Source organism: Paraburkholderia guartelaensis (assembly GCF_004353905.1).
Classification (GTDB): Bacteria; Pseudomonadota; Gammaproteobacteria; order Burkholderiales; family Burkholderiaceae; genus Paraburkholderia; species Paraburkholderia guartelaensis.
The window spans coordinates 1-55,385 of sequence record NZ_SMOD01000022.1; the positions used below are offsets into that span (position 1 = coordinate 1).

Below are 55,385 nucleotides of genomic sequence, written 5' to 3' on the forward strand. Positions count from 1 at the left end.
TGCCGCTCTTGCCGTTGCGCTGGTTGGTCGCGTTCTCGGGCCGCACGGCGCCGGCCGGATAGCCCAGATGGTGTCCAAGTTCGGCGCCCAGCGCCCGCTCGATCAGCGCCTTCTTGAACGCCGCTGAGGCGGCATGCACCGCTTCGGCCGTCATCGGCCCCTTCACGAACTGGTCGATCAGTTCCTTCGGAATGGACGGCAACGCCGTCAGGGCCTCGGGGGACGTCTTGGGTTTGCGTGGCATACATGCTCCTTGAGCTACATGTTATGCCTTACACACAAAATTTATGACAGGCCCTAGGAGTGACGTTCGGACCCGTCAATGTTCGATATGGCGTCCTTGAATATGGACAAAACGCGCCACAAAAAAGTACGGGCCGGTGGAGAACCGGCCCGCGCTGGACTGCCTATTGCAACAACGTACTGCCTACTGCGTTCTGCGTACTGCTACTGCACGGCTGCACCTCTCACTGCGCCAGCCAACTTCAACTACCTTCTGCTCTCTGCGTACTGCAACTTCCTGACTGCAACAACTCACCTACTGCGTACTGCGAACTGCAACTTCTACTGCAACCACTCACTGCGTTTTGCAACTGCACCAACTACAACTTCCACTGCAATTTCTCTGCGTACTACCACTGCAACTTCTACCGCAACCACTCACTGCGTATTGCAACTGCAGCAACTGCAACTTCTACTGCGACTCACTGCTCACTTCTGCTGCAACAACTGACTGCGTACAGCGACAACTCACTACAGGGGGTAGCTTGCCGGAACCGCCCGAAGCGGCTCCGTTCGGTCAGGACTTAGTGGCCGAAGTAAATGCGCTGGTTCGGTGCGACTTGCGCCGGTTGCACCGCTGCACCCGACTGCGACGTACCCACTGCCGGTGCGCCGTAACCGCTGGTGTCGCCGGCGGCGAGCTTTTCCTGGGTCACGCGCGCTTGCGCGGCCTGCAGGTTTTGCGGGTAGTTCACATGGTCAGCCGACGGGTTGTAGCCAGCGTGCTCGAGTTGAACCAGTTCAGCGCGCACTTGAGCGCGGGTCAGGCCCTGTTCGCTCGACTGGGCGAACGAGATTGCCGGGATGGCAAGAGCGGCGGCAACGACAACTGCGGGGATAAGCTTGTTCATGATCGGACCTCCATCTGTTTTATTTCCGCTTCGGAACACCGTGTTCGTCAGCGATTGATTACAGTGTAGGCGTCCGATCACGCTAGGGAAAACCCTAATTCGTCAAAACACCGTTGCGATTTCGGTAATAAAAAAAGGTGAGTCCTGCGGACTCACCTTACGATTCCAACAAAGACCGCAACGACAATGCGGCCTTCTGTCTTGCGACCTTACGACCAGTCGGCGTGGAAACTGCCCGGCTTGTCGTTGCGCTCGAACGTGTGCGCGCCGAAGAAGTCGCGCTGCGCCTGCACGAGGTTGGCGGGCACGCGCTCCGAGCGGTAGCCGTCGAAGTAAGCGATGGCCGACGAGAACGCCGGCACCGGCACGCCCGCGCTTACCGCCTGGATCACCACGTCGCGCAGCGCCGACTGATAGTTGGCCGCGATGTCACGGAAATAGGGATCGAGCAGCAGGTTGTCGAGCTGCGGGTCCTTCGCGTAGGCGTCCGTGATCTTTTGCAGGAAGCGCGCGCGGATGATGCAGCCCGCGCGGAAGATCTTGGCGATCGTGCCGTATTGCAGGTCCCACTTGTACTCGTCGGAAGCCATGCGCAGTTGCGAGAAGCCTTGCGCGTACGAAATCACCTTCGAGAAGTACAGCGCGCGGCGCACCGACTCGATGAACGCCTTGCGGTCGCCCGAGAACGGCTTCGCGTCCGGGCCCGAAAGCACCTTGCTCGCTGCCACGCGCTGCGTCTTGAGCGACGAGAGCACGCGCGCGAACACCGCTTCGGTGATGAGCGGCAGCGGCGCGCCGATATCCAGCGCATTTTGGCTCGTCCACTTGCCGGTGCCCTTTTGTGCGGCGCGGTCGAGGATGACGTCGACGAGATCCTTGCCCGTTTCCTCGTCCTTCTTGCCGAAGATCTTCGAGGTGATCTCGATCAGGTAGCTGTCGAGCTCGCCTTCGTTCCATTCGGTGTAGACCTTGCCCAGTTCTTCGTTCGAGAGGCCGAGCACCTGCTTGAGCACTGCGTAGCTTTCGGCGATCAGCTGCATGTCGCCGTATTCGATGCCGTTGTGCACCATCTTCACGAAATGGCCCGCGCCGTCCGGGCCCATGTAGGCCACGCACGGCTCGCCGTCCGTCGGCGCCTTCGCGGCGATTTCAGTGAGGATCGGTGCAACCAGATCGTAAGCATCGCGCTGGCCGCCCGGCATGATCGACGGGCCCTTGAGCGCGCCTTCCTCGCCGCCCGACACGCCCGTGCCGATGAAGTGCAGGCCCGACTTCGCGAGTTCCTGGTTGCGGCGGATGGTATCGGTGAAGTGCGTGTTGCCGCCGTCGATCAGGATGTCGCCCTTCTCCAGCAGCGGCTTGAGCGCGGCGATGGTGTCGTCGGTCGGCGCGCCGGCCTTCACCATCATCAGAATGCGGCGCGGCTTTTCCAGCGAATCCACGAACTCTTCGAGCGTGTACGCCGGCACGAGCTTGCGATCCGGATACTCAGCGATCAGCTCGTCGGTTCTGGCGCGGCTGCGGTTGAACACCGAGACCGCGTGGCCGCGGCTTTCGATGTTGAGCGCCAGATTGCTACCCATCACGGCCAGACCCACAACGCCGATTGGCTGTTTGCTCATGTTGATTCTCCACTTCATTCATTGACGGCGCCGCAACGGGGCGCCAACCGTGCAAGCATAAGGGAAACGTAGCGGTGCTGCGCGAACGCGCGCATGTGCGCCGGACGTTTGCCGACCTGGCTTACTGTTTTCGGAACACGAGGCTGAAGTTGTTCGCGGGCATCGGCACGCGCGCTTCGCACGCGAAGCCTTGTGCCTGCGCCAGCGCCTCCACTTCCTCCATGTTGCGCACGCCCCACGACGGGTCGCGCGCGCGCAAGTCGGCGTCGAAGGCCTCGTTGCTCGGCGCCGTATGCGCGCCTTCGCGCCGGTACGGCCCGTAGAGCACGAGCGCTCCACCCGTAGCAATGCGCGCGCCCGCGCCTTTCATGAGCGCCTCCGCCGCTTCCCACGGCGCGATGTGAATCATGTTGATGCAGACGATGGCGTCCACCGCGTCGATCGGCCAGGGCTCGCGGCGCACGTCGAGATCGAGCGGCGCGTGCAGGTTGGCGAGACCCGAGTGCTCGCGCCAGGCGTCGATCGAAGCGCGGGCGCGCGCATCCTGGTCGCTCGGCTGCCACACGAGGTCGGGAAACGCGGCCGCGAAGTGGACGGCATGCTGGCCAGTGCCGCTCGCGATTTCGAGCACCGTGCCCCGCGCGGGCAGCGCGCCGCGCAACACCGCCAGGATCGGCGCGGCGTTGCGCTCGGCGGCTGGCGCGGACAGGCGTTGGGCGGCTTGCGGTTCGTTCATCGTCTTGCGGTCTCCCGGCATTCAGTTGGCGTTCATTCAGCCTTCAATCAGTACAGCGAGTTCTTGATGCGCTCGACGAGACCGGCTTCGTAAGTCTCGGCGTCGAACGTCTCGCCATATTGCTCCTCGTTCACGCGGCGCAGCATCTCGCCCGCGCTCGGCAGGTGCGAGCGTTCGACGTGGCGCGACGGGTCCCACAGCTTCGAGCGCACGATGGCCTTGGAGCAATGGAAGTACACGCTTTCCACGTCGATCACGAGCACCGATCGCGGCGGCTTGTCATCCACGGCGAAGCTCGCGACGAGCGCGGGATCGGTGCTCACACGGCCACGCCCGTTCACGCGCAGCATCTCGCCCACGCCCGGCACCATGAACAGCAGCCCCACCTGCGACGAGGCCACTACGTTGCGCAGACTGTCCACGCGATTGTTGCCGGGACGGTCGGGCAGCGCGAGCGTGTGCTCGTCGAGAATGCGCACGAAGCCGGGTGCATCGCCGCGCGGCGAGCAGTCGAGGCCTTCCGGACCGCCCGTGGCGAGCACGACGAACGGCGAGCTTTCGATGAAGCGCCGGTAATCCGCATTGACGTGATCGATTTCCTTGCGCAACGCGCGTTCGTGCGGCGTGCCGTAGTGCGCTTCGAGGTCGGCTAGCGTGGTCAGCATGTCGTCGGTTCCGTGGGGTCGTGGAGTGTCAGGGGACGAGGCGCGCGCCCAGCGCGTCGAGCACGGCGGCGCAGGGGGCTTCGAGTTTGAGGGCGAGGAGCGGGTCGGCGCGCGTCTTGCCCATGTTGATCGCGGCCACGGGTTTGCCGCGCTGCTGGGCCCAGACGCAGAAGCGGTAGCCCGAGTACACCATGAGCGAGGAGCCGACCACGAGGACGGCGTCGGCCTCGTCGAGCGCGTTCGACGCGCTTGCCACGCGCTCGCGCGGCACGTTCTCGCCGAAGAACACCACCGAGGGCTTGAGCATGCCGCCGCACGCGGCGCACGCGGGCACGTGGAAGGCATTGGCGCCGTCGAAGTCGAGATGGGCGTCGCCATCGGCGGCGGGTTCCGCGCTCGCACCCGCAATGGCCGGGTTGCGCGCTTCGAGTTCCGGCTGGATCGAGGCGCGCGAATACTGCGCGCCGCAGTCGAGGCAATGCACGTGCGCGATGCTGCCGTGCAGTTCGATCACGTCGCGGCTGCCCGCGCGCTGATGCAGCCCGTCCACGTTCTGCGTGACGAGCGTGGGCGCGTAGCCCGCCGCACCGAGGCGCGCGAGCGCGCGGTGCGCGCCATTGGGCTGTGCGAGACCCACCGTGGGCCAGCCGATCAGGCTGCGCGCCCAGTAGCGGCGCCGCATGCTCTCTGAACCGAGGAATTCCTGCAGCGTGATGGGGGGCGAGCGCTTCCAGGCGCCGTTCTCATCGCGGTAGCCCGGAATGCCCGAATCCGTGCTGATGCCCGCGCCGGTCAGGACGAACAGGCGCGAATGGCGCTCGACGAACGCCTGCAGCGCGTCGAGGGCGGCGGCGTCGAAGGCGGGAACGTTGGGAACGAGGATGGATTCGGTCATGGCGGCAGGCAGCAATGCAGGTCAGCGCGAGGGCTTGCCGCCCGACGGCGCGGCCGATGGCGAAGCCGGTTTTGCGGCTTGCTTGCGCGCGGCTTTCGCCTGCGCCTGCCGTTCGGCTTCACGCGCCTCCCACGCGGCCAGCGCGGCGCGGTACCGGCCGTACTCCTCGTCGTACAGATCGAAGATGCACGGGTCGCAGCCGCTATGGCAGCAGTCGTCGTTATCGGGGCATACGGGCGGCTGAGGACGCGGATCATCGTCCGGACGCGGGGGCAAAGACATGGGCGCTCGGGCGTCGTAGTGGTTCAGCGGCCAGTATACGGGACGCGGCGGCCGAGCGTGCGGCAGCGCCCGCCCGGCCTATGGGCTTAGCCGCGACCTACGAACGGCATCTTCGTCGCCATGATCGTCATAAACTGCACGTTCGCTTCGAGCGGCAGTTGTGCCATGTGCAGCAGCGCGTCGGCCACGAGTTCCACATCCATCAGCGGCTCGACGGCAATCTCGCCGTTCGCCTGCGGCACGCCGCGCGCCATGCGCTCGGCCATCTCGGTCGCCGCGTTGCCGATGTCGATCTGCCCGCACGCAATGTCGTAGCGCCGGCCATCGAGCGACACGGTTTTCGTCAGGCCCGTGATGGCGTGCTTGGTGGCCGTGTAGGCGGCGCTGAACGGGCGCGGCGCGTGCGCCGAAATCGAGCCGTTGTTGATGATGCGCCCGCCTCGCGGCGTCTGCCGCTTCATGAGCCCGAACGCCGCGCGCGTGCACAGGAACACGCCGGTGAGGTTCGTATCGACCACGGCGCGCCAGTCGTCCACGGAAAGCTCGTCGATGTCCACGGCCGGCGCGTTGCGGCCCGCGTTGTTGAAGAGCAGGTCGAGCCGGCCATAGCGCGTGCGGATCGTCTCGAAGAGCGCCTCGACGGCCGCCGCGTCGGTCACGTCGCAAGGCGCCGCCAGCGCCTCTTCGCCGCGCGCGCGAGCCTCGTTGGCGAGCGCTTCGAGCGGCGCAGCCCGCCGCCCCGCCAGCACGACGGCGAAGCCGTTGGCCAGCAGCCTGCGCGCGCACGCGCGGCCAATGCCGCTGCCCGCGCCCGTCACCAGTGCGATCTTGCGTTGTTCGGTATCACTCATCGTTGCCTCTTTCTTTCGGTTGAGCCTTCAATCGAGCGGCTGGTCGTTGGGATTCGCGAAAAGCGCCTTCATCGGCTCCGACATCGGATAGTCGAGATTCACGCCCGCAGGCGGAATGGGCGACTCGAACCAGCGCCGGTAGAGCGCGAGCCCCTCGTCCGAGCGCTCCATCTTCGCGATGGTGTCGTCGGCAATGCGCTTGAAGGCGGTGTCGCCGCGCCGGAACATGCAGCCATACACTTCCGACCTGGCCGGGCTGCCGACGATCGCAAAAGCGTGCGCGTCGTTCAGGTTACGCGCGCTTTGCGCGACGGGCGCACCCGGCGTTTCGCTCGCCATGTAGCCGGTCGCGAGCGCGGCGTGCAGCAGCGGCTCGTCCATCACGAAGGCAACGGCGCGCCCCGAGCGCACGGCTTCGACGGAGTCGCCGTGAGTCTTCGCGACGATGATGTGCATGTTCATCGCACGCTCCATGTTCCAGCGGCGCAGCAGGCGCTCTTCCGACGTGCCTGCGGTCGTGACCACCGTGCGGCCCGCGAGATCGCCGAAGTCCTTGACCGGCGAGCCGCGCTTCACGAGCATGCGCACGCCGTACTCGAAGATGCTGTCGGAGAACGCCACGTCGTTCTCGCGCTCACGCGTATGCGTCGTGGTGCTGCATTCGAGATCGATCGTGCCGTTCTGCACGAGCGTGATGCGGTTCTGCGGCGTGACGACGAGTTCGCGCACGCGCAGTTCGGGAAGCTTGAGCGTTTCGCGCACGTTATCCACGATGCGCTGGGTGATCTCGTAAGAGTAGCCCGTTGCGTGCTCGCCGCCGGCCATATAGGAAAACGGCACGGTGGCTTCGCGCACGCCGATGACGATCGTCCCGGTGTCGCGAATCTTGCGCAGTGTGGGGCTTTCCAGTTCATCGGCATGCACCGCGCCTGCAGACATGCAGACGCACACGAGCGCAACGTAGCGCATATGGCCGCGCAGCATTCTGGCGATACCCACCGGCTTTGACTCGCGCTTCAACCGTGTCTCCCCTGGATCTCTCGTTCGTTCGCATGAAGCGCACGCTCAGCGGCGCTCCGCTCCTGCGCGCGATTGTACCGGCGGCCCGTCTCGGCTCGCATCATGCGACCTTGGCTTCCGTGTCCGGGCGCTCACGCCGTGCACGTGTCGGCGAGGCAGCCGCGCAGCACCTCCACGAACGCGTGGCCTGCCTGCGAGTCCATGCCGCCTTCGCGCCACATGGCGAACACACCGACCGTGAGCGCCGGTTCGACGCGCCGGATCGCCACCGGCTCGCCCGCCCCGCGCGCGCTGAGTTCGTCGAGCAGCACGCGGCCTATGCCACGCGCCGCGAGTGCGCGCGCCACGTGCCACGTCTGCGCCTCGACGGCCGCGAGCCGGTCATCCACGCCTTCGGCTTCGAGCAGATTGCCGATCGCCTCGCCAAGCGGATCGACGTTGCCGATGCTGATCCATTCGCCATCGACCAGATCGCGCAACGCGAGCGGCGCATGTTCCGGCGTGGGGTCGTCGGGCGGCGCGACGCAGACCACGGCCGTGCGCGCCAGTTCGACCGCGGCAATGCCGGGCCGCGCGGGCGGATTGAGCGCAACGCCCAGATCGAGTTCGCGCGTGAGCAGCGCGTTGAGCAGCTCGGCGGTGTGGCGCGTCTGAATCTTGAGCGACACATCGGGATAGCCCGCGCGAAACGTCTGCACGGCAGCCGGTATCAAGCTCATGCCGAGGCTCGGCAAACAGCCGATGCGCAACAGCCCTTGCGGGCGCAGCGCGAGATTGCGCGCGAGATCGCGAATGCTGTCGAGGTTCGATTGCAGCTTCTGCGTTTCGGCGAACAGCAATTCGGCCTCGCGCGTGGGCTGCAGGCGGCCGTGCGCGCGGCTGAAGAGCTTGAGGCCCGCACTGCGCTCCGCATGCGCGAGCACCTTGCTGACCGCGGGCTGCGAAACGCACAGCAGCTCGGCCGCCTTGGAGAGCGAGCCGGTGCGCATGATCGCGTGAAAGACTTCGATATGACGTAGACGCATGGGGCGCGTGCCGTGCATGCGTACTAGGCTCATGCGCGGCGCGATGAAAGAAAAGCGCAAGGATAGCGCGTTCGGCTGCGCGCTTCGCCTGCAAGTTCGACTCAGGCTTTGCTCATACGCGGAAATCGGCGGCCATGTCGTCGTCGCTGCGCGCGACGATCGCGCCGCTGCGCGCGGCCTTGAGGAACACGTCGTAATCGCGCTCCACCTGGTCGGCATAGCTGAATGCGTAGGCCGTGAGCGCCTCCGCGAACTGGTCGCTGCGGCCAATGTACGAAGAGATTTCAATGGCGGCGCTGCCCGACTTCGCGTGGGCGCGCGCGAGCGCCCAGCCGCACAAACGCGCATAGCCGCAGAGCAGCGTGCTGTCGAGCAACTGGAGATCGACTGAGAGCTTCATGTCGCGCAACTGGCGCACGTAGAAATGACGCCCGTTGGGCCCCGTGGTCCAGCCAAGGAAAATATCGCTCGCCGCCTGCAATAGCCGCTGGCCGCGCACGACGCGCGCGCCTTCGTGCTTGATCGAAGGCGACTTGAAGTACTGCGAAACGACCGAGCGACGCGCCTCTTTCACCTGCAGGAAAAGCGGCTTCTCGTGATGATCGACGAGCAGCATCACGAGGCAGCGCGTGCCCACGCTGCCCACGCCCACCACCTTGAACACCAGGTCCTGAATCGCGAAGTGATCGAGCAGTTCGCGCCGGTCGGGTGAAAGTGTCTTCGCGTAATCCTCGTACATGGGTTCGATCAACGTGCGCCAGTCGCCAAGCGTGAACCAGTCGTCTTCGGGTTCGAACAGCGTGTTGACGCCGTGCACGTGAAAGAGCGCGGGCGGAGCGTCGTGAATCGTCCAGTGGTCGCCATCGCGCTCCGCGAGCTTTTCGAGCAGGTTCTCGTGCGTGCGATTCGCGGCCTTCTCCATGCCGCGCCGGATCAGGCGACGGCCTTCGGGCGTGAGCGCGGTTTCGACCATGCGATCGAAGGTGATTTTGTCGTACCAGAGATCGAGCGCGCCGTACTCCGCGTACTGGCGCAGGCGGTCGCGATAGCTGGTCACGGCCGTCATCACCAGTTCCTCCGCGACGCCGCGCGAGTAGCGCATGTGCCGCGCCGCCACGACGAAGCTCGCCACGAGGCGTTTCACGTCCCACTCCCACGGGCCAGGCGCGACCTCGTCGAAGTCGTTGAGATCGAACACGAGCTGGCGCTCGGGCGTGGCGAAGGCGCCGAAGTTCAGCAGATGCGCATCGCCGCAAATCTCCATCGTCATGCCGGTGTTGGGCACGCCCGCAAGATCGTGCGCCTGGAGGATCGCGCTGCCGCGAAAGAACGTGAAGGGCGAGACGATCATGCGACCATAGCGCAGCTGCACGAGGTTCGGCACGCGGCCTTCGCTGCTCAAGCGCAGCAATGCGAGCGGATCGCGCTTGATGGTGCCGGTTTCCTTGTGGCTCGAACGTTTCGAGCGTTCGCGCGCGGCACGCCCGGCCGCCTCGCGATCAGCAACGGTGCTCCCATTCATGACCTTCTCCGGTTCTTGTACGGTCTCGCGCCAGCGTGGCGATCGGGGAAATGCGGGGATATTCGTCCTGCATGCGCGGCGGCCTTCGGCCCGTGAATGCCTGCCTATTTAAACGTGGGGCCCCGTTTCGTGCAAGCCACGTGGCCGAAACCGGCGCCTGGCTGCGCACCATGCGCGCAGCCCGCAAGCGGCTGGTGTACCGTGCGCGAAAGACGCGACGCCTGCCTTGCACCTTCGCCACCCCGCCGGACATACGCCATGAATGTCAAAGTCTACGCAACGCTCGTCGTCGCCTCGCTCGTGCTGCTGGTCGGCCAGTGGCTCATCGCCGCCGTGCCGGTCTTGCGCAAGTGGACCATCCCGGAGCCGGTGGCGGGCGGCATCGTAGCCGCGCTGATCGTGTTCGGACTCCACAGCTTCGCGCACACGGACGTGGTCTTCGACACCTCGTTGCAGGCGCCGCTCATGCAGGCGTTCTTCGCCACCATCGGCCTCAACGCGAACCTCGCCAACCTGAAGCACGGCGGCCCGGTACTCGTGCGCTTTCTTGCCGTCGTGGTCGCCCTTCTCGTGCTGCAAAACGTGTTGGGCATCGCGCTCGCCATGGCGTTCGGCGTCGATCCGCTGTTCGGGCTGCTGGGCGGCTCGGTCTCGCTCGCGGGCGGGCATGGCACGGGCGCCGCATGGGGCGCGGTGTTCACCGAGCGTCACGGGCTGCAGTCCGCCACCGAAGCGGCCATTGCGTGCGCCACCTTCGGGCTGATCATGGGCGGCATTCTCGGCGGGCCCGTCGCGCAGCACCTCATGAAACGCATCGGCGCGCAGACTGGCGACGCCGCGCCCGGCGCCAGCGACGCGGCAACGCCCGACCCGTATGCATTCGAGGAGCCGAAATCCGAGCAGCCCACCACACCGGGCGCGTTCATCAACACGCTCACGCTCATCGCCATCAGCCTCGCCGCGGGCGACGCGCTCTCCGGGCTGATCGCGGGCACCGCGTTCGAATTGCCGACCTTCGTGTGCGTGCTGTTCGTGGCCGTGCTGCTCGCCAATGGGCTCGCGCTCATCGGGCGGCCCGTGGCCGAGCATGCCGTCGCGCTGATCGGCAACGTGAGCCTCGCGCTCTTTCTCGCCATGGCGCTCATGACGCTGCGCCTGTGGGACCTCGCCGCGCTCGCGCTGCCTGTGTTCACGATCCTCGTCGCGCAAACGCTGCTCATGGTGGTCTACGCGATCTTCGTGACGTTCCGCGTGATGGGCGCGAACTACGACGCCGTCGTGCTTTCGGCGGGCCACTGCGGCTTCGGCCTGGGCGCAACACCCACGGCGATTGCGAACATGCAGGCGGTCACGGCGCGCTTTGGCCATTCCCATCTGGCGTTTCTCGTGGTGCCGATGGTGGCCGCGTTCTTCATCGACATTGCCAACGCCATCACCATCAAGCTCTTTCTCATGCTGCCGGTTTTCCATTGAGCGGCCAGGCGGATCGCGCGAAGCGCGCTAGAATGACGCGATTCACGGCGCGCCGCGCACGGCGCTAACGTTTTTCGAGCGTCATCATGTCCCTCACCGCCTGGCTCTTCTTTCTGCCCGCCTGCTTCGCGCTGAACATGGCGCCGGGGCCGAATAATCTTCTCTCCATCAACGTGGCCGCGCGGCACGGTTTCCTGCGCGCGTTCCTTGGCGGCACGGGCCGGCTCGTTTCGTTCGCCGCGATGATCGCGCTCGCGGCCACGGGTCTTGCCGTGGTGCTGCGCGCTTCGGAGGCAGTCTTCTTCGTCATCAAGCTTGCGGGCGCCGCTTACCTCGTGTGGCTCGCCGTGCAGCTCTGGCGCAGCGACGCCAACCCCATCGGCGAAAGCATGGATGGCGACGCCTCGCTCGCGCGTCTCGCGTGGCGCGAGTGCCTCGTGGCGGCGGGCAACCCCAAGGCGATTCTCGTTTTCACGGCCTTCCTGCCGCAATTCGTCGATGTCGCCAAGCCCATCGCGCCGCAGTTCGGCGTGCTCGGCGCGAGCTTTCTCGTGCTCGAATGCGTGGCCATCGCGCTGTACTCGCTCGCCGGCATGTACCTTGGCCGCTGGCTCACGCGCACCACCGTGCGCCGCTGGTTCAATCGCACCTGCGGCGCATTTCTCGGCCTGATTGGCGTGAGTTTCCTGCTCGTGCGGCGCGCCTGAAGAGCCTCGTCACACCCACTTCATCCATAAGCTTCTCTTGATGATTTTCGCGAGAAACTTTAACTGTCGTTAATCGACAGTGCCCCCTATGCTCAAACCATCGTCCGGGTCGCGGCGAGCGGGCAGCTTTTCCCCAACGCTCACGAAAGGCCCTGCGGACAAGCGGTTTTCAACGTCATTGGGGTTTCAACATGAAGATCTGCATCTTTGGAGCGGGCGCCATTGGAGGCATGATGGGCGTGCAACTCGCGCGCGCAGGCGCCGACGTGAGCTTCGTTGCTCGCGGCCCGCATCTGGCCGCCATGCGCGAGAACGGCGCACGCCTGCTGATGGACGGTGAGGAGTACGTGGCGAAGGTGCGCTGCACGTCCGATCCGCGCGAACTGGGCGTGCAGGACGTCGTCATCATTACGCTCAAGGCGCATTCGGTGGCGGGCGTGATCGACGCGATGCAGCCGCTCCTCGGCAAGCACACGGCCATCGTCACGGGCACCAACGGCATTCCCTACTGGTACTTCTACCAGCATGGCGGCAAGTTCGCGGGCACGCGGCTCGAAAGCATCGACCCGGACGGCGCGCAATGGAACCGTCTCACGCCCGAGCGCGCGATTGGCTGCGTGCTCTATCCGGCCGCCGAAATCGACGCGCCTGGCGTGATCCGCCACGTGTACGGCAAGAAGTTTCCGATTGGCGAGCCTTCGGGCGAGCGCACGCCGCGCATCGTCCAGCTTCATGAAGCCATGCAGGCCGCCGGGTTCGATGCGCCGATCCGCGAGAACATCCGCGACGAAATCTGGCTCAAGCTGTGGGGCAATCTCTGCTTCAACCCGATCAGCGCACTGACGCACGCCACGCTCGACGTCATCACCAGCGACCCCGCCACGCGCGCCGTGGCGCGCACGATGATGCTCGAGGGCAAGCGCATTGCCGAGCAGTTCGGCGTGAACTTCCGCGTGGACGTGGAGCGTCGCATCGACGGCGCGGGCGCGGTGGGCGCGCACAAGACCTCGATGCTCGTCGACCTCGAGACCGGCCGGCCGATGGAAATCGATCCGCTGATCACCGTCGTGCAGGAAATGGGCAGGCTGGTGGGCGAGCCGACGCCGGCCATCGACACCGTCCTCGCACTGGTCAAGCAGCGTGAGCGGATGGCGATGCAGCCGGCGTAACGTCAGTCATCGCGACGAGGCGGCGTGTGCGCCGCCTTTTTTCCGCGCTGGTTCTGGTGCTGGAAAAACAAAACGGATCGCTTCGAGCGATCCGTTTTGTTTTGCAGAAGAAGTAACGCGCGCTACTCGATGCGGGCGTGGGTGCGGGTCACCTGGAGCGGCGGCGGCGTATCGGCGCCGCGCAACGCGACGCGCATCGGCGTGCCGTTCGAGCCGCGCATCGGCGAGCCGTCGATGGCCGTTTGCGGCAGTGTTTCGCTATCCGGCGATGAAGCCTCCGCGTCCGAATCCTCCGCGACCGCCCCGTCCGCGACTGTCCCGTCCGGCATGAACTGCGACCACGCCGCCTGAGCACAAGGCCGCAGCGAACGATGCCGACGCCGCACGAGCATCGTCGTCACGTTGACGACGGGATGCAGCAAGCGCGTGACGAGCGGCCCCGCGGGCGCGGGCCAGTGACACGTTGCGAGCGCAACGTCTCCCGCGCGATGCGCATGGCCCCCACGCGCGCCGTCCACGCACACCGGCAACACGCCGATGCCCATGCCGAGCTGCGCCATGCGCGCCACGCCCGCCACGTGCGCGAACTCCTGCAGCGGCCTCCCCTCAGGCCGCAGACCGTCCAGCGCACGCATCACCGCGCCGCGGCAGCCCGCGTCACGATTGAGCGTGACGAGCGGTTCGCGCGCGAGATCGTCCCATCGCAGCGCCCCCTGTAGCGCAAGCGGATGGTGAGCGGGCAACAGCGCGCAAAGCGGCGTGGCCGAGAGCGGCTGCACATCGAGATTGCCGCTCGCGAACGGCACGCTTTCTGCGATCACGCCGAAGTCGGCCTCGCCCTGCTCGACCGCCTGCAGCACGGCCGCCTGCGGCAAGTCCTGCAGCTGCAGCGTGAGCGAGGGAAAAGCGGCTGCGCAGCGCGCGAGCGCGGCGGGCACCCACGTCGACGAGAGCACCGGGTTGCTCGCCACGAGCACCACGCCGCTATGCGCCTGATGCGCGTCGCGGCCCTCGTTGAGCGCCATCTCGATCTCGTCGAGCAAGCGGCCGATGCGCCGCTCGAAGCCGCTGCCTGCGAGCGTGAGCTCGACCTGGCGCGTGGTGCGGTCGAAGAGCTTGAGTTCGATCGCTTCTTCCAGTTCGCGCACGCAGCGGCTCACCGCCGACTGCGTGAGCCCGAACTCGCGTGCGGCGCGCGTGAAGCTGCGCGCCCGCGCCACCGCGACGAACACCTTGAGCTGCTGGAGCGATACGTTCATCGACATGGCGGGCCCGCGCGCCTCATTCGCCGCTTTGGTTGGACCAGTGCGACATCCCTGCGCCCGTATTGGTGGCCAGCGTGACGTTAGGCTCATTGCCCGCTTCGTTGCTGGCTTCGCTGCTCTGCTCGATCAGACGCTTGCGCATCGGCGCGAGGAAGAACTTGGCGCTCACGCCCGCCGCGATCGTGATAACCGCAGCCGCGATGAACACCGCGCTCCAGCCGCCCGTGGCCGACAGCACCGAGGCCACCGGCACGAGCAGCGCCGCCGTGCCCTTGGCGGTGTACAGCGTGCCGGCGTTGGATGCGGCGTACTTGCTGCCGAACGTGTCGGCGCAGATGGCCGGGAAAATCGAGAAGATTTCGCCCCAGAACAGGAAGATGAGCGCGGCGAAGGTCATGAACGCATACGGGTTCGTGCCGAACTGCATCATGCCGAGCAGCGCGAGCCCTTCACCCACGAAGATCAGGAACATCGCGTTCTCACGGCCGATCTTGTCGGAGATGAAGCCGCACAGCGGACGCGTAAAGCCGTTGCAGATGTTGTCGATCGAGAGCGTGAGCGTGAGGAGCGGCAGCGTCATGCCGAATACGGTCATCGGAATGCGGGCGAGGCCCCAGTCCTTGGCGATCGGGCCGATCTGCGCCGTTGCCATCAGGCCGCCGGCGGCCACCGCGACGAAGCAGATGTAGATCACCCAGAATACCGGCTGCTTGACCATCTGGCCCGGCGTGTAGTCGACGCGCGAGACGAGACGGCGGCCTGCCACGGCGACGGGGCGCGTTACGGGCTTCACGAGCAGGAACGAGAGCACGAGAATCGACACGCCCTGGAGCACGCCGAAGAAGAAGAACGTGTGCTCGTAGCCGGAGCGCGTGATCATGTTCGCAATCGGAATCACCGTCACGGCGGCGCCGGCGCCGAAGCCCGCGGCCGTGAGGCCAGCGGCGAGGCCGCGGCGGTCCGGGAACCACTTGAGCGCGTTACCCACGCAGGTGCCGTACACGCCGCCCGCGCCGATGCCCGCGATCACGGCCGAAACGTAGAGCATCGGCAGCGTCGTGACGTAGGAGTTGATCACCCAGGCAAGGCCTGCGCAAACCGCGCCGCCCGCCACGACCGGACGCGGGCCGAACTTGTCGACGAGCCAGCCTTCCACCGGCACGAGCCAGGTTTCGGTCAGAATGAAAATCGAGAACGCCAGTTGAATCTCCGCCTGGCCCCAGTGGTGGCGCGAATTCATCGGTGCGACGAACAGCGTCCATGCGTATTGCAAATTGGCAACGAGCGCCATGCATAGCATGCCCACCACCAGTTGAAACCAGCGGTTCGTCCAGAACGGACCGCTCTCGCTCCTCTGACCGATTGCATTCATATCGCTTGTCTCCGCTATCTATTCATTGCAGCCTGCATGATTACGGGTCTGCATAAATCGAGGCTTATGGTTTTAGCTTTTCACTTCGCTACGCTGTCTTTTTTATTCGCCGGGCGAATCCAAAACCGAATAAAAATTCGTCAATCCTCATTCACCCTGGCATTACGTCAGACCCCTGAAAACATCGTGAAACAAGGGCTTTTCTACGCGTTGTCCCTTATGAAATCGTATTTCCGAGCGTTAACCCGAACATAGATTCGGGCGCTTTGCGCGGCATTCGGACTCCTTTCAACTTATGCTAGGGTGATTGCTGAATTACTCACAATTAAAGTTTGTTATTATGTGGATTCAGTATCCTTTATGGTTCGGCCATGACGATGCGAAACGCCACGCTGCGCCAGCTCAAGGTCTTCGAGACCGTGGCGCGCCACCTCAGTTTTTCGCGTGCTGCGGAGGAGCTGCATCTCACCCAGCCGGCTGTTTCCACGCAGGTTCGGCAGCTCGAAGATCACGCAGGCCTGCCGCTCTTCGAGCAGCTCGGCAAGAAGATCTATCTCACGCCCGCGGGCACGGAGATGCTGCACTACAGCCGCGCGATCATGCAGCAGTTCCACGAAGTGGACGAGGCGATGAGCCAGCTAAAGGGCGTCTCGGGCGGCAAGCTCAACGTCGCCGTCATTAGCGCGGGCGACTACTTCTTTCCGCGCCTGCTGGCCGAGTTCACGCGCCGCTACAAGGGCGTCGCGCTCAATCTCTCCGTGCACAACCGCGAGCAGCTGCTCCAGCAGCTCGCCACCAACCAGACCGATCTCGCCGTGATGGTGCGTCCGCCTCACGCGACCGACGCCATCAACGAGCCGTTTGCGCCCCACCCGTACGTGATCGTTGCGGCGCCCACGCATCCGCTCGCCAACAAGCGCGCCATCAAACTCAGCACGCTCGCCAACGAGGCGTTCATCGTGCGCGAGCGCGGTTCTGACACATGGAACTCGATGGAAGAAGGCTTCGCCGGAAAGATCACGAACCTCAAGATCGCCATGGAGATCCAGAGCACCGAGACGATCAAGCAGGCCGTGATCGCGGGCATGGGCATCGCCTTTCTTTCGGCGCACACCATCAGCCTCGAACTGCAGGTCGGTCACCTCACCGTGCTCGACGTCGAAGGCTTCCCGGTCATGCTCAACTGGTACGTCGTGCACCGGAAAAACAAGCGCCTGCCGCCTGTTGCGCTCGCATTCAAGCGCTTCCTCATGGAGGAAGGCGCCGCACTCATCGAGAACATTACGAAAGTGTCAGAAGCGAGTTTGCATAAGTAAGGTTTGATGGTTTTACCGAAAACCATCAGACATGACTAATCATTCGCGTCGTATTGCGCGTTCTGTTCTTTTCCCCTGTCCCGCAGATGGTCGATACGACGTCAGTGCGGCCCTTGCCGCTGGCGCAGCGCGCCGCCCCGGCTGCGCCGCCGCCTTGGCAAGTCCTGCGATGCGTGATGACCCGCGCGCCCCGCGCCGCCATGTGGCGTGTCGCTCGCGGCTAGCCAGGCGGGCTCGAACGCGCCGCTGCCGCAGGCCGCGACCAGCAGTTCGTCCGGCACACCCGCAAAACTTGCATTGAATGTCGCGCTAAAGGGCTCGCGTGACGGTGGCGCCTCGACCGCGCCCGTACGTGCGAGCCGCGGTCGCCGAGCGCCGCTCATGAGCCGCGCGCCCAGCGCCGCGCACAGCACGCTTGCCGCGACCAGCACGGAGAGTTCGAAATCGGGCGAAGCGCGCGCGCTCAGGAATCCATAGCCGAGCGCCGCGCCTAGCAGCAGCGCGATGAGATGCATCACGCGGTCGCCGCGGCCGAACGGCACGCGCCTGCGCACCGCGCCGCGCGCTTGCGCGCCACGGCTGAACAGACTCAGCGCGCCGCCGATCAGCAGTGCACCGGTGGCCGCCGCGACGAACAGCGCCACACGTTCACCAGCGCCACGCTCAGGCTGCAACAGGAAGCCAACGAAGGCGCCGATCAAGACACTCGCGCCCGACACGCCCCCCAGCAGCGCCGCCGTCCGCGCGCGCCGCGTGAGGTCACGCCGGCCCGCAAGGCACAAACCGGCCAGTACGCCGGCTTCGACAGCCACCGTCGCGTCGGCCGCATGCATCCAGCCGGCAGCGATCACGCCGGGCGGCACGGTCAGTAGCAATGCGAACGAAATGGCGAAGGCGAGCCGATGCTTGTGCGGCGCATCAGCACGCCTCGCGCAGCGCGGCGCGGCGCGAAAACGCCGCGCACGCACCGGCGCGAGCGCCGCCAATTGTGCAAATGCACAGCCGAGCCATGCGAATAGCGCGCCCGCGCCCAGCCACGCCAGGTCGCCAGCCAGTTGCTCCGGCATCTCTCCTCCTCGCGCGGCATTGCTGCCGCGCGCGTCTTTGGTTTTACGCCGTCAAGCCGCGCCCTCTACGGCGGCGAGCGACTCGATTTGGGCCGACGCGGCGGCCAGCGCATTGCTCAACGTACCGATCCCTTCGATGGTGACCTCGACCGTTGCGCCATCAACGATCGAGCCTACGCCGAGTGACGTGCCGCATGCAATCACGTCGCCCGGTTCGAGCGTCAGATCCTGCGAAATGAGGCTCACCTGCTGCGCCGGCGAAAACACCATGTCATCGAGCGGATAATTCTGCCGCTCCACGCCATCGAGTTTCGTGACGACGCGTGCGCGTTGCCAGTCGAACCCGGAAACGATCGCTGGGCCCAAACAACAGAACGTATCGAAACCTTTGGCGCGGCACCATTGCGGGAAGTGCGGATTCTCGGTGATGAGGCCCGCGGCCGTGACGTCGTTGACGATCGTGTAGCCGAAGATCGCCGACTCGGCTTCTTCGACGCTTGCATCGCGGCAGCGCTTGCCGATCACGATGCCGAGTTCGCCTTCGAAGACGATTTTTCCCGCATAGTGGGCAGGACGCCGAATCAATTCTGAAGAGCCAATCACCGAAGCCGCCGGCTTGATGAGAAAAAGCGGGTGCGAGGGCACCGGTTTTTCGAGCTTCGCGGCGAGCGCGTGAAAATTGTTCCAGAGCGCAACGACCTTGCCGGGCGCACAGGGCGCAAGCGGCGTAAGCGCGCGCAGCGACAGTACCGCGCCAGTGGGTACCGGCTGATCGAGCCCTTCGTATTCGTGCAGGTAACCGTTTTCGACGCGGCCGAACACGATGCTGCCGTCGCTCGCCATCAAACGCATCCACGTTTCCATGTTTCGCTCCTCGGTTTCAAACGGCGCCAGAAGCGCGCAGCGAGTGGATCTCGTCCTTCGTGTAGCCGAATTCGGCGAGCACTTCGTCGGTGTGTTCGCCCAGCATCGGCGAACGCGTGACTTCGGTCGGGCTGTCCGAGAGCTTGATCGGGTTGCCCACCGTGAGGTACTTGCCGCGCACCGGGTGATCCACCTCGACGATCGTGCCGCTCGCGCGCAGCGATTCGTCGCTGGCGATCTCCTTCATCGAGAGAATCGGGCCGCACGGAATGTCGTAGCGGTTGAGCACGGCCATCGCATCGAACTTCGTGCGATGCATGGTCCAGTGCTCGATCTCGTCGAAGATCGCCTTCAGGCGAGGCAGGCGCGCATTCGGCGTGGCGTAGTCCGGATCGTCGATCCACTCCTCGCGCCCGATCAACTTGCAGATGCGGTCCCACACGGGTGCCTGCGCGATGAAATAGATATAGGCGTTCGGATCGGTCTCCCAACCCTTGCACTTGAGAATCCAGCCCGGCTGGCCGCCGCCCGACGCATTGCCGGCGCGTGGCACGGCCTCGCCGAAGGCGTCGTTGGGATACTGCGGGTACTCCTTCATGACGCCGGTGCGCTCGAGCCGCTGCTGATCGCGCAGCTTCACGCGGCACAGGTTGAGCACGCCGTCCTGCATGGCCGCGAGCACCTTCTGGCCGCGCCCCGTGTGCGTGCGCTGATAGAGCGCCGTGACGATGCCGAGCGCGAGATGCAAGCCGGTGCCGCTGTCACCGATCTGCGCGCCGGAGACGACCGGCGGGCCGTCGTCGAAGCCCGTCGTCGAAGCCGCGCCGCCCACGCACTGCGCGACGTTCTCATAGACCTTGCAGTCCTCGTAGGGGCCGGGACCGAAGCCCTTCACCGAGGCGACGATCATGCGCGGGTTCAACGTCTGTATACGTTCCCAGCTGAAGCCCATGCGCTCGAGCGCGCCCGGCGCGAAGTTTTCGACCAGCACGTCGCAGTCGCGAATGATCCTCTCCAGCACACGCTTGCCTTCCGGGTTCTTCGTGTCGAGCGTGAGCGAACGCTTGTTGCCGTTGAGCATCGTGAAGTAGAGGCTGTCCGCGTCCGGCAGGTCGCGCAGCTGCTCCCGCGTGATGTCGCCTGCGCCTACACGCTCTACCTTGATCACGTCCGCGCCGAACCAGGCGAGCAGTTGCGTGCAGGTGGGTCCCGACTGCACGTGCGTGAAATCGAGGATGCGCACGCCGTTCAATGCCTTGCCCATGTCATGTCTCCTTATCTAATCGTGGCCGGGCGAGTTTTCTAAAATCGGTGGGGTTGCGTGGGCAGAGGCGTTTCGCGCTATCGCGCGACATCTGCGTCCTTGAGCAATACGGTATGTGATATATCAGAACGAAGCAAGAGGGAAATTGCCCATCGGGAATGCCATTAGAATTGCGTCAAAGCCTTATCCAGTATGGTTTTGACACAACTTCGACGGCGTTGACGCGGTGCACACGAGGGAAAACCCCGAGCATTTGCGGCGTCTGATATGCCAGATTCCGTGTGAAGGATGGCCGTACGTCATCGCGATTTGGTCAGGGATGCCAGGGGTTGATGCGCATAAAGTCGGCTGCCGGCGGCCGTTCAGCCGATGCGTGATGAAGGGGCGCAGGGACGCGAATGGACGTAAACGCAAAACGGGAGACCCAAAGGTCTCCCGTTTTTTGCCTCGATTCAGCGGCGTCTGCCGCCTGCCTCAATCCAGGAAATCGCAGTTCTTCTCGACGTAGACCGCAAGATCGAGCGAATGCTGGCGCACGAGCTTTTCCGCCAGTTCAGTATCGCGCTTCTCTAGCGCCTCGATGATGCGCAGATGATCGACGATCGAGCGCGAAGCCCGGTCGCTCTGCGAAATCGTCATGCGGCGAATGGCGCGCACGTGCACGAAGATGTTCTTGATGGTGTCGAGGATGATCTGCGAGCGGGAAAGCTCGACGATCGCCTGGTGGAACGCGATGTTGGCGTCCGAGTACTCGGCGATGTGTTCGGCGGGCGTGCTGTCGCGGAAGTCGTCGAACATGTGGCGCAGCCGCGCGATTTCCTCGTCGGTTGCGTGGATCGTGGCGAGACGCGCGGCCATGCTTTCGAGCGCGGCCCACATCTGGATCATCTCCACGATCTCGCGCTTGCTCTTGCGCACGATATAGATGCCGCGGCGCGGCACCATGCGCAGGAAGCCCTCCTGCTCGAGCAGCGTCATGGCCTCGCGCACCGGCGTGCGGCTCACGCCGAGCGATTCGCTCAGCACGCGCTCATCGAGCCGGATTTCCTCGCGCGACTGGTAAATGTCGGCGTCGGCGATGGCCTGGCGCAGCATGGCATAAGCCTGATCGCGCAGGCTCAGTGTGGCGTTGATGGGCTGCAGCGCCAACTTGAGCGGCGCCGCTTCCCGGCTTGCTACGACTTCAGTTTGTTCTGACGACATTGATTACCTCTTTTCCGACCTGCGGACGGATTCGCGGACCGAATTGTGCACGACGAACAGCCCTGGCGCGCGGCGCTTCGCCCAAACCAGCGTATCGGCCATGCTGCGCGGCCTGCTCAATAGCAGACTGCGGCAGCCACCTGGCGATCATGACCGTAGCAGCTGCACCCAGACCCACGACCGCTGCACCGAACAGTGCGAGAGAAACGAAATCCATTTGAAGCTCCGCATGATTGAGTAATCGAATGACTCAATGGTATGCTGCGTCGCGACAAAAAGCAATATTCTGTATGTGATATATCAGATGCAGTCGTTTCCGCACAACACTTCGATGCTTCGGGGGGTTATCAGGCGTTCGCTCCCACATCGTGGGCACGGCCAACCGGATATCTATGAAAAACAACCAATCCTAGTGAGAAACCGGTGCAGCCCGCAAGGGGATATGCCATCGAAGGGCACGATCGCGTCATGCAAAGGTGCGAACGAGACTTGTGCGCAACACAAACTACGGCTGGCAAAGCCATTTAAGCATTTCAGGTTGACAGCGCTGCAACCCACCCCGCACACTCAGCCTATGCACACTTCCTCCACCCACCTCGTCATCGCAAACACGATGAATCATCCGTGGAAAACCCATACGGGTAACCCACGGGGATGGTGTGCGTACTAGCAGTCTGTCGTCACGCAAATCACAAGCCCCGCCGGCATCGACGGGGCTTTTTGTTTTTCTGGGTGACAGCGCTCCGTCCGTCGGCTCCAAAAACTGGAGAAAACGATGGATGACGCTTTTCAGGCAGCTTCACTGACCCCTTCGCAACCCGCTTTACAGCCCGCCTCACAACCCACTCTGCACGCCGTTGCGGACGCAACCGACCGCTGCGACGATCCGTTGCCCGTCCAATCGGTCCACTTCGCCGTGCCGCCCATGCGCACGATCACCTGGCGCGTAAATGCATCAGCCACGCTGCGTGTTCAGGTAACCCAGGTATGGGTCACGCGTGCCCGCTCGCCCTACGACCACTGGGTGCAACCGGGCGAGACGCTTCGGCTCGAGCGTGGCGAACGTATCTGGCTCAGCACTGAGGCCGCCTTGCCGGCACGCGTGAGCATCACGAGCGCATGGCAGCCGCCGTTCGCGGGCGTGCGGCGCGGTATGGAGCGCCTCGCCGCCTGGCTTGCGCTGCTCACGCTCCGGCGTTCGCGCGAGGCGTGAGGCCTGACGCCCTGGCGCTTGACGCGCTTTGGGCGGAAGCCAAGGTCGTAAACGCCAAAACGCCGGATGCGCCGCCCAACTGGCGCATCCGGCGTCGTAAATAGAGGCTCGCGATCAGAACTTGTGCCGCAGCCCGAGGTTCACGATGGTCTGGTTCGACGTGCCCGAGTAACCATACGAGCCGACCGAAGCCTCGGCCGGCATCGAGCCGCCCGTACCGTTGCCGGTATCGCCGCTCGCATGCTGCCAGGCCGCCGTCATGTAAAGGTCCGTGCGCTTCGAGAGGCTGTAATCCGCGCCGAGCGACACCTGGTTGTAATTCGCCGACGTATCGCCATTGGCGTGCGTGTAGCTGTAGCCAATGCCGAGCAGCAGCGCGGGGCTCAGCTGATAGTTCATGAAGCCCTGGCCGGTGTTGTACTTTTGCGTCTCGCGGAACACCGAACTCGCATCGGGCGAGTAGCGCGCATTGCTGTAGCCGAGGCCGAAGGTGAACTGGCCGAGCTGATACTGCGCCGCCGCGCGCGCAATGGTGAGCGAGTGTGCCGTGGCGTAGCCGGAGTTGATCGGGCCGTCGAAGGTGCCGTCCGAAGTGCTCGTCCAGCCGCCGGTGCGAATGCCGTTGACGGCCTGACTGTTCGCCGCGTAGAAGTAGCCGCCCGCCAGCGCGAGCGGACCGTTGGTGTAGTTGACCGCCGCCGAGTACGACTGCTCGGCGCCCGTCGAGCCCGCGATGCCGCCGAACGAGTACATCGCCGCAGCCTGGAGGCCGCTCCATACGGGCGTGGTGTACTTGACGGCGTTGTTCACGCGGAAGCTGTTGTCGTAGTTATCGACGTCGCCGGGCGTTGCGAACACGGAGCCGAAATAGTTGTCGGCCGTGATGCCCTGCACGAGGTCGATGAGCGGGTCATACTGCCGCCCGAGCGTGAGCGACCCGTACTGCTCGGCCGTCAAGCCCACGTATGCCTGTCGGCCGAACAGCCTGCCGCCTTGCGCGAGCGCGCCTGTCGACGGGTTGAAGCCGCTTTCCAACTGGAAGATCGCCTTGAGGCCGCCGCCGAGATCTTCGGCGCCCTTCAAACCCCATCGCGAGCCGGAGAGATTGCCGTAACTGCTGTTGCCGAGCGCCCAGAGGTTCTTGCTGCCGTCGGCGTGGTTGACGTAGGTAATCGAGGTGTCGATGGTGCCGTACAGCGTCACGCTGGTCTGTGCTTGAGCCGTGCCAGCAACCCCGAGCGCGGCAAGCGAAAGGGAAGTCAAGGCTAGTCTTTTCACGTCTTTCTCCCGGCGCAGTAAAACAACTCTTGACCAAAGCAGACTAACTCGCCCGCCGAGCATTGTAAAAGGATTAAACACGCTGTCTCGAATTAGTGACAGAGATTTCAGGAAGTGCCTGGATAACTGCCGAAACATTCTCTCCCGCCGCGAAACAATGTGCGCAGCAGCTGCCTCCAACGCCCGCCACGCAAGGCTTACGGCGAACGCCTAAATCGCCGCACGTTTCACGCATGCGATAAGCGTCCACCCATTACTCATAACTTAACGATTACCTTGCCGTTTAACTCACCTGTTAATTAGGCTTTGCAAACATTACTCATCAGAAGATTATTCCCCAATTAAATCCGCTAGTTACGACGCATATTTGCGCCCAACTGATCCGTACCCAATAGCGGTTTCTTGCACTGGGGCGTCAACCGGTGGGTCGTCCTATGCGTTTGCTGAGCTTAACTAGTCCTTTCCGAACGATTACGATTCGGCTCGATTTTCCGGTTCGCGGCGCCAGGGGCGCGGGAACCGGCCTCGAAAGAACGTAAGCGCAAAACGCGAATAAATACGATGTCACCGCCGGGGAAGCTGTAACAGTCGATACGGCGACATCGCAGAGAGCCACCAGACCGATCCATGTCTCAATCGCATTCTTCGCGCGCGGCGCGCGCCCTCGGGGCGCTGCGCCGCCGTGCCGGTGCCCTGCACCTGCAGCGCTTTGTCGCGCCGGTGTTCGCGCTCGGTATCTGCGCGCTGCTGCTGGTCGTGTTCCAGCACCTCTCGCGCACGGTCGACTACCACTCGGTGATCCGCCAGCTCTGGACGCTCACGCCCGCCCAATGGGTCGGCGCGCTCGCCGCCACGGCCGTGAGCTTCGTCGCACTGGTCGGCCGCGACGCCGTGGGCCTGCGGTACCTCGGCGCGCGCGTCTCGCGCGGCGCGCTGTGGGCCGGCGCGATCGCCGGCTCGGCGCTCGGCAACGTCACCGGCTTCGGCGCGCTCACGGGCGGCGCCGTGCGCTGCCGCGTGTATGGCGGCGCGGGCGTCACCGCCGCGCAGATCGGCCGCATGACGGTGTTCACGAGCGTCACGCTCGCCCTCGCGCTCGTGTTCATGACCGCGCTCGGCATGGTGGGCGCCGCAAGCACGCTCTCCGGTCTGCTGCACCTCTCGCCCGACGAGTTACGCCTGATCGGCGGCGTGGTGCTCGGTTGCGGCGCGGTGATGGTCATCGTTTGCCCCGCCAGCGCGCGCGAAATCGAGCCGTTCGGCCGCGCATGGCTGCGCTTTTCGGTGCCGGCGCGGCGCGACCTCGTCGCGCAACTATTGCTGGCCGCGCTCGACGTGGTCGGCGCCGGGCTCGCGCTCTGGTCGGTCATGCCGCATGCGCTCCTTGGTTTCACCGACTTCCTCACTGTGTATTGCGCCGCCATGCTGCTCGGCCTGATCGGCCACACGCCCGGCGGCATCGGCGTGTTCGAAGCCGCGATGGTCTACGCGCTCGGCCCGAGCGTGCCGACCTCCAAGGTGCTTGCCGCCCTGCTCGCTTATCGCGCGATCTACTTCGGCGCGCCGCTCGCGCTCGCCGCCGCGGTGCTCGCCGTATTCGAGGGCCGCGCGCTCAAGACCCCGCTCAGCGCCCGCTTTGCCAGGCGCGGCGCCGACGGCGTCTCGCAGCTCGCGCCGCTCTTCCTCGCCATCGTGACGTTCGTGACCGGCAGCATGCTCGTGATCTCGGGCGCCACGCCCGCGTTCTCCAAGCGCATCGCGCTGCTGCAAACCATCGTGCCGCTCTGGGTGCTCGAAAGCTCGCAGCTGATGGGCAGCCTCTTCGGCGTGTTGCTCCTGTTCGTTGCGCGCGGTCTGCTGCGGCGCCTGGACGCCGCCTGGTGGCTCGCGCTCGTGATCGCCGTGGCCAACCTCGCGCTCTCGCTCGCCAAGGGTCTCGCCTTCGTCGAAGCGGGCGTACTGTGCGTGCTGATCGTGTTGCTCCTCGGCACGCGCAAGCGCTTCAATCGCCACTCGTCGATGTTCACCGAGCGATTCACGCCGGCCTGGCTCGCCTCGGTCGGCTGCGTGATCGCGCTCGCCGTGTGGGTGCTGCTGTTCGCGTTCCGCGACGTGCAGTACTCGCAGAGCCTCTGGTGGCAATTTGCCTTCCACAGCCGCGCCCCGCGCGCGCTGCGCGCCACGCTCGGCGCCGGCGTGTTCGCAGCCGCGCTCGCACTGTGGCAATTGCTGCGCCCCGCCGCCGGCCGCTTCGTGATGCCTCCGAGCGAAGACCTCGAAGAGGCCGCGCGCATCGTGCGTGCGCAGGAGCGCAGCGACGCGGGCCTCGCGCTGATGGGCGACAAGAGCTTCCTCTTCTCCGCCTCGCGCAAGGCTTTCCTGATGTACGCGAAGCGCGGCCGCACGTGGGCGGCGCTGCACGATCCGGTCGGCCCGCGCGAAGAGTGGCCCGCGCTGATCCGCGAATTCGTCACGCTCGCGCACGCGCACAACGGCCGCGCGGCGTTCTACCAGGTGCGCGCCGATGCGCTGCCGCTCTATCTCGACGCCGGCCTCACGCTGATGAAGCTCGGCGAGGAAGCGCGCGTGATGCTGCAGGAATTCGACCTCAAGGGCCCGCAGCGCGCGCATCTGCGCTACGCGCTCAAGCGCGGCGAACGCGACGGCTTTTCGATCGAACATATCGAGCCCACGCAGATGGGCGCGAGCCTGCCGGTGCTGCGCGCGATCTCCGACGCCTGGCTGCAGGACCGCGAAGCGCGCGAAAAGAGTTTCTCGGTGGCCGCGTTCGACGACGACTATCTCGCCGCGCAGTCCGTGTTGCTCATTCGCCAGAACGGCGAGCCGCTCGCCTTCGTCACCTTCATGACGACCGATCTGAACACCGACGCAACGGTGGGCGTCATGCGCCATATGCCGGGCGCCTCGCCCTACGCGATGGAGTATCTGTTCACGCAGCTCGCGCTGCATCTGAAGGCCGCCGGCTACCAGTCGCTCTCGCTCGGCATGGCGCCGCTCTCGGGCATGGGTCCGTCGCCGCTCGCGTCGTCCTGGCACCGGCTCGCGGGCTTCATCTGGCGCTTCGGCGGCCGCTTCTATAACTTCCGGGGGCTGCGCGGCTTCAAGAACAAGTTCGCGCCGCGCTGGGAACCACGCTATCTGGCCGCCTCGGGCTCGATCAGCGTGTTCATCACCCTCGCTGATCTATCGCTGCTGGCAGGAGGCTGGCGCTCATGACATTCCGTATTCCCAGGCTGCCGCGCATTGCAGGCACGGCAGCGGGCGCCGCTGCGCTCGCGTTTTGTGCGGCTCACGCCAACGCGGCTTCGATGCCCGTCTCAACGCCCGCTTCCGCCGCGACGATGCACGTTTCCGGCGGCCGCTACGGCGAAGTCGCGGTGACGAAACCGAGTGGCGCGATGCGCGGCTTCACCGTGCTGTTCTCGGCGGACAAGCACTGGAGCGCCGCCGACCAGACGCGCGCCGACGCGCTCGCGCAGCATGGCGCGCTCGTCGTGGGTGTGGATACGGAGCGCTATGCGCAGAACCTCGCCGCCGTGAAGAACGAGACCTGCCACAAGCTCTACAGCGACGCTGAAGCGCTGAGCCACCAGCTCGAACGCCAGCAGGGCTCCAGCGAGTACTACGCGCCGATCGCCATCGGCAGCGGCCAAGGTGCGCTCATCGCACAGCACATGCTCTCGCAGGCGCCGGCGAACACGATGGCGGGCGCCGTGTCGCTCGATCCGGCCGCAAAGCTCGACGCGCGCTTCGCGCCGTGCCCGGCCGACCCCACGCTCTCGCGCGGCAATGGCCTGCCCGGCTTCTTCGAGCAGGGTGTGACGACGAAAGATGCACGCGCAGCCAGTTCCGGCGCTCCGCGCGCCTTCGCCCCCAGCGTTGCCGATGTCGACAAGATCGTTGCGCTCGCATCGAATCACCTGCGCATCGCGACGGAAAGCGAAGAAGACGTGTCGGACCTGCCGCTCGTCGAACTGCCCGCGGCGCACCCCACCGACATGCTCGCGGTGGTGATCTCGGGAGACGGCGGCTGGCGCGATCTCGACAAGACGATTGCAGAAGCGCTGCAAAAGCAGGGCATTTCGGTGATCGGCTGGGACGCGCTGCGATATTTCTGGAGCGAAAAGACGCCCGAGCAAACGAGCCACGATCTCGCACGCGTGCTGAAAACCTACGGCTCGCGCTGGCATGCGCAGCACATCGCACTCGTGGGCTACTCGTTCGGTGCGGACGTGATGCCGTTCGCCTACAACCGTCTGCCCGACACGTTGCGCGCGAAGGTGTCGTACATGTCGCTGCTCGGCTTCGCGCCTGACGCCGACTTCCAGATCCGCGTGACGGGCTGGCTCGGCATGCCCGCCAGCGACAAGGCACTGCAGGTGCGCCCCGAACTCGCGAAGGTGCCGCCTTCGATCGTGCAATGCGTGTACGGCGCGGGCGAAAAAGACACGCTGTGCCCGGCGCTCGTGAATACCGGCATCGACGTCGTGAAGACGGACGGCGATCACCACTTCGACGGCGACTACAACGCGCTCGCCGGGAAGATCATCGCGGGGTGGAAGAAGGAGATCGCGGCGCGGGGGTGAGGGAGCGAGTCGCTTTTCCGTGTTCGCTTGACGGCGGACAGGCTTTAGCCGACTATAACGCCGTGCGTCATATGACGCACGGCGTTATGCTTTGGCATGGCGATCCAAAACTTCTACGACAAGGAAACGGCACTCATCTGGTCCGGTGCGCAGTCGCGTCGACTGCCGGTGGAAATTCAACAGATCGCGCGCCGTAAGTTGCGCATGCTGAACGCTGCGCTGGATCTCGCCGATTTGCGCATTCCGCCGGCCAATCGACTTGAGGCTCTGAAAGGGAATCGCGCGGGCCAGCACAGTATCCGTATCAACGATCAGTGACGGATATGTTTCAAGTGGCACGGCGGCCACGCCCATGACGTCGAATTCGTCGACTACCACTGAGGTGCGGATTATGAAAAAACTCCGGAACGTCCATCCCGGTGAAGTGCTGCAGGAGGAATTCCTCACGCCGATGGACATGAGCCAGAACGCGCTGGCGCGAGCCATGAAAGTGCCGCCGCGGCGCATCAACGAAATCGTCCATGGCGCACGCAGCGTGACTGCGGACACCGCACTGCGTCTGTCGATCGTATTCGGCACCTCACCGCAGTTCTGGATGAACCTCCAGAGCGACTACGATCTGGAGGAAGCCGCAAGAAACACCGATCTCTCGGAGCTTCGGCCCCTCGCGGCATAGGCGCCTCCCCCTCACTTCCTCCCCACCAGATACTGCACGCCCTGCGGCCCGTAGCGCTCGGCGTGCGGCAGGTTGGCGGCGAGATGAAACACGTCGCCGACCTTGTAGTGCCGCTCTTCGTCGCCCACGCGGATGTGCAGTTCGCCCTCGATGACCAGCGCCTTCGCTTCGAACGGATGCGAATGAACCTCCATGACGCCGGCTTCGCGCGTCACGACAACGGGCTCGGGAAAGCCTTCGTCGGCCAGGCTGCGGATGAATGTTTCGCGCTGCATGATTCGTCTCCTCGATCGACGGTGTCGACCCGCCGGCAGCCAGTTTGGCACGCACACCGGGGCGCTGCACGACCTAGCTTCTCGCCTGGCCGCCATCTCGCGCACAAAGACGCCCGCCAACCTTTCATCCAAATCAAGATGAAAGGTTTTAGAAAAATTTTCCCTTACATTACCAAAAGCTTTCATCTATAACGACATCACATGTCGCGATTTCCGCTATCTCGCGCATGCCTCAGCCCGCCCGGCCTAGCCGGCGGGCTTTTTTTCTGGCGCCGGCGGCATCGGTCTCAAGCTTTCAAAAACCATACTCATCAATGCCGGGAGCTAGTAAAAGCCCTGAGATGTCTTCCGCTTGACTTCATTGATATATCACATATTGTGTAAACGACTGTCAGCTAAACGACAGGATTCATGACGGCGATTCAGGCAAAGGCCGTCCCTCGCAGAAGACATTCATTCGAAGAAACCGGAGACACACATGGAGCATCGGCAAGGAGGGGCGTCGCGATTCGCGTCGCCGTGGACGCAACTCGTTTTCGGCGTCATCTGCATGGCGATGATCGCCAACATGCAGTACGGCTGGACGCTGTTCGTCAATCCGATCAACGAGAAGTATCACTGGGGGCGCGCCGCGATTCAGGTCGCGTTCACGATCTTCGTCGTCACCGAAACCTGGCTCGTGCCCGTGGAAGGCTGGCTCGTCGACAAGTACGGGCCGCGTCCGGTCGTTGTGGGCGGCGGGCTGTTGTGCGCGGTTGCCTGGGTGCTCAATTCGGTCGCGGCGTCGCTGCCCGTGCTCTATATCGCGGCGGCAATCGGCGGGCTCGGTGCGGGAGCCGTCTATGGCACCTGCGTCGGCAACGCGCTCAAGTGGTTTCCGAACCGGCGTGGGCTCGCGGCCGGCATCACGGCGGCGGGCTTCGGAGCGGGGTCGGCGGCGACCGTCGTGCCTATCGCCAACATGATCAAGAGCAGCGGATACGAGTCCACCTTCCTCTGGTTCGGCCTGGGGCAAGGGATCGTCGTGCTCGTGCTCGGCTTCGCGCTCAGCGCGCCCGCCTCGCACGGCGTCGCGGCAGCGAAACGCGCCATTGGACAAATGGGACACGCGGCAAAGCAGGTCGCGCAAAGTGCGAGCGCCGTCTATAACGCGAGCCCGCGCGAGGTGGTGGCTTCGCCCATCTTCTGGGTGATGTACGCCATGTTCGTGATGATGGCCGCAGGCGGCTTGATGGCGACCGCGCAGCTCGGCCCCATCGCGAAGGACTTCGGGCTGCACGACTCGCCCGTTTCGCTGCTCGGTCTCACGCTGCCCGCGCTCACGTTCGCGCTCACCATCGACCGCGTGCTCAACGGGCTCACGCGGCCCTTCTTCGGCTGGGTGTCGGACCGCATTGGCCGCGAGAACACGATGTTCGTCGCGTTCGGCATCGAGGCGGTCGGCATCGTGCTGCTCTCGCAATACGGCCACAGCCCGACGGCGTTCGTCGTGCTGACTGGCATCGTGTTCTTCGCGTGGGGCGAGATCTACAGCCTCTTTCCCGCCACGTGCGGCGACACCTTCGGACCGAAGTTCGCCGCAACCAACGCGGGTCTGCTCTACACCGCGAAAGGCACGGCCGCGTTGCTCGTGCCGTTCACGAGCGTGATCACCGCGGCAACCGGCAGCTGGCACGCGGTATTCATGCTCGCCTCGGGCATGGCAGCGGTCTCCGCCCTGCTCGCCATTTTCGTGCTCAAGCCATTGCGCCAGGCCCATCGGCAAAAGCATGCGGAGCCGGCGGCCAACTTCTCGTATGGCAGCCCGCTCGTTCAGGACTGAGCCGTCTCATTTCGCAAAACCATAAAAAAACGCCGGCATGAGCCGGCGTAAAGAGAGACTACTCTAAACCTTTGCTCAGGCGGCCACAGGCGCCGCCTTCGCGTCTTCTTCCTGCTCCACGGACGAGCGGATCAGGTAATCGAACGCGCCGAGCGACGCCTTCGCGCCTTCGCCCACGGCGATCACGATCTGCTTGAACGGCACGGTCGTCACGTCGCCTGCGGCAAACACGCCCGGCACCGACGTCTGGCCCTTCGCGTCCACTTCGATCTCGCCGTGCTTCGACAGCGCCACCGTGCCCTTGAGGAACTCGGTGTTCGGCACGAGGCCGATCTGCACGAACACACCTTCGAGTTCGAGATGACGCTTCTCGCCCGACGTGCGTTCGAGAAAAGCGAGACCCGTAACCTTCTGGCCGTCGCCGGAAATCTCCGTGGTTTGCGCGTTCACGTGCACCGTGACGTTCGGCAGGCTGCGCAGCTTGCGTTGCAGCACTTCGTCCGCACGCAGTTGCGCGCCGAATTCGAGCAGCGTGACATGGCTCACGATACCGGCCAGGTCGATCGCCGCTTCCACACCCGAGTTGCCGCCGCCGATCACCGCCACGCGCTTGCCCTTGAAGAGCGGGCCGTCGCAGTGCGGGCAGTAGGCCACGCCCTTGTTCTTGTACTGCTGCTCGCCCGGCACATCGACGTTACGCCAGCGCGCACCCGTGGCGAGCACGACGCTCTTCGCGCGCAGCGTCGCGCCGCTTTGCGTGCGCACTTCGAAGCCGTTGCCCGTGGGCACGAGCGCTTCGGCGCGCTGCAGGTTCATGATGTCGACCTCGTAGGCGCGCACGTGCTGCTCGAGCGCCGTGGCGAACTTCGGCCCTTCCGTTTCCGTGACCGAGACGAAGTTCTCGATGGCCATCGTGTCGAGCACCTGGCCGCCGAAGCGCTCGGCGAGCACGCCGGTCTTGATGCCCTTGCGCGCCGCGTAGATCGCAGCCGCAGCGCCAGCGGGGCCGCCGCCGACGATGAGCATGTCGAATACATCCTTCTGGTTCAGCTTCTCGGCAGCACGCGACGATGCGCCGGTGTCGAGCTTGGCGAGAATTTCTTCCACGCCCATGCGGCCCTGGCCGAACACTTCGCCGTTCAGGTAGATGGTCGGCACGGCCATGATCTGGCGCTTCTCGACTTCGTCCTGATACAGCGCGCCGTCGATGGTGACGATCTGCACGTTCGGATTGAGCGAAGCCATCGCGTTGATCGACTGCACGACTTCCGGGCAGTTCTGGCACGACAGCGACATATAGACTTCGAACGAGAACGCGCCGTCGAGCGCCTTCACCTGTTCGATGGTGTCGTTCTCGAGCTTGACCGGGTGGCCGCCCACCTGGAGCAGCGCCAGCACGAGCGACGTGAATTCGTGGCCCATCGGAATGCCCGCGAACGTGACCTTTACGTCGGAGTTCACGCGCTTGATGTCGAACGAAGGGGTACGCGCGTCGCCGGCTGCGGCGCCACGGCGTTCTTCGTAGGAGATGCGATTCGAGAGCGATGCGATGTCCTGCAGCAGTTGCTGCAGTTCTTGCGACTTCTCGCCATCGTCCAGGTACGCAACGATCTCGATCGACTGCGTGACTTTTTCGAGGTAGCTTTTGAGTTGATCTTTGAGATTGGCGTCGAGCATGGCTTTTTTTCCGGCTAGAGAAGAAGCGGGGGAATTCTAAGTATTGCCTGGCAATTTCGCCGTTCCGCTTATGGCGTCAAGAGGCGAACAGGGCACCCGGGCCGCGGCCGCGTGGGCGCGGCCCGGGGATACAGCTAGTCAGACTTTGGCGTCATGCGATCAAGGCGATCGCATTTGAACAGCGACGCTTAGATCTTGCCGACGAGGTCGAGCGACGGCTTCAGCGTTTCAGCGCCCGGCGTCCACTTGGCGGGGCAAACTTCGCCCGGGTGAGCGGCGACGTACTGAGCAGCTTGCACCTTGCGCAGCAGTTCCTTGGCGTCACGGCCGATACCGTTGTCGTGGATTTCGCACAGCTTGATCTCGCCTTCCGGGTTGATCACGAACGTGCCGCGCAGTGCCAGACCTTCTTCTTCGATCATGACGTCGAAGTTGCGCGTGATTGCGCCCGTCGGGTCGCCGACCAGCGGGTACTGGATCTTGGCGATCGTATCCGACGTGTCGTGCCATGCCTTGTGCGTGAAATGCGTGTCGGTCGACACACCGTAGACTTCAACGCCCAGCTTCTGGAATTCTGCGTACTGGTCAGCCAGGTCGCCGAGTTCCGTCGGGCACACGAAAGTGAAGTCGGCCGGGTAGAACACGACAACCGACCACTTGCCCTTGAGGTTTTCCTCAGAGACCGGAACGAACTTACCGTTGTGGTATGCGGTTGCCTTGAACGGCTTGACTTGCGTGTTGATGAGAGACATGCGTTGTTTCCTCGCTCTGGGTTGGGAAAAGGTATGGACGAAGATTACGGGAACCGCGTCCGTTTGAAAAATTGGTTGCTTTGATCGCGGGTATTAACCCTGCCTATCGGACCCCATAGCGTCCGTCAAAGCCCGCCAGCATGGGGTTCCGCGCCGGCATCGCGCGGCCCGAGCAACCCTCGGGGCGGTGAGCATACAACGAAACTGCGACAATGCGCCTCACACGACCGCGCTGTCATGATGCGTTCACGAAGCTTCATGCGTTAGATGCAGGCACAACGGCCCTTCTGCAAGGGCCGCAGGCTTGCTGCGTCAAAGCGCCCCGCCACGCGCGGTTGCCGCACGCGCCGCGAGCCGCTCGCGCAGGTATTGCGTGAATGCGCGGATCGTCACGGAAGCTTCACGATGCTGCGGGTACAGCGCATGGAGCGCGTTGGGCGGCGGCATGAACGGTTCCAGCACCTCCACCAGCAGGCCCGCATCAACCGATCCCGCCACGATGAAGTCCGGTAGATAGCAGATGCCGAGCCCGGCAATGGCCGCGTCGCGGATCACTTCGCCATTGTTCGCCCGCAGCGGCCCGTGCACGTCGAAAGGCGTGCGCACGCCATCGACGATGAATTCCCACGGCGCGCGGCCCTGCTGCCCGTACGGCAGGCAGGCGTGCTGCGCGAGATCGGCGGGCGTTTGCGGCGCGCGCCTCCGGCGCCGGTAGCCGGGGCTGCAGCAGGCGATCATGCGCACGTCGACGAGCTTTTGCGCGACCAGCGTGGAATCCGCCAGCCGGCCGATTCGTAGCGCCATGTCGAAACCCTCGCCGATTACGTCGACCGTGCGGTCGCTCAGGTCCATGTCGAAGCGCACGTCCGGATGTTCGCGCAGAAATTCGGCGACGAGCGGAGAAAGGTGCGCCATGCCGAACGACATCGGCGCGCTCACTTTCAGCAGGCCGCGCGGCTCGCTGCGCCGGTCCGACATGGCCTGCTCGGCCTCCGAGACGTCCGCGAGGATGCGCTTGGCTCGCTCGTAGAAGTCCTGGCCGAGGTCCGTGACCGCCAGCTTGCGCGTGTTGCGCACGAGCAGGCGCGCGCCCAGATCGGCCTCCAGCGCCGCCACGCGCCGGCTCACGAACTGCTTGGAAAGCCGCAGCCGATGGGCCGCCGCCGTGAAGTTGCCTGCATCCACGGTGTTCACGAAGATCCGCATGTCGTCGAGTTGCATTCTGATTGTCCACTTCAATGTGACAGTGAGTCGTATTTTACGGCGATTCAAGTCGATTTGATTGACCTAAACTTCTTTCCATCGCAACCAATCAACCGAATCGAAACGATTCACACGGAGAGACGAAAATGATCGAACTTCGCAAGGCAGACCAACGCGGCCGCGGTGAACATGGCTGGCTCAGCTCGCGTCACACGTTTTCGTTTGCCAACTACTACGATCCGAAGCAAGTGGGCTTCTCGGACCTGCTCGTGATCAACGACGACCGCGTGGCCCCGGCGCGCGGCTTCGGCAAGCACCCGCACCGCGACATGGAAATCTTCTCGTACGTGCTGGAAGGCGCGCTGGAGCACAAGGACTCGATGGGTACGGGCTCGGTGATCGTCCCCGGCGACGTGCAGTTGATGAGCGCCGGCACCGGTGTCGCGCACAGCGAGTTCAACCACTCGGCCGACGAAGGGGTGCACTTCCTGCAGATCTGGATTGCACCGAACGTGAAGGGCGCGCAGCCGCGCTACCAGCAGAAGAACATCGCCGATGAGGAAAAGCGCGGCAAGTTCCGCCTGATCCTCTCGCCGGACGGTGCCGAAGACTCGCTGCAGCTGCGCCAGGACGCACGCGTGTATGCCGGCCGCCTCGACGGCGCGGAAACGGCGAAGGTCGAAGTGGACGCCGACCGCTACGCTTACGTTCACGTGGCGCGCGGCAGCGTGAAGCTGAACGGCGTGGAACTGGGCGAGGGCGACGGCGCGCGCATCCGCTCCGAGCGCGAGTTGAGCTTCAGCGACGGACACGATGCCGAGGTCCTCGTGTTCGATCTGCGTAATATCGAAGTGTCGGAGCTCTGGTCTTAACTCCGGCGTTGCGCCTGAGGTTATGCTGGCGCAGACCGGCGCGCGGCGGTCCGCTCACTGAAAGCGGGCCGCCGCCCGGCAAAGCGCGAACTGATACGTAGTGAACTGCTTAAAACTTATTCGGAGAAAACCATGCGATATAACCTGTTCGGGCCGGGCAACGACGTCGTGCTGCTGGTCTCACGCATTCTGCTGACTTCCCTGTTCATCCTGTTCGGCTGGTCCAAGATCACCGGCTTTTCGGGCACGGTCGACTACATGGCGCACGTGGGCGCGCCCGTGCCGATGCTGTCGGCAGCCATCGCCGTGATCATGGAGTTCGCGGTCGGCATTCTGCTGCTCGTGGGCTTCTACACGCGGCCGCTCGCCGTGCTGCTCGCGATCTATACCGTTGCGACAGCCTTTATCGGCCATCACTTCTGGACCATGACCGGCGCCGATCAAATGGCGAACATGATCAACTTCTACAAAAACATCAGCATCGCCGGCGGCCTGCTCGCACTCGCGGTAACGGGTCCGGGAGCGATCTCGATCGACAGGAAGTAAGGCACGGTTTTTTGACTGTAGAGAAGGCGCGATGCCGGTTGGCATCGCGCCTTTTTTGTGTCCCTGAAAATTTGATCAAATTTACTTCAGCATTTCGCCATGCGAAGATTTGATCAAATCTCAAGGAGACACGCATGCAAACGCGTCAAGGCGTGAACTGGGAACGCGCGCATCGTGTGCCCGGAAACGACCGAAACCGCCGTCGACAGCCTGCTCGCCGCCTTCGATGCCTGCGTGAATGAACTGAGTGAACCAGGCGAACGATGAAGACACGCTCGCATCAATCGCTGCAGGACGAGACTTACGCCACGCTGCGCCGCTGGCTGAGCCTCGGGCGCTTCGTGCCGGGCGAGCGTCTGCGCATCCACGCGCTCGCGGAACAACTGGGCGTAGGCGAGATGCCGGTGCGCGCGGCGCTCGTGCGCCTCGCAGGCGAGTCTGCACTCGTGAACCTGCCCAACCGCGGCGTAGTGGTGCCGCAGCTCACGCGCGCGCAGTTCGACGACGTGCTCAACGTGCGCGTGATGCTCGAAGGCGAAGCGGCGTTTCTCGCCGCCACGCGCCTCGCCGCCGGCGAAATCGCGCAGCTCGACGCCATCTGCGCGCAGATGGCCGAGGCGCTCGCGCAGAACAAGCGAGCACGCTATCTCGACGCCAACGAAGACTTCCACCTCGTCCTCTATCGCGCGAGCGGCTCGCCGCTGCTCGTGGATCTGATCGAAACGGTGTGGCTCCAGGTGGGCCCGATCTCGAACCTGCTGTTCGACGATGCCGACTTTGCGCGCACGCTCAACGATGCGCACGAAGGCCTCATGCGGCGGCTCAAACGCCGCGACGCGCAAGGCGCGCGGCGAGCCGTAGAACGTGACCTGCGCCACGCGGCGAAGTCGTTGCGCACGCATTGCCTGCCCGACGATCCGCATATTGCAAACACGGCTTGATATGCTTGGCAGCGCGCCCGCCCGGCCTCACGTTCTCCTTACGACCGATTACGCTCGATGCACGACCCACAAGACAACCTCTACGCGTATCTCACTTCGCTCCAGCAATCGGCGCTGGGCGCGCTCAAGCGCCTGCCACTCAAGAGCCGCGCCGCGCAAGGCACACTCATGGCGATGCGCGCCGTGTGCGCGGCAGGCCTTGCATACAGCATCGGCCGCGCGCTCCACACCGAACAGGCGTTCTGGGCCGCGATCACGGCGATTGCCGTCACCCAGCACGATTACGCCGATACGCTCGCGCAGTCGCGCGACCAGTTCATCGGCGCGATTGCGGGCGGCGCGGTGGGGCTCGCGACGGCGGCGTTCGGCCCGGAAAATCTCGCGGCCTACCTCGTAGCCGTGAGCGTGGTAATCATCGGCTGCTGGTGCCTGAGCGTGAGCACCGCCGCGCGGTTGGGTGCGATCACCACTACCATCGTGCTGCTCGTGCCCATGAACGGGCCGGTATGGGACGTCGCGCTCTTTCGCGTGGCGCAGGTCGCCATCGGCATGGCCTGCGCGGTGCCGGTCAGCTGGCTGTTTTCGTATATCGAACGGCGCTGGCTGCAGTTGTGAGCCGCTTCTCTCAACGCATGCGAAATAAACCATCTCCGCGCGCTCAGGAATCCGGCCCGCGTTAGCGGCGATAATTGGTGCCGCTGTGCGGCGCAGGTTGCCGCGGGGCAAAATCTGCGGCGCGTGCGCACAGTCGCCCCGCAAATGCCCCCGCCGATGCGAAATCGTGCGAAACTCCCCCGCCGCGCTCTGCCGTCGTCGTGTCGATCACGGCAACTTTTCGGGGCGCAATCGAGATCGCAACCCACGCCGCCGCAAATTCACCCTATGAACACCACCACCCGTCCCGCCGCTTCGAACGCCAAGTCCAGCAAGTCTATCTCGCTCCTGCAAATGCTCGCGCTGATCGGCGCTGTCGGCATCGCGGCCTCGCTGCTGTTCCGCTACTTCCTGTGAGCGCAGCGCGTCCGGGGCATCAAGCCAACCGTTTTTGCTTATGTACAAGAAAGGCGTCGCCCTCGAAATCCAGTTCTCTCCTGAACGCCTGAATGACGGCGCAGGCGACCCGTACTGGATCGACCTCACCGCCGACGAAGCCGCCGCGCTGCTCGCCACGCTGCAAAGCAAGCTCGCTGAACGCGAGAGCACCGCAGCGCCGCTCGTCGTCGCGCTCGACACCCCGCCCGAAGGCACCGCACCTGAGGCATCCGCAAACGCCTCGACGGCTGCGGCCAGCGCCGACGACGGCCTCAAGCAATGGGTCTGCGTGATTTGCGGCTGGGTATACGACGAAGCGGCTGGCGCCCCTGACGACGGCCTCGCTCCCGGCACCCGCTGGGCCGACGTGCCCGACGACTGGCGCTGCCCGCTCTGCGACGTGGGCAAGGAAGACTTCGCGCTCGTCGAGTTCTGACGCGCGCCGTCAAAGGCGCGCGGCGCTCATACGCCCACGCGCCCGAGCGGCTCGTAGAAAAGCGCAAACAACTCCGACTGCGAACTCACGCCGAGCTTGGCGTAAATATGCTTCTTGTGCGCACGCACGGTCTCGAACGAAATTTCGAGCCGCTCCGCAATTGCGCGCGTGGAAAAGCCGCTCAGGCTCAAACGCACCACTTCGATCTCGCGCGCAGTGAGCGGCACACGTCCGCTTTGCTGCGTGACCGCCTCGATGCGGCTCGCAAAGCCCGCCTCGCTCAACTGCCCCTGCTGCGCCGCGCTGTCGGCTTCAGCCGAGTCGGACGCGACCGCCTCGGCAACACCCTCGGCAAACGTCTCATACGCGAGCCGCTGCTTCATGAGCGCGACCACCCACGGCGCGAACATCGCGAACAACGCAATATCGCGCTCCGTGTAATGGTGCTTTGCGCCTAGCGAGAAAATCAGCGTGCGCGCTTCGTCGAGCGGCACGTTGAACTGCACTTCATCGCCGATGATGTTGCTCTTGAAGTAGCGCTGGTAGTAGTCCGTCATGCTGAAATTATCGGGCGCGACCTCGGCGAGCGTGACGAGCCCTGCGCGCGGCTTTTCGCTGGCGTTCAGATAGAACGGATCGAGCAGGTACATCCCCTCCAGATACGCGCGGAACAAGAGATCCACGGTGCCGTCGGGCATGGGCGACTCGGCGCATACGAGCGGCGCGCGATCGCGCCGGAAGACGAGCGCAACCCAGTTGTCGAACGCGACGAAGCGCTCGATCACACGCGTCATGCGGGTCCAGAAGTCGGGGCCGTCGAGGGCATCGATCAGCGTCGCGATATGGTGATGGAACGCACGGTCTTGCCAGTCCAGTTCCATGAGGGGCTCCATGGGTCCTCCGATCAGGGTACCCCTGCAGGGTAATTTCTCGACAAAAATAACGTGGAGATAATAGCCGCTCCAGACGCCCACGCGGTGCTTTACGTAATACATAAGGAAGGAGACAGGCATGCAACTCGAACTCGCGCAGATCCCGATCGTGGACGGCGCAGTCGCTCCCAACCTCGCCCGCGTACTCGACGCAACGGCCAAGCGCCGCGAAGGCAGCGATCTCATCGTCTTTCCCGAAGCCACGCTCACGGGTTTTCCCACCCGCGAGAACGTGCGCGACGTGGCCGAATCGCTCGACGGTCCGTCCTTGAGCAAAGTGCGTGACGCCGCGCGCGCCGCGAATATCGGCGTGGCGGTCGGCCTCGCCGAGCGCGACGGCGACCGCTTCTACAACACGACCGTGCTGATCGACGAACGCGGCGACATTGCGCTGCGTTACCGCAAGACCCATCTGTGGGCCACGGACGTGGGCGTGTTCACGCCTGGCGATCGCTTCGAGGTGTGCGAATTCAAGGGCACGACCGTTGGTCTCCTGATCTGCTACGACATCGAGTTTCCCGAAACGGCGCGCGCCGTGGCCTCGCTCGGCGCGGAAATGCTCGTCGTCACGAACGGCAATATGGATCCATTCGGCCCCGTGCATCGCCGCGCGATCGTCGCGCGAGCGATGGAGAACCAGATGTTCGCCGCGCTCGTGAACCGCACCGGCGACGGCGACGACAACCTCACGTTCCCCGGCGAAACGGCGCTCGTGAGCCCGTTCGGCGACGTGCTCTGCGAGTTGAAAACCGAAGACGCCGTGCTGCACGCGAAGGTGGATCGCGCGCTGCTCGCGCAAAGCCGCGAACATTACAGCTATCTGCACGACGCACGCATTGCGCTCAATCTCGCGGACGAGAACGACGCGCAAGGCCATCGCTCGCTCAATATCCGCCCGCGCACGCGTTAAAGGCGCACAGCAGCAAGACCAGGTAACAAGCCCGGCAATCAGCGATCCGGCAAGCCGCCATGCGCGGCTCGCCTGGCTCGCCCATGCCTGCCAGAACCGCAGCACCCAGGAGACAACTGCATCATGAAGCCTGCCTCGCCGTCGCATGAACGCGGCACTCAAGAACCTCACCTGAAGCGCACGCTCGGCCTGCCGTCCGTGCTCCTGTTCGGCCTCGCCTATATGGCGCCGCTGATCGTCTACGGCACCTACGGCGTGCTCGCCGGCGCGAGCCAGGATACCGCCGCCCTCGCGTACCTCATCGCGCTAATCGCAATCGTCTTCACGGCGCTCAGCTACGGCAAGCTCGCGCGCCTTTTCCCAGTGGCGGGTTCGGCCTACACGTACACGCGCAAGAGCTTCAATTCGCACCTGGGCTTCATGATCGGCTGGGCCACACTGCTCGATTACTTCTTCCTGCCGATGGTGATCTGGCTGATCGGCGCGGCGTATCTTGGCGCGGCGTTCCCGAGCGTGCCCACGTGGATCTGGATCGTCGCGTTCATCGTGCTCACGAGTGTGCTGAACGTCATCGGCATCGAACTCGCCGCGCGCTTCAACATCGTGCTGATGATCGTGCAGCTCGGCATCGCGGCAATGTTCGTAGTCCTGTGTTTGCACTACGCCTCCGCGGCCGCGGGCCCGGGCGGCCTCATCACGGCGCAGCCGTTCTTCCAGCCGCACGTGCCTCTCTCGGCCACGATGGCGGGCGCTGCGATCGCCGCGTATTCGTACCTCGGCTTCGACGCCGTTTCCACGCTCACCGAGGAAACCATCGAACCGGAAAAGACCATCCCGCGCGCCATCGTGCTGATCGCGCTGGTGGGCGGCGCGATCTTCGTGATCGCTGCGTACACGCTGCAGCTCGCGCATCCGGGCGCCGTGTTCAAGGACCCGGATTCGGCCGCATTCGAAATCGCTCGCAAGGTGGGCGGCGATATCTTCGTGACGATTTTCCTCGCAGGCCTGATCCTCGCGCAGTTCGCCTCGGGCATCTCCGCGCAAGCCAGCGTGGGGCGTCTGCTCTACGCGATGGGCCGCGATGAGGTGCTGCCGAAGTCGATTTTCGGCTACATTCACCCGCGCTTTCGCACGCCTGCGATCAACATCGCGATTGCCGGTATCGTCGGTTTGATCGCGCTGAAGCTCGACGTGGCCACGTCCACCTCGTTCATCAACTTCGGTGCGTTCCTCGCGTTCACTTCGGTGAACCTGTGCGTGATCCGCCAGTACTTCAGCGGCGCGGCGGGCACGCGTGGCTTTGGGTTCCTCGGCGGTGTGGTGTTCCCGTTGATCGGCGCCGTGACCGACATCTGGCTGCTGTGCAGCCTCGAAAAGACCGCCATCGTGCTCGGCGTGATCTGGTTCGTGCTCGGCCTCGTGTACCTCGGCTGGATCACGCGGTGCTTCCGCCAGGCGCCGCCCGAAATGGCGGTATAAGCGAAGCGCTTCACACTCGAGTCTGCTTCAAACGAAACGGCGAGCGTCCCTTGCGGGGCGCTCGCCGTTTTTCCATTCTGCGCAGCGAAAAGAAACGCTTAGCTATCCAGACCAGCCAGCCGCGCCGCAGCCATCACTTCGCGCCTGGTATCGAGAATATGCCGCTCGATCAGCGCCACCACTTCATCCACGTCGCGCCGCTTGCAGGCATCGACGATCGCGTAGTGATCGCTTTGCACCTCGTTCTTCTCCGTATCGAGCGACATGCGCAGATGCGGATATCGATTCGTCGTACTCAGGCAGTACTCCTCGATCATCTTGCGCAGACGCGCGTTATTCGCGGGCGCGCACAGCGCCAGATGGAACTGGCGGTTGCATTCGGCCCACTCCGCGGGTGACGAAGCGGCGTCGTACGCCGCGAGAATGCGCTTCATCACGTCGATGTCGCCGGCCACCATGTTCGGCACCGCGAGCTTCGCCGCGTAGGTCTCCAGCGCCGCGCGAATGTCCAGCAGCTCGCAGATCTCCTGCGTGGACATGGCGATCACCACCGCGCCGCGATTGAGCTGATAGCTCACGAGCCCTTCGGCCTCGAGCTGGCGCAGCGCCTCGCGCACGGGAATGCGGCTCGCGCCGAAGCGCTCCGCCAGGCTCTCCTGGCGCAACTGCGCACCGGGCGGCAGTACGCCGCGCAGGATCTCGTCGCGCAGCTGGTCGCGGATCGTTTGAGGCAGCGATCGCTGGTCTTCCTTGGCCTGCACTGTCGTCATGGGCTCGTGGGCGCCGGGCGGACGAACGCCGTCCGACGAAAAAGTGTTGTCGTCAATATTTTTGCCTGCCAGAATTGGATACAATCTGATCGCTTCTGGATATTTATGCTGGTGATACGGATCCGCCAGCCGTTCCCTCTGTGCCGTGTCCTTGTCTGGAGACTGTATAGGTTTCTGTAAGCACCTGAAAACCAAGCAATTTTAGCGTATCCACCGGGCCGTCCCGGGGCTGTTGCGTGCGCAACGGTTTCGTCCGGCAAACCGCCATCTGGCGGCCGGTTCCTTTTGCTTCACCCCTGCGCAAAAAGGCACGCCGCGCGCTCCGAACGCGGTGCGGGCCCGGCTGCGCCCATGAAAAACGTAGACCGCTGAGGAGAGAACCAGGATGAACCCAAGCAAACCCCATCTGCGCCTGCGCGCGCCCGTTGTGCTTGCCGCCGTCGCGGCCCTGTGGAGCGCCGGCGCGCTCGCCCAGGCCACTGACGTCAAGATCGGCTTCGCCGCCCCGCTCACGGGCGGCCAGGCTCACTACGGCGCGGACTTCCGCAGCGGCGTGCAGATGGCGATCGACGACGAGAACGCCACGAATCCGACCATCGGCGGGAAGCCGGTACGCTTCGTGCTCGACGCCTACGACGACCAGGCCGACCCGCGCACCGGCACGACCGTCGCGCAAAAGCTCGTGGACGACGGCGTTTCGGCCGTGATCGGCCACTTCAACTCGGGCACCAGCATTCCCGCCTCGCCGATCTACGCGAAGGCCGGCATTCCCGAAATTGCCACGGCCACCGCGCCCACCTATACGCGCCAGGGCCTGCCCACCACGTTCCGCCTCGTCACGTCCGACGCGCAGCAAGGCAGCGTGCTCGGCGAGTACGTCGTGAAGGACCTGAAGTTCAAGCGCTTCGCCGTGATCGACGACCGTACGGCGTACGGTCAAGGTGTGGCCGAGGAGTTCGCGAAGGCCGTGAAGGCAGCGGGCGGCACGGTGGTCGCGCAGGAGTTCACGAACGACAAGGCCGTGGACTTCCGCTCGATCCTCACGCACATCAAGTCGGCCGACGCCGACGCGATCTTCTACGGCGGCGCCGACACCCAGGCCGCGCCGATGCTCAAGCAGATGAAGTCGCTCGCGATCAAGGCCACGCTGATCGGCCCCGACATGATGCACTCGGACGAGCTCATCAAGATCGCCGGTCCGGCGGCCGAAGGCGCGCTCGCTTCGTCGGGCGGCAGCCCGCTTGATCAGATGCCGGGCGGCAAGAGCTATGTCGAGCGCTACACCAAGCGCTTCAACAAGCCGGTCGAGCTGTATTCGCCGTATGCGTATGACGGCACGCGCGCTGTGTTTGCCGCCATGAAGAAGGCGAATTCGACCGATCCGCACATCTACCTCGCCTCGCTCAAGGCGACGAACATGAAGGGCGTGACCACGAACGAGCTGGCCTACGACCAGTACGGCGACCTGAAATACGGCGGCGTGACGGTCTACAAGGTCGTGAACGGCAAGTGGCAGCCGCTCACGACGGTCGGCACGAAGTAAGTCGACGAAGTGAACCGATGAAGTGAGCCCACACTGACGCCGCGTTGCGGGCGCGGCGGCAAGTGTGGCCCCCACGATTTAGCGCATTGCGCACAGGAACAGCCGGTGGTACCCGGCTGCGGCGCACGCCAGCGGGTTCTCTTCTCCGCTCGCTGGACCGGGCGCCGGGTTGATACGGGCTTTCGCGTTGGGCGGAAGCCCGTTTTTTTTCGCCATGTGAGATGTAAGCTTCGAGACGCCTTCGAGGGGCTTTCGAAATGCCTCGAAAAAACGAGCGTTCGGTCGTGCGCAGCGGAACCGAACTACAATGCATGCCGTCCGATGCAATGCCGCATTGCTGCCCTGTTTGCCCCGAACATGTCCCGTTTTTTGAAAGCCGTCCCTCGTTTACCCGTCCCGCTTCGCAGCGCCGCCCTCGCCGTCACCACGGTGACGCTGGCTGTTGCGCTCGGCGCGTGCTCCTCGCCCAAGCCCAAGTTCCAGGAAGATCAGCTGCTGAGCACGGCGCCCAGCCAGTTCTCGCGCAGCTTCAACTACGCGAGCACTGACGCCTGCGAGTCGTCGCGCCGCGCGCTGCTGAGCCAGGGCTACATGACGACGATGACACGCAACGACACCGTCGACGCCACGAAGAACTTCCAGCCGACGATGGATCAGCACATCGTCGTGGAGGTGCACGTCGTCTGCACGCCTGGCGACGCGAGCAATACGAGCATGGTGTACGTGAACGCCGTGCAGAACGGCTACGCGCTCAAGAAGAGCGATACGTCGGCGAGCGTGGGGCTCTCGATTCTGGGGTCGGTTTCGCTGCCGATTCGCTCGAACAGCGACGAAATGGTGAAGATTTCGAGCGAAACGATCCAGTCTGGCCCGTTTTATTCGCGTTTCTTCGATCTGGTGGGGCGGTATTTGAACGCATCGGCACGCAGCGAGCCGGTGCCTGGCGGCGGCGCGATCAAGATTTCGCCGTTGCCGCCGCCGATCGAGCCGGTCACGGCCAGCGCCGCGCCTGCCGCGACCACGGTGGGGTCGGCCGCGCCGGCTGCCGCCGCTGCGGCTGCGGCGACGGGTGCGGCGGTGTTGCATAGCAGCACGCTGCCGGCCGCGCCGGTTGTGGCAGCGCCACCGGCTGCGCCCGCACCCGCGTCTGCACCTGCCACGGCGGTGCCCGCTCCAGCCGCTTCTGCGCCGGGCGCATCCGCACCGGTCGACCACGGCGCTGCGGCTGCAGCGGCGATCATGGGCGTGCCGGCCCCGGTTGCGGAAAATCCGCAGATTACGGGGCTCGCGGCGAGTGTGACCACTCACAACGCAGCAACGCCCGCGGCGGCGTCTGCGGCCGTGGCAACGGCACAAACGCTCGCGTCGACCTCGACGACCTCTGGCACCCAGAGCGTGGCAGCCGCTACGGCAACGCCGTCAGCTGCCGCGGACACGCCGGCGGTAGCGCCGGCGACATCGACTACCTCGCCTTAAGCGCCGCGGCGCGCCAAACCGGCGTCACGCCAACCGGCTCGCGCACAGCCGCGCGAGCCATCAGCCGTCTGCGCGCTCAGCGCAAGCCGGCCATCATCGCGCCCATTCCCACGAGCAGGCTGCCCATCAGGCGATTCACGGCGCGCATGCGCCTTGGCCGCTGCAACACGTGGCGCAGCCGGTGCGAAAACAGCGCCATCGAAGCCACGCCGCCCGCAAACAGCAGCGCGAACGTCGCCGCCAGCAGCAAATACTGACGGTTGGCGCTCCAGGGCCCATCGGCGCTCATGAACTGCGGGAAAAACGACGGGAAGAACAGCAAGGTCTTCGGGTTGAGCCCGGAGGTCGCGAATCCGCGCCAGAACAAATCGCGATGACTCGCACCATCGGTTTCGGCGGGCGCATCCGTGCCCGCCAATGAGCGGCTGCGCCACTGCTTGCAGCCGAGCCAGACAAGATAGGCCGCGCCCAGCCAGCGCAACATCGTAAGTGAATGCTCACTAATGAGCAGCAGCGAATTGAGGCACAGCGCCGTCAGCGCGAGCTGGAGCAGCACCGCGAGCGTGCCGCCCCAGACGCAGGGCAGCGCGCGGCGCCAGCCGGCGTGGAGCGCCTGGCTCATCGTGAGCACGTTGACGGGACCGGGCGTGTAGACAAGGACGAGCGCGGCGGCGAGAAAAGATAGATACAGCTGGATCGACATTGCAGGGCGTGCTGGTGAAGACGGGGTGACGAACGGCGCTCGGGGTCGCGGGCGTATTAAAAACGGGTACCGAAACGGGCAACAAAAAACCGCGCGAAAGCGCGGTTTTCAAATGCCATCTGCCTGACCGGACATTGCTGACTGCGTGGTGAACGCGCGCAACGCCCGGTAGCCGCCGCAGTGTGCAACGGAAACCGGCCCTGACGGACCGCCGCGGCTTGTGGCTGCGGCGGCGCGCCCCACAGCGGGGAGGTGGCCGCGTGGGTCGTGCCAGGCAAGAAGGCATGTGGAAAATATACCGGGGAATAGCGTGTATGGGCTTCCGGTTTTCAGGCAGAATTGGCCAATATACGGAATCTTCTTCCGTCAAAATTACTTCGACCTGTACAAGATTCTTTTTCGCCATGAGCCCTCGTGAACGCCCGCCCAAAGCGCTCGACAATCAGGACCGCAAGATCCTCAGCGCCCTGCAGAAGAACGCCCGGCTTTCGAACGCCGAACTCGCCGAGCAGGTGGGCATGTCCACCACCGCGTGCTGGAATCGCACGCGCCAACTCGAAGCCGATGGTTATATCGACGGCTATGTCGCGCTCGTGAACCAGCAAAAGCTGGGCTACGCCGACATCGTGATTCTGGAAGTGACGCTCGACCGCCACGAAGACGACGCGCTCGCGCGCTTCGGCGCCGAACTCGCGGCGCTGCCCGAAGTGCTGGAGGCCTATCTCGTCTCCGGCGAGTACGACTACTGGATCAAGGTGGCGGTGGACGGCACCGCCGGCTACGAGCGCTTCCTGCGCGAGAAGCTCTATCGCATCTCGAGCATTCGCCACAGCCGGTCGATGTTCGCCTTGCGCTGCATGAAGGATGTGCCGTCCATGCAGGTGTGAAGCGCGTTTGCCTCGGCAATCACGCGAAGGGCGTGAGCTTCAGCGCTGCACGATCAACGTCACGCGCCGGTTGAGGGCTCGGCTCGCAGGGTCGTTGCCTGCCACGAGCGGGAAGTTGTCGGCGCGGCCAATCGCAGCGAGCCGGTGAGGCTCGATGCCGCGCTCGACCAGATAGCGCACCACCGCGCCGGCGCGCGCCGAAGAGAGTTCCCAGTTCGACGCGAACTTCGCATTCGAGATCGGCGAGCTGTCCGTGTGCCCTTCCACGAGGATGTTGCCCGCCGGCGCCGCGCGCAGCACCTCGGCGATACGGCCCAGCACGCCGAGCGATTCGGGCAGCAGCGTGGCATCGCCCGCGTTGAACAGGATCTTCGCATTGATGCCGATCTCCACGCCGCGCGCCGCCGGCACGATCGTGATCTCGCCGCGCTGGCGCAGCGTTTCGAGCGCGGCGAGCAATGCCTGATCGACAGCGGGCATTTTCACGGCCGCAGCCGCCGTGCTCGTAGATTGCGCTGCCGATCGTATTTCGGATTCCTTATGCTTCGCCAGCTGCATCGCGTAGAGCGCGAGGAACAGCACCATCAGCGTCGTGATCAGGTCCGCGTAGGAAATGAGCCAGCGGCCGGAACTCGATTCGCCGCCCTCGTCCTCGTCGTGATCGAATTGAGCCGTGAGCGGCAAGTCTTTATCGGAAAGCATGGGCGGTCAGCTCGCGCTCGTCGTGTCCAGCGCCCATACGTTCGCTTCGCCCTGCAAACCGCCGCTCTTGCCGCCCACCTCGCCAGCAAGACGCGTGGCGATCGTGTGGGGCGACTCCTTGCGCGAAATGGCGAGCAGGCCGTCGAGATAGAGCTTGCGCAGGCGCAGTTCGCTTTCGATATGCGCGCGCATCTTGCCGTACAGCGGCAGAAAAACCAGGTTCGCGAAAGCAAGGCCGTAAAGCGTGGCGATAAAGGCCACGGCAATGCCGGGCCCGAGTTCCGCAGGCTCGATCAGATGCCCCGTAACCTGAATGAGGCCGAGCACCGAGCCGAGAATGCCGAACGTGGGCGCATAGCCGCCCGCCTGCTGCCACACACGCGCCGCCGCCATGTGCTTGCGCCCGGAGGCTTCGAGTTCGCGATGGAGCGCATCTTCGAGCACGGCGGTTGAAACGCCGCTCGCAAGCAGTTCGAGCCCGCGCCGCGCGAACGGATGAATGCCTTGCAAATCCATCGACTCGAATGCGAGCAGACCGTTGAGCTTGGCCTGGTCACCCCACTCCAGCACCGCGGCGAGGCTCGCTTCATCGACGCGCGGCGCTTTCACGAAGGCCATGCGCAAATGCTTGATGGCGTCGAAGAAGCGCGCCCACGTGTTCTGGATCATCACGGCGCCGAGCGTGCCGCCCAGCACGATGGCGAGCGCCTCGGGCTGGAGCAGCGTGACGAAATGGCCGCCTTCGAGCGAGAAGCCCGCGACCACAGCGAGCGCGCCGATGGCGATACCGATCAGGGTAAGCAGATCCATGCGTGTCTCCCAACTCAGCGATCTGCCTGGCGTCCGCCAGGCGACTTGAGTGCACGCACCGCTTCAAGCAGGCGCTGTTCGATGTCCTCGACTTCCACGGGATCGATTTTGATGTCGCGGCGCATGACCCACGACACTTCGTTCTTGCGTGCGTCCGCCATCACCGAGAGCAGGCGCTCGGTTACGGCCTGATCCTCGATCGAAGCGAGCAGTTTCGCGAGATCGTAGGTATCGAGCGCGCTCACGGCTTCGAACAGCGTGCGTTGATCGACGAACAACAGATCATCGAGCGCTTTGAGTTCACCCGAGCCGCGGTTCGTGCGCTTCGAGAAATACGCCACGCCCTTTTGCTCGACGAAGTTGAGCACCTTCGACTTGCGGAACGCGAAGACCTCGTCGGCAATTTCTGCGTGCGAGAGCTTGTTGAGAATGACCTTGCGCTCCACGCCGATCAGCGCTTCGAGATCGCCCAGTTCGATCAGTTCGAGTTCGCTGTTGATCGACACATCGAGATCGCTGTCTGCGACCTGCGTCGCGCGCTCCACGATGCGCACGGGGTCGAACGTCACCACCTGGCGGCCCAACGCGCCTTCTGCCGCTGCCGCATTGTTGGCAAGATGCGTGGCCTGCCCGCTTTGCATCGCGACGAGATTGAGCTTTTCCATGCGCCGGAGCATGGCCATCACGTGCGGACGCGAATGGCCCGCAACTGCACGGCATTTCTGCACGACGTCGGCGAGCGGCACGCTCACTTCGGCGCCACTCGCGCCGTGTCGCGACCATGTGTCGCCGCCTTCGGCGCGATCGCTCGCGCCCGCGATCAGCGCAAGCACGTGCGCGTACGAAAGCACGCCCGGCATGAAGTCGGCATGGGTGTAGGTGGCGAGCAGATCGTCCTTCGCCTTGACGCGCCGCGTAAGCGTGCGCACCACGTGGCGCAGCATCGGCGTGACGCGTTCGAGTTCCTCTTCGATCAGGCTCGCCGACACGACGGTCAGCTGGCAAAAGCTCAGCGCCTTCGCCGTATTCGGGCGCGGTTCCGCGCCGAGCAGCGCAGTCTCGCCGAAAAATTCACCGCGTCCCAGCGTGGCCATCACGACTTTCTTGTCGTCGCAACGTGTGGAGATTTCGACCTTGCCGTCGGCGATCACGAAGATCAACCGTTCGCCTGCAAAGCCTTCCGAATAAATGATCTCGCCCGGCGCCGCCGTACGCGACCATGTTTGACTGCTGCGATTCAAGTTCTTTCCCCGGAAAACGATTCCATCGCCCGCATTTGTCTGACTATCTATGCGTGTGCGAAGTGAGTGCTACGTGCCGCGTTTACGGCGTTTCCCAAGGCGTTCTTGAATCAGCTTGCATAGATGGCACGCATGGAAAGCGAGCCGAAAGCCGTTGGCGCAAACCTGTGCGCCGATGTGTCGTGCGCGCAATGCAAACGCAAACGATTGCTTGCGCGAGAAGTGCCGCAAATGGGTTGTGAATTGCGTGACGTAAATGAATGCGGCCAGTTCGCACTGGCCGCATGTGTCACGCTATCAATCTCTTTCAGTCTTTCAAGCCGCAAGTTTTCCCGTCACGCCGTTGTTCGCCGATGCGCTCACGCCTGCGCGCGCGAAGCGAAGCGCTTGCATCAGCGTTTCGTGCTCGCCGATGTGGTTCGCTAGCAGCAGGATCAGCTGCGCGTTGGCCGATTGACTCTGCGCCTCGTCGAGATCGCGATGCATGTCGATCAGCGCTTCGTAAAAGTCGTCCGGTCTTGCCAGATTCGGTTGGGTGTTCAGCATGGTTGTCTCCTCGTTCCTCTATGCCGTGCCTTCCACGCACAGCGCGCGCTTGAGCGCGCTCTCCACGCGCGCTGCGTCGGCGCGCCGCCAGCGTGCGCTCACGTGCTGGTCCGGACGAATCAGATAGAACGCGCCGTCCTGCGCACCGTAGCGCTGCGCCGCCAGCCCTTGCACGTCGCGCAACACCACCGTCGATGCCGGCAGACCCGCGGGCACAGCCGCATCGCCTTCGAGCATCACCACGAACTTGAGCGGCACCACAGAACGCGAAAGCGCCTGCAGCGTGTCGAGCGTCGCGGTATCGAACGGCGAGCCAGCACGGCTGAAAACGAGGCCAGCGAACTGGTCGCCCAGATGCGCAAGCAGCCAGCTCTCGTCACCCGCTGCGTTTTGCACCGGCGCGTCAGCACACGAAGCGCCCGGCTCCATCTGGCCGTTGAACGTCTCTTCGTCGGGCGTATTCAAGGTCGATTCGCGCAGTACCGCCGGCACGGAAAGCCGGCCGCTGTTCACCAGTTGACGCGCAAATGCATGCTCGCGAGCGAGCGTGAGCACGGCGTCGCGGAACACGCGGCTCACCGCGCTCTTGGGCGTGATGAAGTCGGTCGAGCGCGTGGAGTTGCGGATGTTTTCGTCGGCTGCGTATTCACGTTCGCTCGCGTAGGTGTCGAGCAGCGCGTCGGGCGCGTGGTTCTCCAGCACCATCGCGAGCTTCCATGCAAGATTCTCGCCGTCCTGAAAGCCGCTATTCGCACCGCGCGCGCCGAACGGCGAAACCAGATGCGCCGAGTCGCCCGCGAACAGCACGTTGCCCTGGCGGAAGCTGTCCATGCGCAGACACGAGAACGTGTAGATGCTCACCCACTCCAGCTCGAACTTCACGTCGGGCCCGAGCAGCGCGCGCACACGCGGAATCACGCGCTCGGGCGTTTTTTCGAGTACCGGGTCGGCGTCCCAGCCGAGCTGGAAGTCGATGCGCCAGACGTTGTCGGGCTGGCGATGCAGCAGCACCGACTGGTTCGGATGGAACGGCGGATCGAACCAGAACCAGCGTTCGGTAGGGAAGTCGGCTTCCATCTTCACGTCGGCGATGAGGAAGCGATCCTTGAACGTGCGGCCGTGGCTGTCGAGGCCGAGCAGCTTGCGCAGCGGGCTGCGCGAGCCGTCGGCGGCCACGACGTAGCGCGCGAGCAGCGTGTACGGGCCGTCGGGCGTTTCGATTTCGAGCGCGACGTGCGCATCGGCGGCGCCCGGCGTGCCGTGCTGCGCGACGCCCGTCACCTTGTTTTTCCAGCGGATTTCGAGGTTGGGCAATGCCTGCGCACATTCGAGCAGATAGCCTTCTACGTAGTACTGCTGCAGATTCACGAAAGCCGGCCGATGATGGCCGCTTTCGGGCAGCAGGTTGAACGTGTAGACGAGTTCGTCCTTGCGGAACACCTTGCCCACGTTCCAGCTCACGCCCTTTTCGACCATGCGGTCGCCGCAGCCTAGGCGGTCGAAGATATCGAGCGAACGCTTGGAAAAGCAGATGGCGCGCGAGCCCGTGGAAAGCGTGCAGTCGTCGTCCACGAGCACCACCGGCACACCTTGCCGCGCGAGGTCGATGGCCGTCGCGAGGCCCACTGGCCCCGCGCCGACCACCACGACCGGACGCACGCACGCGGCGGCGTCCGGAGTTTGTTCGCTGCATCGCGCGTAGTCGAAGGTCAGCGTTTGATAGTCGATCATTCTTGTCTCCACCGTGTCATCTCGTGCCCGTCTCGCAGTTGGCACTCACCTGGCACTTAACTCGCGCTTAACTGGTGCTTCAATCCTGCAGCGCGTCCCACATCTCCTTGTCGCGCTGCGCCGTCCAGATGCGCGGATGCGTAATGCCGCTCGCCTCGTCATAAGCGCGCGTCACGTCGAACGGCAGGCAGTGCTCGTAGATGAACACGTGGCCGAATTTCGGGTCCATCGCTTCGCGCGTGAGCGACATCGCGCCCTTCAGGTCGAGCTTCTGCTCCACGGCGGCGCGGCCTTGCGCGAGCAGCGTGGTCACGAAGTCCTTCGTGTAGTCGAGACCCTTGTTGACTTCCGCCGGGTTCAGCAATGCGGGGCCACGGCCCGGCACGAGCTTTTCGGCGCCAAGCGAGCGCAGCGCTTCGAGCGTGGCAGGCCACTCGGCAAGCTGTGCGTCGCCGCAATAGCACGCAGCGTCGTATTCGACGAGGTCGCCCGAGAACAGCACCTTCTGCTGCGGCAGCCACACCACCGTGTCGCCCTTCGTGTGACCCGAGCCGAGGTGCGCGATCTTCACTTCGAGCTTGCCGAGGAACAGCGTGATTTCCTTCTCGAACACGAGCGTGGGCCACGTGAGGCCCGGCACCGTTTCGACGCCCGCGAACAGGCGCGGGAAGCGCTCGATTTCCGACTTCATGTCGGCTTCGCCGCGCTCGACGATCATTTCATACGTGCCGCGGCTCGCGATGATCTGCTGCGCGCCTTCCTTGAAGTACGCCGAAGCGCCCAGCACGCGCACCGCGTGATAGTGCGAGAGCACGACGTATTTGATGGGCTTGTCGGTGACGGTGCGGATCTTCGCGATGAGGTCCTGCGCCATGGCGGGCGTGGCCGTGGTGTCGACGATCAGCACGCCGTCGTCGCCGATGATGACGCCCGAGTTGGGGTCGCCTTCCGTGGTGTACGCGTATGCGTTTTCCGAGAGCTGCGTGAACGTGACCTTCTTTTCTTCGAGGTCGGCCTGGGATGCGAACGCCTTTGCCATGTTGAGTCTCCGTATCGAGGGGCTCTTGAAGCCGGGGCGGGGCGAAGCGCGCACGGGCCAGGCGCGTTGGGCGCCAGCCCTGGTTGTCTCGCCCCGTTTGAAATTGAAATGGACCGCAGTTGTGCAGGGGTGAGGCCATCATGGTCTTCCCGTTTTTATTTGTCAATAGCGAATTACATCGCTATACGTTAATTTCTGACCGAAGCACGCTGCAGTCCGTACAGCGGCCGCCGTTCAGTTAACATGGACCCTTTTTCAGCCAGAGAAAAGCGCAATGAGACGTCGCAATGAAAGCGCCGCGTCCGCGCCGGAAAGCAGCGCGGCGGCGGCCCGCACGCAACGCGGCATCCAGAGCGTGGAAGTAGGCGGACGCCTGCTGCGCGCCCTCGCCGACGCGCGTGCGCCGCTTGGCGCCACCGATCTCGCGGCGAGCGGAGACATTCCGTCGAGCCAGGCGCACGCCTATCTCGTGAGCCTCACGCGCCTCGGGCTCATCAAGCGCGACGCGCTTTCGGGGCGCTACGAACCCGGCCCGCTCGCGCTGCGCCTCGGCCTGCTGCATCTCGCGCAGCAACCCGCGCTGCGCGAAGCCGTGCCGCGCGCCGCCGCGCTGGCGCAGGCGCTCAATTGCAGCGTCGCGCTATGCATCGCAGGGCCGCAGGGGCCGACGATCGTGCGCTACGAGCACGCGAGCCTGCCGCTGCACGTGAACCTGCATGTCGGCACGGTGATGTCGCTGCGGGCCACGGCAACGGGCCGCGTGTTCTGTGCGTTCCTCGCGCCCGAGGCGCTCGAAGCCGCATGGGCCACGCAAACCGCGCAGCCGGTGTGGCGCGGCACCAGCCATGTGGCCAGCGCCGCGGGTGCGCCCCAGGAAAGCACGCCCGATGCCGCCTTCCTTGCCTCGCTCGACGCCATCCGTGCGCGCGGCTATGAACTCGCCATCGACGCGCCCAGCCCCGGCGTCAGCAGCGTGTGCGTGCCCGTGCTCGGCCCTGGACGCGAACCGAGCCTCACGCTCACCGCCATCGGCGCGAGCGGAGTGATCGACGTGCGCGACAACGGCGCGGTCGTGCGCGCGCTGCGCGACGCTGCTGCCGAAATCACCGCCGCCGCATTTTCATCGACACCGACATGCCCCGAGTAAGCTCCAGGCCTCCGCGCGAAGACGCAACGCAAGCCGCCAGCGAAGACGCCGCAAACGGCAATGCAGCCGAAGCCGCCGACAAGCCGCAACGCGGCATCCAGTCGCTCGATGTAACGGGCGAGCTGCTCGCCGCGCTCGTCGCGGCGGGCACGCCCTTGCCGCTGCGCGACCTCGCCGCCGCCGCGGGGATGGCGCCCGCCAAGGCCTTCCCGCACCTCGTGAGCCTGCAGAAGATCGGCCTGCTCGCGCGCGACGCAGCGGGCCGCTACGAAGCGGGACCGCTCAGTCTCGAACTTGGCCTGATCGGCCTTGCGCGTCTTTCGCCGGTTCGCGAAGCCGATGCCGAGCTAGTGGGCCTCGCCGCCGCCACCGCGATGAGCGTCGCGCTCGCGGTGCCGGGGCCGCTCGGCCCGACCGTCGTGCGCCTCGAAGAGTCGGCGCTGCCGCTGCACGTGAGCCTGCGCCCCGGCACGGTGATGTCGCTCGTGAACACGTCGATCGGACGCGTGTTCGCCGCGTGGGTCGACGACGATGTGCGCGCGGCGCTCCTCGCTCAGGACGAACTGCGGCTCGCGGGCGCGAAGCCGCGCGAAGGCGCCACGCCCGCCTACCTCGCGCGGCTCGCCGCCATTCGCACCGAAGGCGTCGACACGGCGCTCGACAAACCCATTCCCGGCATCAGTACCGT

General features: G+C 64.6%; 54 protein-coding genes and 1 pseudogene (1 of these 55 running past the window's edge). 23 read left to right on the forward strand and 32 right to left on the reverse strand.

Features of this window, described 5'->3' with window-relative positions:
- From E1N52_RS25775 to E1N52_RS25825, 11 genes and pseudogenes are all read right to left on the reverse strand, one after another.
- Positions 1-244: pseudogene (locus E1N52_RS25775) on the reverse strand (IS256 family transposase); the annotation flags it as partial.
- A 562-nt stretch (positions 245-806) separates the two neighbouring features.
- Positions 807-1,133: a DUF4148 domain-containing protein gene (locus E1N52_RS25780; protein ID WP_133185653.1), complete on the reverse strand. Its 327-nt coding sequence runs from the start codon at positions 1,131-1,133 to the stop codon at positions 807-809.
- Between the two features lie 209 nt (positions 1,134-1,342).
- Positions 1,343-2,755, reverse strand: a complete 1,413-nt coding sequence (gene gndA, locus E1N52_RS25785) for an NADP-dependent phosphogluconate dehydrogenase (RefSeq protein WP_133185654.1) — start codon at positions 2,753-2,755, stop codon at positions 1,343-1,345.
- Positions 2,756-2,876: 121 nt separating this feature from the next.
- The gene (locus E1N52_RS25790) at positions 2,877-3,491 is read right to left on the reverse strand and encodes a DUF938 domain-containing protein (protein WP_133185655.1); all 615 of its coding nucleotides are present in this window, start codon (positions 3,489-3,491) and stop codon (positions 2,877-2,879) included.
- A 47-nt stretch (positions 3,492-3,538) separates the two neighbouring features.
- Positions 3,539-4,156: a pyridoxamine 5'-phosphate oxidase family protein gene (locus E1N52_RS25795; RefSeq protein WP_133185656.1), complete on the reverse strand. Its 618-nt coding sequence runs from the start codon at positions 4,154-4,156 to the stop codon at positions 3,539-3,541.
- Between the two features lie 28 nt (positions 4,157-4,184).
- A complete protein-coding gene (locus E1N52_RS25800; protein WP_133185657.1) occupies positions 4,185-5,051 on the reverse strand; it encodes an NAD-dependent protein deacetylase in 867 nt (288 codons plus the stop codon).
- Positions 5,052-5,072: 21 nt separating this feature from the next.
- The gene (locus E1N52_RS25805) at positions 5,073-5,333 is read right to left on the reverse strand and encodes an oxidoreductase-like domain-containing protein (RefSeq protein ID WP_133185658.1); all 261 of its coding nucleotides are present in this window, start codon (positions 5,331-5,333) and stop codon (positions 5,073-5,075) included.
- 86 nt (positions 5,334-5,419) lie between these two features.
- A complete protein-coding gene (locus E1N52_RS25810) occupies positions 5,420-6,184 on the reverse strand; it encodes an SDR family oxidoreductase (protein ID WP_133185659.1) in 765 nt (254 codons plus the stop codon).
- Between the two features lie 27 nt (positions 6,185-6,211).
- Positions 6,212-7,168, reverse strand: coding sequence for a transporter substrate-binding domain-containing protein (locus tag E1N52_RS25815; protein WP_133185767.1), 957 nt, complete (start codon positions 7,166-7,168; stop codon positions 6,212-6,214).
- 167 nt (positions 7,169-7,335) lie between these two features.
- Positions 7,336-8,229: a LysR family transcriptional regulator gene (locus tag E1N52_RS25820; protein WP_133185768.1), complete on the reverse strand. Its 894-nt coding sequence runs from the start codon at positions 8,227-8,229 to the stop codon at positions 7,336-7,338.
- Positions 8,230-8,341: 112 nt separating this feature from the next.
- Complete coding sequence (locus tag E1N52_RS25825) at positions 8,342-9,751, reverse strand: DUF2252 domain-containing protein (RefSeq protein ID WP_133185660.1); 1,410 nt, start codon at positions 9,749-9,751, stop codon at positions 8,342-8,344.
- A gap of 258 nt (positions 9,752-10,009) precedes the next feature.
- On the opposite strand from E1N52_RS25825, the gene gltS reads away from it, so the two are divergent.
- The 3 genes from gltS (at position 10,010) to E1N52_RS25840 (ending at position 13,100) form a co-directional block, all read left to right on the forward strand.
- Positions 10,010-11,224, forward strand: coding sequence for a sodium/glutamate symporter (gene gltS, locus E1N52_RS25830; RefSeq protein ID WP_133185661.1), 1,215 nt, complete (start codon positions 10,010-10,012; stop codon positions 11,222-11,224).
- Between the two features lie 86 nt (positions 11,225-11,310).
- On the forward strand, positions 11,311-11,931 hold the full coding sequence (locus E1N52_RS25835; protein ID WP_133185662.1) for a LysE family translocator: 621 nt from the start codon (positions 11,311-11,313) through the stop codon (positions 11,929-11,931).
- A 191-nt stretch (positions 11,932-12,122) separates the two neighbouring features.
- A complete protein-coding gene (locus E1N52_RS25840) occupies positions 12,123-13,100 on the forward strand; it encodes a 2-dehydropantoate 2-reductase (protein ID WP_133185663.1) in 978 nt (325 codons plus the stop codon).
- A 122-nt stretch (positions 13,101-13,222) separates the two neighbouring features.
- Here the strand turns inward: E1N52_RS25840 and E1N52_RS25845 are convergent, their stop codons facing one another.
- Positions 13,223-14,365, reverse strand: a complete 1,143-nt coding sequence (locus E1N52_RS25845; RefSeq protein ID WP_425468132.1) for a LysR family transcriptional regulator — start codon at positions 14,363-14,365, stop codon at positions 13,223-13,225.
- Between the two features lie 16 nt (positions 14,366-14,381).
- The gene (oxlT, locus tag E1N52_RS25850) at positions 14,382-15,737 is read right to left on the reverse strand and encodes an oxalate/formate MFS antiporter (RefSeq protein ID WP_133185664.1); all 1,356 of its coding nucleotides are present in this window, start codon (positions 15,735-15,737) and stop codon (positions 14,382-14,384) included.
- A gap of 371 nt (positions 15,738-16,108) precedes the next feature.
- Here oxlT (E1N52_RS25850) and E1N52_RS25855 point away from each other — a divergent pair, with 371 nt between their 5' ends.
- Complete coding sequence (locus E1N52_RS25855; RefSeq protein ID WP_110383445.1) at positions 16,109-17,053, forward strand: LysR family transcriptional regulator; 945 nt, start codon at positions 16,109-16,111, stop codon at positions 17,051-17,053.
- Between the two features lie 101 nt (positions 17,054-17,154).
- Here the strand turns inward: E1N52_RS25855 and E1N52_RS25860 are convergent, their stop codons facing one another.
- From E1N52_RS25860 to E1N52_RS25880, 5 genes are all read right to left on the reverse strand, one after another.
- Positions 17,155-18,120, reverse strand: a complete 966-nt coding sequence (locus E1N52_RS25860) for a hypothetical protein (protein WP_133185665.1) — start codon at positions 18,118-18,120, stop codon at positions 17,155-17,157.
- Positions 18,121-18,171: 51 nt separating this feature from the next.
- Positions 18,172-18,984, reverse strand: a complete 813-nt coding sequence (locus tag E1N52_RS25865; RefSeq protein ID WP_133185666.1) for a fumarylacetoacetate hydrolase family protein — start codon at positions 18,982-18,984, stop codon at positions 18,172-18,174.
- A gap of 16 nt (positions 18,985-19,000) precedes the next feature.
- Positions 19,001-20,248 carry a formyl-CoA transferase gene (gene frc, locus E1N52_RS25870; RefSeq protein ID WP_133185667.1) on the reverse strand — a complete coding sequence of 416 codons (1,248 nt, stop codon included), beginning with the start codon at positions 20,246-20,248 and terminating at the stop codon, positions 19,001-19,003.
- A gap of 474 nt (positions 20,249-20,722) precedes the next feature.
- Positions 20,723-21,451 (reverse strand): GntR family transcriptional regulator, encoded by a 729-nt coding sequence (locus E1N52_RS25875; RefSeq protein WP_133185668.1) that lies wholly within the window; start codon positions 21,449-21,451, stop codon positions 20,723-20,725.
- Positions 21,432-21,668, reverse strand: a complete 237-nt coding sequence (locus tag E1N52_RS25880) for a hypothetical protein (protein ID WP_081771534.1) — start codon at positions 21,666-21,668, stop codon at positions 21,432-21,434. The genes E1N52_RS25875 and E1N52_RS25880 overlap by 20 nt, the downstream gene beginning before the upstream one ends.
- Before the next feature lie 558 nt (positions 21,669-22,226).
- Between E1N52_RS25880 and E1N52_RS25885 the strand changes: the two genes are divergently transcribed.
- Positions 22,227-22,664: a DUF2917 domain-containing protein gene (locus E1N52_RS25885; RefSeq protein WP_133185669.1), complete on the forward strand. Its 438-nt coding sequence runs from the start codon at positions 22,227-22,229 to the stop codon at positions 22,662-22,664.
- A gap of 114 nt (positions 22,665-22,778) precedes the next feature.
- Here the strand turns inward: E1N52_RS25885 and E1N52_RS25890 are convergent, their stop codons facing one another.
- A complete protein-coding gene (locus tag E1N52_RS25890) occupies positions 22,779-23,942 on the reverse strand; it encodes a porin (RefSeq protein ID WP_133185670.1) in 1,164 nt (387 codons plus the stop codon).
- Positions 23,943-24,569: 627 nt separating this feature from the next.
- Between E1N52_RS25890 and mprF the strand changes: the two genes are divergently transcribed.
- From mprF to E1N52_RS25910, 4 genes are all read left to right on the forward strand, one after another.
- The gene (gene mprF / locus E1N52_RS25895; protein WP_133185671.1) at positions 24,570-27,179 is read left to right on the forward strand and encodes a bifunctional lysylphosphatidylglycerol flippase/synthetase MprF; all 2,610 of its coding nucleotides are present in this window, start codon (positions 24,570-24,572) and stop codon (positions 27,177-27,179) included.
- Between the two features lie 92 nt (positions 27,180-27,271).
- Complete coding sequence (locus E1N52_RS25900) at positions 27,272-28,549, forward strand: virulence factor family protein (RefSeq protein ID WP_133185770.1); 1,278 nt, start codon at positions 27,272-27,274, stop codon at positions 28,547-28,549.
- Positions 28,550-28,645: 96 nt separating this feature from the next.
- Positions 28,646-28,867, forward strand: a complete 222-nt coding sequence (locus tag E1N52_RS25905) for a type II toxin-antitoxin system RelE/ParE family toxin (RefSeq protein WP_133185672.1) — start codon at positions 28,646-28,648, stop codon at positions 28,865-28,867.
- Between the two features lie 73 nt (positions 28,868-28,940).
- A complete protein-coding gene (locus E1N52_RS25910) occupies positions 28,941-29,225 on the forward strand; it encodes a HigA family addiction module antitoxin (RefSeq protein WP_133185673.1) in 285 nt (94 codons plus the stop codon).
- A gap of 11 nt (positions 29,226-29,236) precedes the next feature.
- Here E1N52_RS25910 and E1N52_RS25915 read toward each other — a convergent pair whose 3' ends face one another.
- Positions 29,237-29,500, reverse strand: a complete 264-nt coding sequence (locus E1N52_RS25915; protein WP_133185674.1) for a cupin domain-containing protein — start codon at positions 29,498-29,500, stop codon at positions 29,237-29,239.
- A gap of 478 nt (positions 29,501-29,978) precedes the next feature.
- On the opposite strand from E1N52_RS25915, the gene oxlT (E1N52_RS25920) reads away from it, so the two are divergent.
- The gene (gene oxlT, locus E1N52_RS25920; protein ID WP_133185675.1) at positions 29,979-31,322 is read left to right on the forward strand and encodes an oxalate/formate MFS antiporter; all 1,344 of its coding nucleotides are present in this window, start codon (positions 29,979-29,981) and stop codon (positions 31,320-31,322) included.
- Positions 31,323-31,397: 75 nt separating this feature from the next.
- On the opposite strand, the gene ahpF is transcribed toward oxlT (E1N52_RS25920), so the two are convergent.
- The 3 genes from ahpF to E1N52_RS25935 all read right to left on the reverse strand — a co-directional run bounded on the left by ahpF (position 31,398) and on the right by E1N52_RS25935 (position 34,972).
- Positions 31,398-32,999, reverse strand: coding sequence for an alkyl hydroperoxide reductase subunit F (gene ahpF, locus E1N52_RS25925; RefSeq protein WP_133185676.1), 1,602 nt, complete (start codon positions 32,997-32,999; stop codon positions 31,398-31,400).
- Positions 33,000-33,187: 188 nt separating this feature from the next.
- On the reverse strand, positions 33,188-33,751 hold the full coding sequence (gene ahpC / locus E1N52_RS25930) for an alkyl hydroperoxide reductase subunit C (protein ID WP_069261621.1): 564 nt from the start codon (positions 33,749-33,751) through the stop codon (positions 33,188-33,190).
- A gap of 312 nt (positions 33,752-34,063) precedes the next feature.
- Positions 34,064-34,972, reverse strand: a complete 909-nt coding sequence (locus E1N52_RS25935; RefSeq protein WP_133185677.1) for a LysR family transcriptional regulator — start codon at positions 34,970-34,972, stop codon at positions 34,064-34,066.
- Between the two features lie 128 nt (positions 34,973-35,100).
- On the opposite strand from E1N52_RS25935, the gene E1N52_RS25940 reads away from it, so the two are divergent.
- From E1N52_RS25940 to E1N52_RS25960, 6 genes are all read left to right on the forward strand, one after another.
- Entirely contained in the window at positions 35,101-35,826 is a 726-nt protein-coding gene (locus tag E1N52_RS25940; RefSeq protein ID WP_133185678.1) for a pirin family protein, read from the forward strand.
- Positions 35,827-35,958: 132 nt separating this feature from the next.
- Entirely contained in the window at positions 35,959-36,372 is a 414-nt protein-coding gene (locus tag E1N52_RS25945) for a DoxX family protein (RefSeq protein WP_028202725.1), read from the forward strand.
- A 263-nt stretch (positions 36,373-36,635) separates the two neighbouring features.
- On the forward strand, positions 36,636-37,313 hold the full coding sequence (locus E1N52_RS25950; protein ID WP_133185679.1) for a GntR family transcriptional regulator: 678 nt from the start codon (positions 36,636-36,638) through the stop codon (positions 37,311-37,313).
- A 57-nt stretch (positions 37,314-37,370) separates the two neighbouring features.
- Positions 37,371-37,928, forward strand: coding sequence for an FUSC family protein (locus E1N52_RS25955; protein ID WP_133185680.1), 558 nt, complete (start codon positions 37,371-37,373; stop codon positions 37,926-37,928).
- Positions 37,929-38,195: 267 nt separating this feature from the next.
- The gene (locus E1N52_RS45315) at positions 38,196-38,324 is read left to right on the forward strand and encodes a hypothetical protein (RefSeq protein WP_281282727.1); all 129 of its coding nucleotides are present in this window, start codon (positions 38,196-38,198) and stop codon (positions 38,322-38,324) included.
- 40 nt (positions 38,325-38,364) lie between these two features.
- Positions 38,365-38,781: a rubredoxin gene (locus tag E1N52_RS25960; protein ID WP_133185681.1), complete on the forward strand. Its 417-nt coding sequence runs from the start codon at positions 38,365-38,367 to the stop codon at positions 38,779-38,781.
- A gap of 26 nt (positions 38,782-38,807) precedes the next feature.
- Here the strand turns inward: E1N52_RS25960 and E1N52_RS25965 are convergent, their stop codons facing one another.
- The gene (locus E1N52_RS25965; RefSeq protein WP_133185771.1) at positions 38,808-39,662 is read right to left on the reverse strand and encodes a response regulator transcription factor; all 855 of its coding nucleotides are present in this window, start codon (positions 39,660-39,662) and stop codon (positions 38,808-38,810) included.
- 130 nt (positions 39,663-39,792) lie between these two features.
- Between E1N52_RS25965 and E1N52_RS25970 the strand changes: the two genes are divergently transcribed.
- Together E1N52_RS25970 and E1N52_RS25975 are read left to right on the forward strand one after the other, a co-directional pair.
- Positions 39,793-40,623 (forward strand): carbon-nitrogen hydrolase family protein, encoded by an 831-nt coding sequence (locus E1N52_RS25970; RefSeq protein ID WP_133185682.1) that lies wholly within the window; start codon positions 39,793-39,795, stop codon positions 40,621-40,623.
- A 123-nt stretch (positions 40,624-40,746) separates the two neighbouring features.
- On the forward strand, positions 40,747-42,102 hold the full coding sequence (locus E1N52_RS25975) for an APC family permease (RefSeq protein WP_133185683.1): 1,356 nt from the start codon (positions 40,747-40,749) through the stop codon (positions 42,100-42,102).
- Positions 42,103-42,200: 98 nt separating this feature from the next.
- On the opposite strand, the gene E1N52_RS25980 is transcribed toward E1N52_RS25975, so the two are convergent.
- On the reverse strand, positions 42,201-42,872 hold the full coding sequence (locus E1N52_RS25980; RefSeq protein WP_133185684.1) for a GntR family transcriptional regulator: 672 nt from the start codon (positions 42,870-42,872) through the stop codon (positions 42,201-42,203).
- A gap of 385 nt (positions 42,873-43,257) precedes the next feature.
- Here E1N52_RS25980 and E1N52_RS25985 point away from each other — a divergent pair, with 385 nt between their 5' ends.
- Together E1N52_RS25985 and E1N52_RS25990 are read left to right on the forward strand one after the other, a co-directional pair.
- Positions 43,258-44,415, forward strand: a complete 1,158-nt coding sequence (locus E1N52_RS25985) for a branched-chain amino acid ABC transporter substrate-binding protein (RefSeq protein ID WP_133185685.1) — start codon at positions 43,258-43,260, stop codon at positions 44,413-44,415.
- 369 nt (positions 44,416-44,784) lie between these two features.
- Positions 44,785-45,891 carry a DUF2242 domain-containing protein gene (locus E1N52_RS25990; RefSeq protein WP_246089222.1) on the forward strand — a complete coding sequence of 369 codons (1,107 nt, stop codon included), beginning with the start codon at positions 44,785-44,787 and terminating at the stop codon, positions 45,889-45,891.
- Between the two features lie 76 nt (positions 45,892-45,967).
- Here E1N52_RS25990 and E1N52_RS25995 read toward each other — a convergent pair whose 3' ends face one another.
- Positions 45,968-46,594, reverse strand: coding sequence for a LysE family translocator (locus tag E1N52_RS25995; RefSeq protein WP_133185687.1), 627 nt, complete (start codon positions 46,592-46,594; stop codon positions 45,968-45,970).
- Positions 46,595-46,998: 404 nt separating this feature from the next.
- On the opposite strand from E1N52_RS25995, the gene E1N52_RS26000 reads away from it, so the two are divergent.
- On the forward strand, positions 46,999-47,481 hold the full coding sequence (locus tag E1N52_RS26000; protein ID WP_028202732.1) for an Lrp/AsnC family transcriptional regulator: 483 nt from the start codon (positions 46,999-47,001) through the stop codon (positions 47,479-47,481).
- 39 nt (positions 47,482-47,520) lie between these two features.
- Here E1N52_RS26000 and E1N52_RS26005 read toward each other — a convergent pair whose 3' ends face one another.
- From E1N52_RS26005 to E1N52_RS26030, 6 genes are all read right to left on the reverse strand, one after another.
- On the reverse strand, positions 47,521-48,183 hold the full coding sequence (locus tag E1N52_RS26005; protein WP_133185688.1) for an OmpA/MotB family protein: 663 nt from the start codon (positions 48,181-48,183) through the stop codon (positions 47,521-47,523).
- A gap of 6 nt (positions 48,184-48,189) precedes the next feature.
- Positions 48,190-48,993, reverse strand: a complete 804-nt coding sequence (locus E1N52_RS26010) for a flagellar motor protein (RefSeq protein ID WP_133185689.1) — start codon at positions 48,991-48,993, stop codon at positions 48,190-48,192.
- A 14-nt stretch (positions 48,994-49,007) separates the two neighbouring features.
- A complete protein-coding gene (locus E1N52_RS26015) occupies positions 49,008-50,234 on the reverse strand; it encodes a Crp/Fnr family transcriptional regulator (protein WP_133185690.1) in 1,227 nt (408 codons plus the stop codon).
- A gap of 315 nt (positions 50,235-50,549) precedes the next feature.
- Positions 50,550-50,780 (reverse strand): DUF2783 domain-containing protein, encoded by a 231-nt coding sequence (locus tag E1N52_RS26020; RefSeq protein WP_133185691.1) that lies wholly within the window; start codon positions 50,778-50,780, stop codon positions 50,550-50,552.
- 18 nt (positions 50,781-50,798) lie between these two features.
- A complete protein-coding gene (locus tag E1N52_RS26025; RefSeq protein WP_133185692.1) occupies positions 50,799-52,511 on the reverse strand; it encodes an FAD-dependent oxidoreductase in 1,713 nt (570 codons plus the stop codon).
- Positions 52,512-52,590: 79 nt separating this feature from the next.
- On the reverse strand, positions 52,591-53,550 hold the full coding sequence (locus E1N52_RS26030; protein WP_133185693.1) for an MBL fold metallo-hydrolase: 960 nt from the start codon (positions 53,548-53,550) through the stop codon (positions 52,591-52,593).
- 274 nt (positions 53,551-53,824) lie between these two features.
- Between E1N52_RS26030 and E1N52_RS26035 the strand changes: the two genes are divergently transcribed.
- Both E1N52_RS26035 and E1N52_RS26040 read left to right on the forward strand, forming a co-directional pair.
- Positions 53,825-54,697, forward strand: a complete 873-nt coding sequence (locus E1N52_RS26035; RefSeq protein WP_133185694.1) for an IclR family transcriptional regulator — start codon at positions 53,825-53,827, stop codon at positions 54,695-54,697.
- Positions 54,685-55,385 carry the 5' portion of an IclR family transcriptional regulator gene (locus E1N52_RS26040; protein ID WP_133185695.1) on the forward strand. It continues 178 nt past the right edge of the window, so only the first 701 of its 879 coding nucleotides appear in the window; its start codon is at positions 54,685-54,687; its stop codon lies beyond the right edge, outside the window. The genes E1N52_RS26035 and E1N52_RS26040 overlap by 13 nt, the downstream gene beginning before the upstream one ends.

Bases quoted from the DNA above. Each gene is read 5' to 3' on its own strand.
- E1N52_RS45315 (WP_281282727.1), top strand. From the start codon at position 38,196: ATGAACACCACCACCCGTCCCGCCGCTTCGAACGCCAAGTCCAGCAAG.
- E1N52_RS25790 (WP_133185655.1), bottom strand. From the start codon at position 3,491: ATGAACGAACCGCAAGCCGCCCAACGCCTGTCCGCGCCAGCCGCCGAG.
- E1N52_RS25805 (WP_133185658.1), bottom strand. From the start codon at position 5,333: ATGTCTTTGCCCCCGCGTCCGGACGATGATCCGCGTCCTCAGCCGCCC.
- E1N52_RS26035 (WP_133185694.1), top strand. From the start codon at position 53,825: ATGAGACGTCGCAATGAAAGCGCCGCGTCCGCGCCGGAAAGCAGCGCG.
- E1N52_RS25995 (WP_133185687.1), bottom strand. From the start codon at position 46,594: ATGTCGATCCAGCTGTATCTATCTTTTCTCGCCGCCGCGCTCGTCCTT.
- E1N52_RS25940 (WP_133185678.1), top strand. From the start codon at position 35,101: ATGATCGAACTTCGCAAGGCAGACCAACGCGGCCGCGGTGAACATGGC.
- ahpF (WP_133185676.1), bottom strand. From the start codon at position 32,999: ATGCTCGACGCCAATCTCAAAGATCAACTCAAAAGCTACCTCGAAAAA.
- E1N52_RS25945 (WP_028202725.1), top strand. From the start codon at position 35,959: ATGCGATATAACCTGTTCGGGCCGGGCAACGACGTCGTGCTGCTGGTC.
- E1N52_RS25975 (WP_133185683.1), top strand. From the start codon at position 40,747: ATGAAGCCTGCCTCGCCGTCGCATGAACGCGGCACTCAAGAACCTCAC.
- E1N52_RS25960 (WP_133185681.1), top strand. From the start codon at position 38,365: ATGTACAAGAAAGGCGTCGCCCTCGAAATCCAGTTCTCTCCTGAACGC.
- E1N52_RS25985 (WP_133185685.1), top strand. From the start codon at position 43,258: ATGAACCCAAGCAAACCCCATCTGCGCCTGCGCGCGCCCGTTGTGCTT.
- E1N52_RS25915 (WP_133185674.1), bottom strand. From the start codon at position 29,500: ATGCAGCGCGAAACATTCATCCGCAGCCTGGCCGACGAAGGCTTTCCC.
- E1N52_RS25795 (WP_133185656.1), bottom strand. From the start codon at position 4,156: ATGCTGACCACGCTAGCCGACCTCGAAGCGCACTACGGCACGCCGCAC.
- E1N52_RS25855 (WP_110383445.1), top strand. From the start codon at position 16,109: ATGACGATGCGAAACGCCACGCTGCGCCAGCTCAAGGTCTTCGAGACC.
- oxlT (WP_133185675.1), top strand. From the start codon at position 29,979: ATGGAGCATCGGCAAGGAGGGGCGTCGCGATTCGCGTCGCCGTGGACG.
- E1N52_RS25885 (WP_133185669.1), top strand. From the start codon at position 22,227: ATGGATGACGCTTTTCAGGCAGCTTCACTGACCCCTTCGCAACCCGCT.
- oxlT (WP_133185664.1), bottom strand. From the start codon at position 15,737: ATGAATGCAATCGGTCAGAGGAGCGAGAGCGGTCCGTTCTGGACGAAC.
- E1N52_RS25910 (WP_133185673.1), top strand. From the start codon at position 28,941: ATGAAAAAACTCCGGAACGTCCATCCCGGTGAAGTGCTGCAGGAGGAA.
- E1N52_RS25845 (WP_425468132.1), bottom strand. From the start codon at position 14,365: ATGTCGATGAACGTATCGCTCCAGCAGCTCAAGGTGTTCGTCGCGGTG.
- E1N52_RS25950 (WP_133185679.1), top strand. From the start codon at position 36,636: ATGAAGACACGCTCGCATCAATCGCTGCAGGACGAGACTTACGCCACG.
- E1N52_RS25825 (WP_133185660.1), bottom strand. From the start codon at position 9,751: ATGAATGGGAGCACCGTTGCTGATCGCGAGGCGGCCGGGCGTGCCGCG.
- E1N52_RS25970 (WP_133185682.1), top strand. From the start codon at position 39,793: ATGCAACTCGAACTCGCGCAGATCCCGATCGTGGACGGCGCAGTCGCT.
- E1N52_RS25900 (WP_133185770.1), top strand. From the start codon at position 27,272: ATGCCCGTCTCAACGCCCGCTTCCGCCGCGACGATGCACGTTTCCGGC.
- E1N52_RS25860 (WP_133185665.1), bottom strand. From the start codon at position 18,120: ATGCCGGAGCAACTGGCTGGCGACCTGGCGTGGCTGGGCGCGGGCGCG.
- E1N52_RS25875 (WP_133185668.1), bottom strand. From the start codon at position 21,451: ATGTCGTCAGAACAAACTGAAGTCGTAGCAAGCCGGGAAGCGGCGCCG.
- E1N52_RS25965 (WP_133185771.1), bottom strand. From the start codon at position 39,662: ATGGAACTGGACTGGCAAGACCGTGCGTTCCATCACCATATCGCGACG.
- mprF (WP_133185671.1), top strand. From the start codon at position 24,570: ATGTCTCAATCGCATTCTTCGCGCGCGGCGCGCGCCCTCGGGGCGCTG.
- E1N52_RS25840 (WP_133185663.1), top strand. From the start codon at position 12,123: ATGAAGATCTGCATCTTTGGAGCGGGCGCCATTGGAGGCATGATGGGC.
- E1N52_RS26020 (WP_133185691.1), bottom strand. From the start codon at position 50,780: ATGCTGAACACCCAACCGAATCTGGCAAGACCGGACGACTTTTACGAA.
- frc (WP_133185667.1), bottom strand. From the start codon at position 20,248: ATGGGCAAGGCATTGAACGGCGTGCGCATCCTCGATTTCACGCACGTG.
- E1N52_RS25800 (WP_133185657.1), bottom strand. From the start codon at position 5,051: ATGACCGAATCCATCCTCGTTCCCAACGTTCCCGCCTTCGACGCCGCC.
- E1N52_RS25820 (WP_133185768.1), bottom strand. From the start codon at position 8,229: ATGCGTCTACGTCATATCGAAGTCTTTCACGCGATCATGCGCACCGGC.
- E1N52_RS25905 (WP_133185672.1), top strand. From the start codon at position 28,646: ATGGCGATCCAAAACTTCTACGACAAGGAAACGGCACTCATCTGGTCC.
- E1N52_RS25815 (WP_133185767.1), bottom strand. From the start codon at position 7,168: ATGCTGCGCGGCCATATGCGCTACGTTGCGCTCGTGTGCGTCTGCATG.
- E1N52_RS26000 (WP_028202732.1), top strand. From the start codon at position 46,999: ATGAGCCCTCGTGAACGCCCGCCCAAAGCGCTCGACAATCAGGACCGC.
- E1N52_RS25955 (WP_133185680.1), top strand. From the start codon at position 37,371: ATGCACGACCCACAAGACAACCTCTACGCGTATCTCACTTCGCTCCAG.
- E1N52_RS26005 (WP_133185688.1), bottom strand. From the start codon at position 48,183: ATGCTTTCCGATAAAGACTTGCCGCTCACGGCTCAATTCGATCACGAC.
- E1N52_RS26025 (WP_133185692.1), bottom strand. From the start codon at position 52,511: ATGATCGACTATCAAACGCTGACCTTCGACTACGCGCGATGCAGCGAA.
- gndA (WP_133185654.1), bottom strand. From the start codon at position 2,755: ATGAGCAAACAGCCAATCGGCGTTGTGGGTCTGGCCGTGATGGGTAGC.
- E1N52_RS26030 (WP_133185693.1), bottom strand. From the start codon at position 53,550: ATGGCAAAGGCGTTCGCATCCCAGGCCGACCTCGAAGAAAAGAAGGTC.
- E1N52_RS25780 (WP_133185653.1), bottom strand. From the start codon at position 1,133: ATGAACAAGCTTATCCCCGCAGTTGTCGTTGCCGCCGCTCTTGCCATC.
- E1N52_RS25880 (WP_081771534.1), bottom strand. From the start codon at position 21,668: ATGGATTTCGTTTCTCTCGCACTGTTCGGTGCAGCGGTCGTGGGTCTG.
- E1N52_RS25865 (WP_133185666.1), bottom strand. From the start codon at position 18,984: ATGGAAACGTGGATGCGTTTGATGGCGAGCGACGGCAGCATCGTGTTC.
- gltS (WP_133185661.1), top strand. From the start codon at position 10,010: ATGAATGTCAAAGTCTACGCAACGCTCGTCGTCGCCTCGCTCGTGCTG.
- ahpC (WP_069261621.1), bottom strand. From the start codon at position 33,751: ATGTCTCTCATCAACACGCAAGTCAAGCCGTTCAAGGCAACCGCATAC.
- E1N52_RS25935 (WP_133185677.1), bottom strand. From the start codon at position 34,972: ATGCAACTCGACGACATGCGGATCTTCGTGAACACCGTGGATGCAGGC.
- E1N52_RS25980 (WP_133185684.1), bottom strand. From the start codon at position 42,872: ATGACGACAGTGCAGGCCAAGGAAGACCAGCGATCGCTGCCTCAAACG.
- E1N52_RS26010 (WP_133185689.1), bottom strand. From the start codon at position 48,993: ATGGATCTGCTTACCCTGATCGGTATCGCCATCGGCGCGCTCGCTGTG.
- E1N52_RS25835 (WP_133185662.1), top strand. From the start codon at position 11,311: ATGTCCCTCACCGCCTGGCTCTTCTTTCTGCCCGCCTGCTTCGCGCTG.
- E1N52_RS25810 (WP_133185659.1), bottom strand. From the start codon at position 6,184: ATGAGTGATACCGAACAACGCAAGATCGCACTGGTGACGGGCGCGGGC.